Origin of the sequence: Phenylobacterium sp., from assembly GCF_030693625.1 — a bacterium.
GTDB lineage: Bacteria > Pseudomonadota > Alphaproteobacteria > Caulobacterales > Caulobacteraceae > Phenylobacterium > Phenylobacterium ferrooxidans.
Window position 1 is genome coordinate 1 of record NZ_JAUYAF010000032.1, and the last position, 49851, is coordinate 49851.

Annotated in this window: 52 protein-coding genes and 1 pseudogene; 29 read left to right on the forward strand and 24 right to left on the reverse strand. The window is 68.3% G+C overall.

Annotation, left to right across the window (positions count from 1 at the left end):
- Positions 1-140: 140 nt before the first annotated feature.
- From Q8N10_RS07055 to Q8N10_RS07065, 3 genes are all read right to left on the reverse strand, one after another.
- On the reverse strand, positions 141-2153 hold the full coding sequence (locus Q8N10_RS07055) for an ATP-binding protein (protein WP_304776912.1): 2013 nt from the start codon (positions 2151-2153) through the stop codon (positions 141-143).
- 133 nt (positions 2154-2286) lie between these two features.
- Positions 2287-3264, reverse strand: coding sequence for a threonine/serine dehydratase (locus Q8N10_RS07060; RefSeq protein ID WP_304776913.1), 978 nt, complete (start codon positions 3262-3264; stop codon positions 2287-2289).
- Positions 3261-3680: a VOC family protein gene (locus tag Q8N10_RS07065; protein ID WP_304701259.1), complete on the reverse strand. Its 420-nt coding sequence runs from the start codon at positions 3678-3680 to the stop codon at positions 3261-3263. Before Q8N10_RS07065 ends, Q8N10_RS07060 begins: the two co-directional genes overlap by 4 nt.
- A 217-nt stretch (positions 3681-3897) precedes the next feature.
- Between Q8N10_RS07065 and Q8N10_RS07070 the strand changes: the two genes are divergently transcribed.
- Positions 3898-5184, forward strand: a complete 1287-nt coding sequence (locus Q8N10_RS07070) for an adenylosuccinate synthase (protein ID WP_304701261.1) — start codon at positions 3898-3900, stop codon at positions 5182-5184.
- Positions 5185-5298: 114 nt separating this feature from the next.
- Complete coding sequence (locus Q8N10_RS07075) at positions 5299-6132, forward strand: two-component system response regulator (RefSeq protein WP_304776914.1); 834 nt, start codon at positions 5299-5301, stop codon at positions 6130-6132.
- 59 nt (positions 6133-6191) lie between these two features.
- Here the strand turns inward: Q8N10_RS07075 and rpoH are convergent, their stop codons facing one another.
- The gene (gene rpoH / locus Q8N10_RS07080; RefSeq protein ID WP_304776915.1) at positions 6192-7079 is read right to left on the reverse strand and encodes an RNA polymerase sigma factor RpoH; all 888 of its coding nucleotides are present in this window, start codon (positions 7077-7079) and stop codon (positions 6192-6194) included.
- 204 nt (positions 7080-7283) lie between these two features.
- Positions 7284-8276 (reverse strand): RluA family pseudouridine synthase, encoded by a 993-nt coding sequence (locus tag Q8N10_RS07085; RefSeq protein WP_304776916.1) that lies wholly within the window; start codon positions 8274-8276, stop codon positions 7284-7286.
- 204 nt (positions 8277-8480) lie between these two features.
- Between Q8N10_RS07085 and Q8N10_RS07090 the strand changes: the two are divergent.
- Positions 8481-8858 (forward strand): annotated as a pseudogene (locus Q8N10_RS07090) (ADYC domain-containing protein).
- On the opposite strand, the gene Q8N10_RS07095 reads toward Q8N10_RS07090, so the two are convergent.
- The gene (locus Q8N10_RS07095) at positions 8855-9172 is read right to left on the reverse strand and encodes a ferritin (RefSeq protein ID WP_304776917.1); all 318 of its coding nucleotides are present in this window, start codon (positions 9170-9172) and stop codon (positions 8855-8857) included. The pseudogene Q8N10_RS07090 and the gene Q8N10_RS07095 overlap by 4 nt on opposite strands.
- Positions 9173-9241: 69 nt before the next feature.
- On the opposite strand from Q8N10_RS07095, the gene Q8N10_RS07100 reads away from it, so the two are divergent.
- Complete coding sequence (locus Q8N10_RS07100; protein WP_304776918.1) at positions 9242-10924, forward strand: alkaline phosphatase; 1683 nt, start codon at positions 9242-9244, stop codon at positions 10922-10924.
- Here the strand turns inward: Q8N10_RS07100 and Q8N10_RS07105 are convergent.
- A complete protein-coding gene (locus Q8N10_RS07105; RefSeq protein WP_304776919.1) occupies positions 10921-11547 on the reverse strand; it encodes a LysE family translocator in 627 nt (208 codons plus the stop codon). The two genes, Q8N10_RS07100 and Q8N10_RS07105, sit on opposite strands and share 4 nt — an antisense overlap.
- Complete coding sequence (gene hisI, locus Q8N10_RS07110; protein ID WP_304776920.1) at positions 11544-11945, reverse strand: phosphoribosyl-AMP cyclohydrolase; 402 nt, start codon at positions 11943-11945, stop codon at positions 11544-11546. Before hisI ends, Q8N10_RS07105 begins: the two co-directional genes overlap by 4 nt.
- Positions 11946-11990: 45 nt before the next feature.
- Between hisI and Q8N10_RS07115 the strand changes: the two genes are divergently transcribed.
- The gene (locus Q8N10_RS07115) at positions 11991-12857 is read left to right on the forward strand and encodes a DUF817 domain-containing protein (RefSeq protein WP_304776921.1); all 867 of its coding nucleotides are present in this window, start codon (positions 11991-11993) and stop codon (positions 12855-12857) included.
- On the opposite strand, the gene folE is transcribed toward Q8N10_RS07115, so the two are convergent.
- Positions 12854-13483 carry a GTP cyclohydrolase I FolE gene (gene folE, locus Q8N10_RS07120; RefSeq protein ID WP_293494753.1) on the reverse strand — a complete coding sequence of 210 codons (630 nt, stop codon included), beginning with the start codon at positions 13481-13483 and terminating at the stop codon, positions 12854-12856. The two genes, Q8N10_RS07115 and folE, sit on opposite strands and share 4 nt — an antisense overlap.
- Positions 13484-13660: 177 nt before the next feature.
- Between folE and cysS the strand changes: the two genes are divergently transcribed.
- From cysS to Q8N10_RS07150, 6 genes are read left to right on the forward strand one after another with little or no spacing between them, the layout of a single operon-like run.
- Positions 13661-15061, forward strand: coding sequence for a cysteine--tRNA ligase (cysS, locus tag Q8N10_RS07125; RefSeq protein ID WP_304776922.1), 1401 nt, complete (start codon positions 13661-13663; stop codon positions 15059-15061).
- Positions 15061-15612, forward strand: a complete 552-nt coding sequence (locus Q8N10_RS07130; RefSeq protein WP_304776923.1) for an SRPBCC domain-containing protein — start codon at positions 15061-15063, stop codon at positions 15610-15612. Before cysS ends, Q8N10_RS07130 begins: the two co-directional genes overlap by 1 nt.
- Positions 15609-16058 carry an iron-sulfur cluster assembly scaffold protein gene (locus tag Q8N10_RS07135; RefSeq protein ID WP_304776924.1) on the forward strand — a complete coding sequence of 150 codons (450 nt, stop codon included), beginning with the start codon at positions 15609-15611 and terminating at the stop codon, positions 16056-16058. Before Q8N10_RS07130 ends, Q8N10_RS07135 begins: the two co-directional genes overlap by 4 nt.
- A gap of 59 nt (positions 16059-16117) precedes the next feature.
- A complete protein-coding gene (gene yidD, locus Q8N10_RS07140; RefSeq protein ID WP_304776925.1) occupies positions 16118-16387 on the forward strand; it encodes a membrane protein insertion efficiency factor YidD in 270 nt (89 codons plus the stop codon).
- Positions 16384-18366 (forward strand): threonine--tRNA ligase, encoded by a 1983-nt coding sequence (gene thrS / locus Q8N10_RS07145; protein WP_304776926.1) that lies wholly within the window; start codon positions 16384-16386, stop codon positions 18364-18366. The genes yidD and thrS overlap by 4 nt, the downstream gene beginning before the upstream one ends.
- Positions 18363-19301 carry a glycosyltransferase family 2 protein gene (locus tag Q8N10_RS07150; RefSeq protein WP_304776927.1) on the forward strand — a complete coding sequence of 313 codons (939 nt, stop codon included), beginning with the start codon at positions 18363-18365 and terminating at the stop codon, positions 19299-19301. The genes thrS and Q8N10_RS07150 overlap by 4 nt, the downstream gene beginning before the upstream one ends.
- Before the next feature lie 6 nt (positions 19302-19307).
- Here Q8N10_RS07150 and Q8N10_RS07155 read toward each other — a convergent pair whose 3' ends face one another.
- Positions 19308-20207, reverse strand: a complete 900-nt coding sequence (locus Q8N10_RS07155; protein WP_304776928.1) for a hydroxymethylglutaryl-CoA lyase — start codon at positions 20205-20207, stop codon at positions 19308-19310.
- Positions 20204-21883 carry a glycosyltransferase family 39 protein gene (locus tag Q8N10_RS07160; protein WP_304776929.1) on the reverse strand — a complete coding sequence of 560 codons (1680 nt, stop codon included), beginning with the start codon at positions 21881-21883 and terminating at the stop codon, positions 20204-20206. The genes Q8N10_RS07155 and Q8N10_RS07160 overlap by 4 nt, the downstream gene beginning before the upstream one ends.
- 56 nt (positions 21884-21939) lie before the next feature.
- On the opposite strand from Q8N10_RS07160, the gene Q8N10_RS07165 reads away from it, so the two are divergent.
- The 3 genes from Q8N10_RS07165 to Q8N10_RS07175 all read left to right on the forward strand — a co-directional run bounded on the left by Q8N10_RS07165 (position 21940) and on the right by Q8N10_RS07175 (position 23644).
- Positions 21940-22677: a glycosyltransferase family 2 protein gene (locus tag Q8N10_RS07165; protein ID WP_304776930.1), complete on the forward strand. Its 738-nt coding sequence runs from the start codon at positions 21940-21942 to the stop codon at positions 22675-22677.
- A gap of 91 nt (positions 22678-22768) precedes the next feature.
- On the forward strand, positions 22769-23197 hold the full coding sequence (locus tag Q8N10_RS07170; protein ID WP_304776931.1) for a hypothetical protein: 429 nt from the start codon (positions 22769-22771) through the stop codon (positions 23195-23197).
- 138 nt (positions 23198-23335) lie between these two features.
- Complete coding sequence (locus Q8N10_RS07175; protein WP_304776932.1) at positions 23336-23644, forward strand: helix-turn-helix domain-containing protein; 309 nt, start codon at positions 23336-23338, stop codon at positions 23642-23644.
- Here Q8N10_RS07175 and Q8N10_RS07180 read toward each other — a convergent pair.
- Positions 23641-23973 carry a hypothetical protein gene (locus tag Q8N10_RS07180; protein WP_304776933.1) on the reverse strand — a complete coding sequence of 111 codons (333 nt, stop codon included), beginning with the start codon at positions 23971-23973 and terminating at the stop codon, positions 23641-23643. The genes Q8N10_RS07175 and Q8N10_RS07180 overlap by 4 nt on opposite strands.
- 43 nt (positions 23974-24016) lie before the next feature.
- On the reverse strand, positions 24017-24634 hold the full coding sequence (phaR, locus tag Q8N10_RS07185; RefSeq protein ID WP_304776934.1) for a polyhydroxyalkanoate synthesis repressor PhaR: 618 nt from the start codon (positions 24632-24634) through the stop codon (positions 24017-24019).
- Between the two features lie 176 nt (positions 24635-24810).
- Between phaR and Q8N10_RS07190 the strand changes: the two genes are divergently transcribed.
- The 3 genes from Q8N10_RS07190 to Q8N10_RS07200 all read left to right on the forward strand — a co-directional run bounded on the left by Q8N10_RS07190 (position 24811) and on the right by Q8N10_RS07200 (position 27642).
- Complete coding sequence (locus tag Q8N10_RS07190; protein WP_304776935.1) at positions 24811-25986, forward strand: acetyl-CoA C-acetyltransferase; 1176 nt, start codon at positions 24811-24813, stop codon at positions 25984-25986.
- Positions 25987-26050: 64 nt separating this feature from the next.
- Complete coding sequence (locus Q8N10_RS07195; RefSeq protein ID WP_304776936.1) at positions 26051-26776, forward strand: beta-ketoacyl-ACP reductase; 726 nt, start codon at positions 26051-26053, stop codon at positions 26774-26776.
- A 101-nt stretch (positions 26777-26877) separates the two neighbouring features.
- Positions 26878-27642 (forward strand): DUF4908 domain-containing protein, encoded by a 765-nt coding sequence (locus Q8N10_RS07200; RefSeq protein ID WP_304776937.1) that lies wholly within the window; start codon positions 26878-26880, stop codon positions 27640-27642.
- A gap of 135 nt (positions 27643-27777) precedes the next feature.
- On the opposite strand, the gene gloB is transcribed toward Q8N10_RS07200, so the two are convergent.
- Positions 27778-28524: a hydroxyacylglutathione hydrolase gene (gene gloB, locus Q8N10_RS07205; RefSeq protein WP_304776938.1), complete on the reverse strand. Its 747-nt coding sequence runs from the start codon at positions 28522-28524 to the stop codon at positions 27778-27780.
- 82 nt (positions 28525-28606) lie between these two features.
- On the opposite strand from gloB, the gene Q8N10_RS07210 reads away from it, so the two are divergent.
- The 3 genes from Q8N10_RS07210 to Q8N10_RS07220 all read left to right on the forward strand — a co-directional run bounded on the left by Q8N10_RS07210 (position 28607) and on the right by Q8N10_RS07220 (position 30984).
- Positions 28607-29362, forward strand: coding sequence for a class I SAM-dependent methyltransferase (locus tag Q8N10_RS07210; protein ID WP_304776939.1), 756 nt, complete (start codon positions 28607-28609; stop codon positions 29360-29362).
- Positions 29363-29507: 145 nt separating this feature from the next.
- Positions 29508-29852, forward strand: a complete 345-nt coding sequence (locus Q8N10_RS07215) for a P-II family nitrogen regulator (protein ID WP_304776940.1) — start codon at positions 29508-29510, stop codon at positions 29850-29852.
- Between the two features lie 484 nt (positions 29853-30336).
- Complete coding sequence (locus tag Q8N10_RS07220; RefSeq protein WP_304776941.1) at positions 30337-30984, forward strand: DUF4230 domain-containing protein; 648 nt, start codon at positions 30337-30339, stop codon at positions 30982-30984.
- A gap of 80 nt (positions 30985-31064) precedes the next feature.
- Here the strand turns inward: Q8N10_RS07220 and Q8N10_RS07225 are convergent, their stop codons facing one another.
- Both Q8N10_RS07225 and Q8N10_RS07230 read right to left on the reverse strand, forming a co-directional pair.
- On the reverse strand, positions 31065-31361 hold the full coding sequence (locus Q8N10_RS07225) for a hypothetical protein (protein ID WP_304776942.1): 297 nt from the start codon (positions 31359-31361) through the stop codon (positions 31065-31067).
- Positions 31358-32374 carry a MerR family transcriptional regulator gene (locus Q8N10_RS07230; protein WP_304776943.1) on the reverse strand — a complete coding sequence of 339 codons (1017 nt, stop codon included), beginning with the start codon at positions 32372-32374 and terminating at the stop codon, positions 31358-31360. The genes Q8N10_RS07225 and Q8N10_RS07230 overlap by 4 nt, the downstream gene beginning before the upstream one ends.
- Before the next feature lie 74 nt (positions 32375-32448).
- Here Q8N10_RS07230 and Q8N10_RS07235 point away from each other — a divergent pair, with 74 nt between their 5' ends.
- Positions 32449-32847 carry a thiol-disulfide oxidoreductase DCC family protein gene (locus tag Q8N10_RS07235; protein WP_304776944.1) on the forward strand — a complete coding sequence of 133 codons (399 nt, stop codon included), beginning with the start codon at positions 32449-32451 and terminating at the stop codon, positions 32845-32847.
- On the opposite strand, the gene Q8N10_RS07240 is transcribed toward Q8N10_RS07235, so the two are convergent.
- The 5 genes from Q8N10_RS07240 to Q8N10_RS07260 form a co-directional block, all read right to left on the reverse strand.
- Positions 32816-35299 carry an MHYT domain-containing protein gene (locus Q8N10_RS07240; protein ID WP_304776945.1) on the reverse strand — a complete coding sequence of 828 codons (2484 nt, stop codon included), beginning with the start codon at positions 35297-35299 and terminating at the stop codon, positions 32816-32818. The genes Q8N10_RS07235 and Q8N10_RS07240 overlap by 32 nt on opposite strands.
- Positions 35300-35463: 164 nt before the next feature.
- The gene (locus Q8N10_RS07245; RefSeq protein ID WP_304776946.1) at positions 35464-36849 is read right to left on the reverse strand and encodes a sensor histidine kinase KdpD; all 1386 of its coding nucleotides are present in this window, start codon (positions 36847-36849) and stop codon (positions 35464-35466) included.
- A complete protein-coding gene (locus tag Q8N10_RS07250) occupies positions 36846-37538 on the reverse strand; it encodes a response regulator transcription factor (protein ID WP_304776947.1) in 693 nt (230 codons plus the stop codon). The genes Q8N10_RS07245 and Q8N10_RS07250 overlap by 4 nt, the downstream gene beginning before the upstream one ends.
- The gene (locus Q8N10_RS07255) at positions 37519-38091 is read right to left on the reverse strand and encodes a cytochrome b/b6 domain-containing protein (RefSeq protein ID WP_304776948.1); all 573 of its coding nucleotides are present in this window, start codon (positions 38089-38091) and stop codon (positions 37519-37521) included. The genes Q8N10_RS07250 and Q8N10_RS07255 overlap by 20 nt, the downstream gene beginning before the upstream one ends.
- Before the next feature lie 47 nt (positions 38092-38138).
- The gene (locus tag Q8N10_RS07260; protein WP_304776949.1) at positions 38139-38417 is read right to left on the reverse strand and encodes a PepSY domain-containing protein; all 279 of its coding nucleotides are present in this window, start codon (positions 38415-38417) and stop codon (positions 38139-38141) included.
- Positions 38418-38616: 199 nt separating this feature from the next.
- Between Q8N10_RS07260 and Q8N10_RS07265 the strand changes: the two genes are divergently transcribed.
- Positions 38617-39210 carry a cytochrome b/b6 domain-containing protein gene (locus tag Q8N10_RS07265; protein WP_304776950.1) on the forward strand — a complete coding sequence of 198 codons (594 nt, stop codon included), beginning with the start codon at positions 38617-38619 and terminating at the stop codon, positions 39208-39210.
- 87 nt (positions 39211-39297) lie between these two features.
- Positions 39298-40035 (forward strand): extensin family protein, encoded by a 738-nt coding sequence (locus Q8N10_RS07270; protein ID WP_304776951.1) that lies wholly within the window; start codon positions 39298-39300, stop codon positions 40033-40035.
- Positions 40036-40061: 26 nt separating this feature from the next.
- Here the strand turns inward: Q8N10_RS07270 and Q8N10_RS07275 are convergent, their stop codons facing one another.
- Positions 40062-41072 (reverse strand): sensor histidine kinase, encoded by a 1011-nt coding sequence (locus Q8N10_RS07275; protein ID WP_304776952.1) that lies wholly within the window; start codon positions 41070-41072, stop codon positions 40062-40064.
- Positions 41073-41470: 398 nt separating this feature from the next.
- Between Q8N10_RS07275 and pyp the strand changes: the two genes are divergently transcribed.
- The 3 genes from pyp (at position 41471) to Q8N10_RS07290 (ending at position 43632) form a co-directional block, all read left to right on the forward strand.
- Positions 41471-41857 carry a photoactive yellow protein gene (pyp, locus tag Q8N10_RS07280; RefSeq protein WP_304776953.1) on the forward strand — a complete coding sequence of 129 codons (387 nt, stop codon included), beginning with the start codon at positions 41471-41473 and terminating at the stop codon, positions 41855-41857.
- A 20-nt stretch (positions 41858-41877) separates the two neighbouring features.
- Positions 41878-43128 carry an AMP-binding protein gene (locus Q8N10_RS07285; protein ID WP_304776954.1) on the forward strand — a complete coding sequence of 417 codons (1251 nt, stop codon included), beginning with the start codon at positions 41878-41880 and terminating at the stop codon, positions 43126-43128.
- Positions 43129-43212: 84 nt separating this feature from the next.
- Positions 43213-43632, forward strand: coding sequence for a YciI family protein (locus tag Q8N10_RS07290; protein WP_304776955.1), 420 nt, complete (start codon positions 43213-43215; stop codon positions 43630-43632).
- A gap of 1 nt (position 43633) precedes the next feature.
- Here Q8N10_RS07290 and Q8N10_RS07295 read toward each other — a convergent pair whose 3' ends face one another.
- Complete coding sequence (locus Q8N10_RS07295) at positions 43634-44086, reverse strand: helix-turn-helix domain-containing protein (RefSeq protein WP_304776956.1); 453 nt, start codon at positions 44084-44086, stop codon at positions 43634-43636.
- 107 nt (positions 44087-44193) lie between these two features.
- Between Q8N10_RS07295 and Q8N10_RS07300 the strand changes: the two genes are divergently transcribed.
- Both Q8N10_RS07300 and Q8N10_RS07305 read left to right on the forward strand, forming a co-directional pair.
- Positions 44194-46365 (forward strand): TonB-dependent siderophore receptor, encoded by a 2172-nt coding sequence (locus tag Q8N10_RS07300; protein WP_304776957.1) that lies wholly within the window; start codon positions 44194-44196, stop codon positions 46363-46365.
- A gap of 79 nt (positions 46366-46444) precedes the next feature.
- Positions 46445-47119, forward strand: a complete 675-nt coding sequence (locus Q8N10_RS07305; protein ID WP_304776958.1) for a nitroreductase — start codon at positions 46445-46447, stop codon at positions 47117-47119.
- On the opposite strand, the gene Q8N10_RS07310 is transcribed toward Q8N10_RS07305, so the two are convergent.
- Positions 47116-47868, reverse strand: coding sequence for a sensor histidine kinase (locus Q8N10_RS07310; RefSeq protein WP_304776959.1), 753 nt, complete (start codon positions 47866-47868; stop codon positions 47116-47118). The genes Q8N10_RS07305 and Q8N10_RS07310 overlap by 4 nt on opposite strands.
- Positions 47869-48078: 210 nt before the next feature.
- Here Q8N10_RS07310 and Q8N10_RS07315 point away from each other — a divergent pair, with 210 nt between their 5' ends.
- Positions 48079-49704, forward strand: coding sequence for an NAD(P)/FAD-dependent oxidoreductase (locus Q8N10_RS07315; protein ID WP_304776960.1), 1626 nt, complete (start codon positions 48079-48081; stop codon positions 49702-49704).
- Positions 49705-49851 lie beyond the last annotated feature (147 nt).

Sequence of the window (49851 nt, forward strand, 5' to 3'; positions counted from 1 at the left end):
GCCGATCACACGCTCACGAAGATCAACTGACAGCGCCTTGCTCATAGGTGCCAGCCTCCGTCACCAGCACAGAGCTTGAATCAGAATCCGCGGGCCCTGGGAATCCCCAACGATTCAATCAGGTCGCAGAATGCTCTAGTCTAGGCGGCCAGGACGCCCCGCAGCGCGGTGACCAGGACCCGGGTTTCGACGGGCTTGGGCACGCAGTCGTCCATGCCTGCTGAGAGGTATCCGCGGGTCTGCTCGGGCTGCACGCTGGCGGTGACCGCGATGATCGGGGTCTTGTCACGCCCCAGCTCGACCTCGCGCCGGCGGATGCTCGAGGTGGCGGTCACCCCGTCCATCTCGGGCATGTGGATGTCCATCAGTATGGCGTCCCAGGCCTTGGCTTCCCAGGCGGCCACGGCCTCGACTCCATTGACGACGCACTCGGCCGCCAGGCCCAGCTGTTCCAGCAGGGCGCAGAGCACCAGCCGGTTGGTGGCGTTGTCGTCCACCACCAGGATGCGCAGCTTGTCGTCCATCGGCGCGGCGACCTGCGGCTCAGCCGGTGCGGCGCAGGCGGGCATGGGGACCTGAAGGGTGAATGTGGAGCCCAAACCCAGCTCGCTGATGAACCCTATGGTTCCACCCATCAGCTCCGACAGCTCCCTGCAGATCGCCAGGCCCAGGCCCGCGCCGCCGAAGCGCCGGGTCGAGGAGCCGTCGGCCTGGACGAAGCGGTCGAACATGGCCGCCTGCTGGTGCGGGGCGACGCCGATCCCCGTGTCTGTGACCTGCAGGATGATATCCTGGCCGGCAAGGGCGAAGGCGACACGCACCTCGCCGGCCACGGTGAACTTCAGCGCGTTGGAGAGCAGATTGCCGGCGATCTGGCGCAGGCGCGCGGCGTCCCCGAACCGCCATCCCCGGGCGGCGGGATCCAGGGTCAGGGTGAAGGCCAAGCCCTTGTCGGCGGCCAGCGCTCCATAGATCGCCGCCAAGTCGTCGGTCAGGCGGTCCATGTCGAAGGGTTCGGGCAGGATCTCAAGACTGCCAGCCTCGATCCGGGAAATATCGAGCACATCGTTGACGACGCTGACCAGGGCCCGGCCCGAGGCGCCAATCGTGGCCAGGTGTTCCCTCTGCGCTGAGGTCAGCTTGGTCCGGCCCATGATGTCCACCAGCCCAAGCACGCCGTTCAGCGGTGTGCGGAGTTCGTGGGCCATGGTCGCCAGGAATTCCGACTTGGCGTGACTGGCGGCCTGGGCCTGCAGGGCCAGGGCCTGAGTCTCCTCTCGACGCACCTCCGCCTCGGCCTCCAGGATCTCCTTCTGCACGGCGGCGTCGCGGAAGGTGACGACGGCCTTGGCCATCAGACCGACCTCGTCGCGGCGTTCGACGGCGGGAATTGCGACCGAATGGTCGCCCCCCGCCAGGCGGTTCATCGCCGAAGTCAGCCGCACGATGGGATTGGCCATGTTGCGGCGAAGCGCCAGCCCCATCACCGCCGCGCTCAAGGCGGCGAACAGCACGCCCAGCGCCAGGGCCGAGCCCATCGCCCGCATGGCTTCGGCCGAGCGGGCCGCGCTTGCCTCGACCGCCCTCTGGCTCTGCGCCTGGATGGCGTCCAGGGCCTGCTCGGCGGGCGCGATCAGGTCATCGGCCGTGCTTTCCGGACCCACCATCCGGGCGGCGATAGACCTGGTGGCCGGCACGTGGGCCAGCGCCATCGCGCGATCGACCGCTCGGTCGGTCCAGAGGTCATGGGCCGACTGCGCCTCGTCTATCCACGCCTCCAGCGCAGGGTCCCCAGCGGCCAGCCGGTCCAGGTCCGCCATTCGGGCTTGGAAGTGCGGTCGGTGCACTTCGGCGATCCGCCGGGCGTAGAAGGGGTCGCCGGAAATGATGTAGCCGCGAAGCGAGGCTTCCTGGCGGGCCAGGGCGAAGCGGGCGCTACTGGCCGTGGCCGCGACCCTGTGGGCATGATTGTCCGCCGCGCTCGCGTCCTGGACCACGCGAAGATTGATCGTCAGGACCACCCCCATGGCGGCGATCGCCGACAGGACCACGGCGAAGGCCAGGGTGAGCTTCCAGGTCGCGGGCAGATTGTTCAGGCGGGTGGCCAGGGCCGATCTCCCTGCGCCTGGGCCTCTTGAATCGCGTTCGGCCACGAAGGTCCCCGTCCGGGCGCAGGTGATGCGTGCGTTGGACGGAAACCTTGGCCACGGGCTCTCAACACCGGGTTAAGGCGCAGCCTGCGGCGCGGGACAAACGGCCGCACCGTATTGGGTGCAACCTGAGCTTCTAGCCCCCCGCCAAAACCTCAGCGAACAGCGCGGGGTCCACATTGCCTCCCGACAGCACCAGGCCGGTGGTCCCGTCGCCCCAGGCCTTGACCTTGCCGCTCAGCAGGGCGGCCAGGCCCACTGCGCCGCCGGGCTCCACCACCAGTTTCAGGCTAGAGAAGGCGTAGCGCATGGCTGCGGCGACCTCGGCGTCGCTGACCACGGCGATGTCGGCGACATTCTGCTGCAGGATCGGAAAGGTCAGCTCTCCGGGCGCCGGCGACTCCAGGGCGTCGCAGAGCGAGCGGGTGGTGGGCCTCAGGGTCTGTCGCGCGCCCGCCTGCAGGGAGCGCAGGGTGTCGTCGAAGCCCTTCGGCTCCACACCCACCAGGGCCGTGCTCGGCGAAAGCGCCTTCACCGCCGTGGAGACCCCCGCCATCAGGCCGCCGCCACCCACCGGTGACACCACCACGTCGAGCCCGACCCCGAGGGACTTGGCCTGGTTCACCAGCTCCAGCCCGACCGTGCCCTGGCCTGCGATGATGTCCAGATCATCGAAGGCCGGAACGACCAAGGCGCCGCGCTGAGTGGCGATCTCGGCGGCAATCGCCACGCGGTCCTCGGTCAGCCGGTCATAGAGGCGGACTTCGGCGCCATAGCCACGCGTGGCCTCCACCTTCACCGACGGTGCGTCGGCCGGCATCACGATGAGGGCGGGAACGCCCAGCAGCCTGGCCGCCAGAGCCACCCCCTGGGCGTGGTTGCCCGAGGAGAAGGCGACAACCCCGGACTTGCGTTGCGCGGCGTCCAGTTGGGCCAGCCTGTTATAGGCTCCCCGGAACTTGAAGGCGCCGACCCGCTGCAGGGTCTCGGGCTTTATGAGCACCCGGCGGCCCAGGCGGTCGTTCAACGCCGGGCTTTCGATCAACGGCGTCTCCACCGCATGGCCGTGGATCCGCGCGGCGGCGGCCTGGATGTCGGCCAGGGTCACGGTCATTTGGCGAACACCATAGCGTCGTCGGCGAAGGCCTTGAACTCCAGCGCATTGCCGGAGGGATCGAGGAAGAACAGGGTCGCCTGTTCGCCAGGTTGCCCCTTGAACCGGATCTGCGGCTCGATGACGAAGCGAGTGTCGGCGGCCTTCAGCTTGTCGGCCATCTCCTCCCACTGGGGCAGGGTGAGGATGGCCCCGAAGTGGCGCACGGGAACGTCCTCGCCGTCCACGGCGCTGGTGGACCTGTGCCCCACCTCGCCCGGCGAAAGGTGAGCGACGATCTGGTGGCCGTAGAAGTCGAAGTCGATCCAGTCGGGGCTGGAGCGGCCTTCCGGACAGCCGAGCAGGCCGCCGTAAAAGGCGCGGGCCTCTTCGAGATCGCGGACGGGGAAGGCGAGGTGGAAACGGGGCAGGGTCATGTTCGCCTCATAGACCCAAGGGCGCGGCCTGGCGAAGCGCCGATTTCCGCAGGCGCGCCTTGACGGCGGGGGCGCCTGGATGCTCTACACCCGACGAACACGACCCTGGCGCCCCAGAGGCCCGGTCGCGGTTCCTAAAATCGGTCAAGTCCACCCGCCGAGTTGCCTGTCGAAGGGCGTGGTTGGATCCCCTCGGCGGGCTGGGAGATCGTATTCCATGGGCAATGTGACAGTTATCGGGGCTCAGTGGGGCGACGAGGGCAAGGGCAAGCTGGTGGACTGGCTGTCCAATCGCGCCGACGTCGTCGTGCGTTTCCAGGGGGGCCACAACGCCGGCCACACCCTGGTGGTGGGCAACCAGGTCTACAAGCTCTCCCTGCTGCCCTCGGGCGTGGTTCAGGGCAAGCTGTCGGTGATCGGCAACGGCGTGGTGGTGGACCCCTGGCACCTGCTGGAGGAGATCGCCAAGCTCGGCGGCCAGGGCGTCCAGATCACCCCGGACCTGCTGGTCCTGGCCGACAACGCCTCCCTGATCCTGCCCCTGCACCGCGATCTGGACCAGGCCCGGGAGGCCGCGGCCGTCAACAAGATCGGCACCACGGGCCGAGGCATTGGCCCGGCCTATGAAGACAAGGTCGGCCGCCGCGCCATCCGCGTCGGTGACCTGGCCGACCGCGACGCCCTTGAGGCCAAGATCGACCGCCTGCTGGCGCATCACACGCCCCTGCGCCGGGGCCTTGGCCTGCCGGAATATGACGGCGCTGAACTGCTCGCGGCCCTGGAGGAGATCGCCCCGAAGATTCTTCCCTTCGCTCAGCCGGCCTGGCGATTGCTGGACCAGATCGTGAAGTCGGGTAAGCGGGTGCTGTTCGAGGGCGCCCAGGGCGCGCTCCTCGATGTCGATCATGGCACCTATCCCTATGTCACCTCCTCCAACACCGTCGCCGGCCAGGCCGCCGCGGGATCAGGTCTCGGGCCCAAGGGACCCGGCTATGTCCTGGGGATCGTGAAGGCCTATACGACCCGGGTCGGGGAGGGGCCGTTCCCCACCGAACTGTTCGACGAGATCGGCCAGCACCTGGGCACGGTGGGCAAGGAGTTCGGCGTCGTCACCGGCCGTCCCCGCCGCTGCGGCTGGTTCGACGCTGTCCTGGTGCGCCAGTCGGTGGCTTTGAACGGCATCGACGGCATCGCGCTCACCAAGCTCGACATCCTCGACGGCCTGCCGACCTTGAAAATCTGTGTCGGCTACAAGCTGGGCGACAAGACCTTCGATTACCTGCCGGCTGGTTTGAAGGCCCAGTCGGCCCTGGAGCCGATCTACGAGGAGATGGAGGGCTGGACCCAAAGCACCGCCGGGGCCACCTCCTGGAAGGATCTCCCCGCAAATGCGGTGAAGTATGTACGCCGGGTCGAGGAGCTGATTGGAGCCCCGGCCGCCATGGTCTCCACCAGCCCGCAGCGGGACGACACCATCATGGTGCGCGACCCTTTCCAGGACTGAGGAGAGCCAAGGCTCGCCGCGACGGATCGTCGCGGCGAGCGACACTTGCCGTCAAGGCGATCTTTACGGACGGGCCCCATATTGGGCGGAGCGTTCCCAGGAGCCCCCGCACCCGTGTTCAACGAAGAAGGCAAGCTCATTCAGCGCATGGTCCCCATGCTGCAGAGGGTGCTGATTGTTGATCCGGCGCCGGCCAGCGCGCGCCTGCTGGCTGACCTCATGCGCAATATCTCGGCCGGCCAGCTCTGGAACGCCCCGAATAACCGCAAGGGTCTGGAGGCCGCGGAGCTGGTCAATCCGCAGCTGATCTTCGTCGAGCTCTCCGGCGACAAGGTCGATGGCGTCGATTTCGCCCGCCGTGTCCGGCACAGCGAATTCAACTGCCGCCAGGCGCCCATCATCATGGTGACCGCCACCGCCACCGCAGCCGCCATCCTGGGGGCCCGCGACGCCGGGGTGCACGAATTCCTCCGCAAGCCCTACACCGCCAAGGACCTGTTGCGCCGCCTGGAGGCTGTGACCCTGCGGCCGCGAGACTGGGTGGAGGCGGTCGACTATATCGGTCCCGACCGGAGGCGGTTCAATTCCGGCGACTATACCGGCAAGCTCAAGCGCCGCTCCGACATCAAGACCACCCCGGACGCCGCGCGGATCACCCAGGCGCTGAAGATCCTGAAGTCCGCGGTCTCCGCCGTGGCCACCGACCCAAAGCAGGCCCTGCGCTCCATGCAGGCTCAAGCGGTGGATCTGCAGAAGGCCGCGGTGGCGGTGGGCGACCTGAAGCTCGTCACCACCGTGGCTGACTTCCAGCGCTACCTGGCAGGCGCCGCGGACCGTGGCGTGCTGATCCCGGAAGAGGTAGTCCGCAACGCCGCCCCCCTGCTCGCCCTGCTGCCGGCCGACGAGCTCAGCCGCAAGCCCTCCGACCGCGCCGTGGTGTCGGTCTAGGCGCAGCAAAAAGTCCTCCCCGTTTCCGGGAAGGGCTTGCTTGGTTCAGTCGGGCCGGATCAGGCGTTGACCAGGTTCCGCTCCTCGGCGGCGGTCCGCATGGACTTCTGCAGCTTCTCGAAGGCGCGGACCTCGATCTGGCGCACGCGCTCGCGGCTGACGCCGTACTCGGCGGCCAGTTCCTCCAGGGTCGACGGATCGTCCTTCAGCCGGCGCTCGGTCAGGATGTGACGCTCGCGGTCGGTGAGCTCGGTCATCGCTTCCTGCAGCAGGCCCATGCGCTGGGTCCGCTCCTGGTTCTCGGCGACCTGGGTCTCCTGGCTGACCGAGGTCTCATCCTCCAGCCAGTCCTGCCACTCACTCTCACCGTCCACGCGCAGCGGCGCGTTCAGCGAGGCGTCGGGGCCCGACAGCCGGCGGTTCATCGAGATGACTTCTTCGTTCAGCACCCCCAGCTTGGTGGCGATCTGCGCCACCTGATCGGGGTGCAGGTCCCCGTCCTGGAAGGCGCTGATCTGGCTCTTGGCCTTGCGCAGGTTGAAGAACAGCTTCTTCTGCGCCGCCGTGGTGCCCATCTTCACGAGGCTCCAGGACCGCAGGATATACTCCTGGATCGAGGCGCGGATCCACCACATGGCGTAGGTCGCCAGGCGGAAGCCCTTGTCGGGCTCGAACTTCTTGACCGCCTGCATCAGGCCGACATTGCCCTCGGAGATCACTTCGCCGATCGGCAGGCCGTAGCCGCGATAACCCATGGCGATCTTGGCCACCAGGCGCAGGTGGGAGGTCACCATGCGATGGGCGGCCTCCGGGTCTTCATGTTCCTTCCAGCGCTTGGCCAGCATGAATTCCTCATCCTTGGCCAGCATCGGAAACTTCCGGATCTCGGTGAGATACCGGCTCAGGCCGCCATCGGGCGACATCACGGACAGCGCGTTCGTGGCCATGGATCAAATCCCCTATTTCCCGGACATCTGGGTCGCCGCGCTTGGTCTGCGCGCGTCCGTCCGCCCCCTCAACCAACTAGATAGGTATCGGGTTTCAACTGCGGAAGGGCGTTGGGAGGAACGACCTATAAGTCCGACTGCTCAACTCAGGTATTTCTATTCCCGCGCCGTGGCGTCATCAAGGCGCCCGGTCCGCAAGCTTTCTCACAGGGCTGAGAGCAAAGCTTCCAGCTTGGCCATATCCGGCGGCAGGGGGCTCTCGAAGCGCAGGGCCTCGCCGGTCACTGGGTGGACGAAGCCCAGCACCGCGGCGTGCAGGGCTTGGCGGCTCAGACCGGCCTGCGCCATGGCCTCGCGCACGGCAGGCGTGGGCGGTCCCGAGCCATAGACCGGGTCACCCAGGCAGGGGCATCCCTTTGAGGCCAGGTGCACGCGGATCTGATGGGTGCGACCGGTCTCGAGCGTACATTCCAGCCGCGCGGCCTGGGGCTTCTTCTGTTGGCCGAACACCGTGCGAGTCGAATAGTGGGTGATGGCCTCGCGGCCGCCGGATTTCAGCACCGCCATCTTCTTGCGGTCGGTGGAGGAGCGGCCGATCTGCGTGACGATGGTGGCCTTGGCCGGCGACGGCGCGCCGCGCACCAGGGCCACATAGACCCGGTCGATGTCGTGGGCGGCGAACAGGGCCGAGAGTCCCTGGTGGGCGGCGTCGCTCTTGGCCACCACCACGATGCCGGAGGTCTCCTTGTCGATCCGATGGACGATGCCAGGCCGCGCCACACCGCCGATCCCCGACAGCGAGCTGCCGCAATGGTGGAGCAGGGCGTTGACCAGGGTGCCACTGGGGGTCCCCGGCGCGGGGTGCACCGCCATGCCGGGGGGCTTTTCCACCACGATCAGGTGAGGGTCCTCAAAGTGCACCGTCAGGGGGATGGCTTCGGCTTGCGGTTCCGCGGCCTCCGGCGGCGGGATCAGCAGTTCATAGTCGCCACCCTGAGCCTTGGCGGAGGTGTCGGTAAGCACCTTTCCCTCCCGGGTCACCATGCCGGCCGCCATCAGCGCCTGGATACGGGCTCGCGACAGATCCGGCAGGTGCTCGGCCAGGGTCTTGTCCAGCCTTCCGCCTGCGTGTTCGGGGGCCAGGGTCAGGCTGACTGTTTCGCCGGGCGGGGCGTCCTCGTCATCAACGAAACTCATGTTTGGCCTATCCCGCCCCGCGCAGGGGCGGTCGTAAGGCGCTGGGCGGCCAGCCGATCTCCACTGAGCGAAAGCGGCTTGAGCCCAAGGCCCGGTTTTCGCGAGAAGGGCGTGACGGCATGGGCCACAGTCCCACAGGGCCGGGCGACCACGCAACCGTGAGGTCGCCGGCGACGGTGAGCAGGCCGCCGCGTCGGCTTCCTCCTGCGAGGCCGCTGGGACGGCGACGGGTTCGTGGAGGATCCCAATACCTGGCTCCTGGCCTGCACCTCCGGTTCACAGGGCAAGTGCGTGCTCTGGGGCTACGACCCTTGGGGCAAAACGCCGGACGGGCGGCCGCTCGCCGACTTCTACCGCACCTGCCAGCAGACCGTGCGGGCCGACTAGCTGGGCGATGGCGCGCCCCACACCAAGAACGGCACGGAGATCGACGTCGTCGATATCGCCGACGGCCAGCGCCACGACACCGCGAACAACCCGGACTACATCTTCGAGGCGGGCTGGGGCCCCACCGGCGCGGTCTGTGTGGCCGCCGCCCGGGCCAGGGGCGTCCTGATCTTCACCCGGATCAAGCCGCGCTAGAGGCCGCTCTTCTCGCTCGAGTCTTCCTCATGGTGGGTGATCGACCCCTCGGTGAAGAGGAACTCCTTGAGCTGCTCGGCGAACTGATCGTCGTTGCGTCGAATCCACTCGAGCGCCATGGCGGCGTGCTCGATCTCCTCGTGGGCGTTGTGCAGCAGGATGGCCTTAAGCTCGGGGTCATCGCAGTCGTCGGCGCGCTGCCGGTACCAGTCCACCGCCTCCAGCTCCTCGATGAGCGAGGAGATGGCGTAGTGCATGTTCAGGGTCTTCTTGGACAGCTTCTCGCGCGGGACGTGAAGGCCTTCGCTGGACATCTCATGCTCCTGTCGTAACTCCCTGCTCTATGGCATGCGCAATCGAGATCACGCGAGCGTGGAAACACCATGACCATCAATAGGCGTTCGGCCCTGGCGTTCCTTGGCGCGGGCCTGGCGACACCGGCTTTCGCGCAGGCGCCGTCGCGCTACGCAGGCGCGGTCGCCTTCAAGCACGGTGTCGCCTCGGGCGACCCCCTGGCCGACCGGGTGATCCTCTGGACCCGCATCACGCCGGCGCAGGCCACCACCGGCGAGATCGCCTATCGCTGGCGGATCACCCCGACCGGCAAGACGAGCCTTTTCCGTCGGGTGAAGACCCTGACCGGCGAGGGCGTCACCAGCGCCGCCCGCGACTTCACGGTGAAGGTCGATGTCGGCGGCCTGAAGCCAGGCGTGCAGTACAGCTATGAGTTCGAGGCCAATGGGGTGGTCTCGCCGCCCGGTTGGACCCGCACCCTTCCGGTGGGCAAGACTGCCGATGTGGTGCTGGCCGTCGCCTCCTGTTCGCTGTTCCCGAACGGCTATTTCCACGCCTACAGCGCCATCTCCGCCCTGGCCCGCGTTGACGCCGTGATCCACCTGGGAGACTACATCTACGAGTACGGCGGTCCGGGCTCGTACGGCATGGACAGCAAGGTCGCCTGGCAGCGGCCCCATGAGCCCAACCATGAGATCGTCAGCCTGGCCGACTACCGGACCCGGCATGCCCAGTACAAGTCTGACGTCCAGCTTCAGGCCGCCCACGCCCGCGCCGCCTGGATCGTGGTGTGGGACGACCATGAGACCGCCAACGACAGTTTCGCCACCGGCGCCCAGAATCACACCCCGATCGATGAGGGCCCCTGGAACGAGCGCAAGGCGACCGCCATCAAGGCCTATTATGAGTGGATGCCGATCCGCGAGCCGGCGGACGGCGCCTTCTCCATCAACCGGACCTTCCATTTCGGCGACCTGGCCAGCCTGGTGATGCTGGAGACGCGGCTGACCGCCCGGGACCGCCAGCTCAGCTATGACCGGGACCTCAACGGACTGGACGGCAAGCCCGACCTGCCGGGCTTCCGCAAGAAGCTGGCCGACCCCTATCGTCGGATGATGGGCGAGCAGCAGGAAGCTTGGCTCGCGTCGGAGCTGAAAGCCTCGGTAGCCGCGGGGCGCACCTGGCAGGTGCTCGGCAATGAGGTGCTGATGGCCCGCATCGGCATCCCCAGCGCCCGCAAGGAGATGGGGGAGGCGGCCTATGCCAAGGCCCTCGCCGCGTCCTCGGACTCGGCTCGCAAGCGGATCGCCCGGCTCGGGGACTTCGCGAAGATGGACCTGCCCTACGGTCTGGACATGTGGGACGGCTATCCCGTGGATCGTGAGCGGGTCTATGCCGCAGTGAAGGCCGCTCAGGCCCGGGCCATCGTGCTCGCGGGCGACAGCCACGCCTTCTGGGTCAATGAACTCTTCGACGACGCCGGAGCCCGGGCAGGGGTTGAGTTCGGAACCACCGGGATCACCAGCCCGGGGGGCGGCGACAGCCTGCCCACGTTCCCGATCGGCGAGGTGTTCGCGCAGGCCAACAGGGAAGTGTTGTTCTGTGATCAGAACGCCAAGGGCTTCCTGCTGCTGACCCTCACCCCCAACGAGGCCAAGGCGGACCTCATGGCGGTCTCCAACATCACCGAGCCTATCTATGACACCCGCGTGGTGAAGACCTATCGGGTGACGCCGGAAGCGGGCGGCCTGTCGGCGCCGACCGAGGTCTAGCGGCGCTCCAAGGCCAGGCGCAGGCCGAAGGCCACGAACACCCCGCCGGTGGCCCGGTCGAGCCAGCGCACGACCGCGCCGCGCTTCAGGACCCTGGCGATCGGCTGGGTGGCGGCGATCAGCAGGGAGAGCCACGCCACGCCCAGCAGGACATGGATGGTGGTCAGCAGCAGCATGAACGGGGCGGCCGGAACCCCTGCCGGCAGGAACTGCGGCAGGAAGGAAACGTAGAAGACCCCCATCTTTGGGTTCAGCACGTTGGAGAGGAAGCCGCGCCGCATCCAGGCCGTGTCGCCGCCCTTCATCGCCGGCGCATCGGCGACCTCGAAACTGTGGCGTGGCCGCAGGATAAGCTCGATCCCCAACCAGACCAGGTAGGCCGCGCCCGCCCATTTCAGGATGTTGAAGGCCAGGGCCGAGGCCTGCAGCACCGCGCCCAGGCCCACGGCCACCAGCCCGCCCCAGACAAAGCAGCCGGCGAGTATCCCGACCATGGCCAGGACAGCACGCCTGGGACCTTCCACCGCGGCGGTCCGCAGGATCAGCGCGGTGTCCAGGCCGGGCGTCAGGGTCAGGAGTCCAGCCGCCACTGTGAAAGCCAGCAGCGCCTGGACGATGGTCACGGCAGACGTTCCTTCAGCTTGCCGTTCTCCACCACCCGGTAGAAGCAGGTGCGGAAGCCCGTGTGGCAGGCGCCGCCGTCGCCCTCTGGCGTCACCTTCAGCAGGATGGCGTCCTGGTCGCAGTCGATGCGAACCTCCTCAACCAGCTGAATCTGGCCGCTGGTGGCGCCCTTGTGCCAGAGCTCATTGCGGGAGCGGCTGAAGTAGTAGACCTCGCCCGTCGCGAGCGTCCGCTCCAGGGCCTCGGCGTTCATATAGCCCAGCATCAGCACCTCGCCGGTCTCCGCATGGGTGGCGATGGCCGGGATCAGGCCGGCGGAATCGAACCGCGGGGCGAGCAGGTCGCCGCGTTCGAGGATGTCCTTGGAGGTCGCGGTGGGGAAGGTGGGCTTGGCCATGGCGGCATATGGCGCCGTTCACAGCCTTCGCGCTAGCCTCGCAGAATGAGTCTCAAGGACTGGATCAAGAGCCGGGTGGCGACGATGGACCTGGCCGCCCGTCCCTGGGCGGCGCGATCGAGGTTCAACGCCTTCGCCTATGAGTTCCTGCTGTTTGGTCTGAAGCAAGCCTGGGCCTGCCTCTATGGCGGGGCGATGGTGGCCCTGCTGATCGCCAGCCACTTCTGGTGGCCGGCCGATGCGGCCCTGGCCCGCTACGACTTCCTGCTGATCGCCGCGCTCACCCTCCAGGTCCTGTTGCTGGCCACCAAGCTGGAGCGATGGGACGAGGCCCTGGTGATCGCGGTCTTCCACGTGGTCGGCACGGTGATGGAGATCTTCAAGACAAGCCACGGCTCCTGGATCTATCCGGAGGCCTCGGTCCTGAGGATTGGCGAGGTGCCGCTGTTTTCGGGCTTCATGTACGCCGCCATCGGCAGCTATATCGCCCGCGCCTGGCGATTGTTCGAGATCCGGTTCAGCAAGTACCCGCCGCTTTGGGGGCCTTGGCTGCTGGCGGTGCTGAGCTACATCAATTTCTTCAGCCACCACTACATCGTCGACATCCGCTGGGGTCTGTTTCTCCTGTCGGTGTTGCTGTTCGGGCGGGCCAGCTTCCAGTTCAGGCCGGACCGCAAGGCCCGGACCATGCCCATGCTGCTGGGCTTCCTGCTGGTGGCGGTGTTCATCTGGTTCGCCGAGAACATCGGCACCTTCACCGCGACCTGGACCTATCCGCAACAGGCCGCGGAATGGCGCCCTGTCGGCCTGGCGAAGCTGGGGTCCTGGTATCTGCTGATGATGCTGAGTTTCGTGCTGGTGAGCCTGGTCCACCGGCCGGAACCGGTGGACCCAAATGCTCGAGAGTCCTAGCGGTTGACGAAGTCCAGGAACCGCTGACGCAGGGTGGGGTCGGTCTTGAACACGCCCGTGAACTGGGTGGTGATGGTGGTGACGTGCCGATGGTGCACGCCCCGGGTGGTCATGCACTGGTGGGCGGCGTCGATCAGGACGGCCACGCCGGCCGGCCGAAGGCTGTCGGTGATGGCGTCGGCGATCTGCTGGGTCATGGTCTCCTGGGTCTGGAGACGGCGGGCGAAGATCTCGACGACCTTGGCCAGCTTTGAAATGCCCACCACCCGGTTGGTGGGCATGTAGGCGACGTAGGCCTTCCCCAGGAACGGCGCCATGTGGTGCTCGCAGTGGCTCTCCACCTCGATCTCGCGCAGCATGACGATGTCGTCATAGCCCTGCACGTCTTCAAAGGTGCGCGAGAGTTCCTTGGCGGGATCGAGGCTGTAGCCTTCGAACCACTCGCCATAGGCGTCCACCACCCGCTTGGGGGTGTCGATCACGCCTTCGCGCCTGGGGTCGTCGCCGGCCCATGCGATGAGGGTGCGGACAGCCTCCATCGCCTCTTCGCGCGTCGGGCGCTTCACGGCTTCAAGATCAACGCCGGACGTTCCGACGAGGGTTCGGTCGCGAGTACCAGCGTCCATGTGAGATCGGTTCTTTCCAGGGCTGAGTTGCGCCGGGACGAAGGTCCCGGAAAGACGCGTGGCCACCCTTATACGTAAGGCGAAGCTTTCCGGTTGCGAGACCGTGGCTTCCCTGACGCCCCATCTGTATATGGGGCGCAAGCCTTTCCCGGCAACTGTTACGCAGCGTCAGACCCTATGACTTTGAATCTCTACGACACCATGGCCCGCGCCAAGCGGCCCTTCGCCCCCCGCGATCCGAAGCGGGTGACGATGTATGTCTGCGGTCCGACGGTCTATAATTACGCCCATATCGGCAACGCCCGGCCCGTCGTGGCCTTCGACGTCCTGTTCCGTCTGCTGCGCCATACCTATGGCGCGGACGCGGTGATCTACGCCGCCAACGTCACCGACGTGGACGACAAGATCAACAAGAAGGCCGCTGAAGAAGGCGTCGACATCTCGGTCATCACCGACCGCTATCTCGATATCTACAACGCCGACATGTCGGTGCTGGGCGCCCTTCGTCCCACCCATCAGCCCCGCGCCACCCAGACCATGGACGCCATCATCGCCATGATCGGCCGGCTGGTCCGCAACAACGCCGCCTACGTCGCCGAGGGTCACGTGCTCTTCGACACCCAGGCCTATTCCGACTACGGCAAGTTGTCGGGTCACCCGATGGAGGACATGATCGCCGGCGCCCGCGTCGACGTGGCCCCCTACAAGCAGCACCCCGCGGACTTCGTGCTGTGGAAGCCGTCGAAGGACAACGAGCCGGTCTGGGAAAGCCCCTGGGGTCCGGGCCGGCCCGGCTGGCACATCGAGTGCTCGGCCATGATCGAGCAGGCCCTGGGCCTGCCCATCGACATCCACGGGGGCGGTATCGACCTGCTGTTCCCGCACCATGAGAACGAGATGGCCCAGGGCCTGTGCGCTGGCCACGAGCATGGCCAGGGCGCGGAGGCCGAATACGCCCGCTATTGGATGCACAACGGCTTTCTGAACATGGGCGCCGAGAAGATGTCCAAGAGCGTCGGCAATGTCGCTCTCGTTCACCAGCTGATCCAACAGGCGCCGGGGGAGGCCCTGCGCTGGGCGCTTCTGGTGGGCCAGTACCGGGCGCCATTGGACTGGACCGAGGAGCTGATCGAGCAGTCCAAGAAGGCCCTCGACCGCCTCTACGGCGCCTTGCGCCGCTCCAGCGAGGTGAAGGCGGAGGCCACCGGGCCGTCCGTCGCCTTCCTGGAAGCCCTCGAGGACGACCTCAACACGCCCGCCGCCATGGCTGAGCTGTTCGCCATGGCCACGGCCCTGGAGACCGCCCGCGGCGACGATCGGGCCTACGCCAAGGGCGAGCTGCTGGCCTCGGCGAACCTGATGGGCTTCCTGTTCGCCGATCCGGAGTACTGGTTCCAGGCCGGGGTCTCCGACGAGTTGCGCGACAAGGTGGACGGCCTGATCGCGGACCGTGTGGCGGCGCGGACCGCCAAGGACTGGGCCGCCGCCGACCGCATCCGTGGCGAGCTCACCGCGTTGAACATCGAGGTCATGGACAATCCGACCGGCGCGACCTGGCGGATCAAGGAACAGAGCTGATGCCGGCGATCAATGCCCCCAAGGTCTTCACCCCCGGCGCGGGCCTGACCTTCAAGAAGTCCGGCGGCGGTGGCGGACCAGGTGGTGAGAAGATCGAGCACCGCATCGGGGTCCAGGCCCCGGCGCGGGTGATCTGGGAAGTGTTGGCCGACCTGGACGCCTGGTCGGAATGGAACCCGCTCTACACCCAGGCCGTGGGCAGGATCGCTATCGGCGACACCCTGGTCCTGACCCTGAACCTGCCCGGCGAGTCGCCCGAGACCATCCGGCCGGTGATCACCGACTGGACCCCGGCCAATCTGCTGCACTGGAAACTGAGCTTGGCCGGCGGCCTGGTGCGCAGTGTCCGCTATCTCGAGATCGACGAGCTGGCTGAGGCGAGCTGCATCTTCGCCAATGGTGAGATCATGGGCGGCTTGCTGGGCCGCTACGTCGCCAAGCGGATGGGCCGCAAGATGTACCGCGGCTTCGCGGCCATGGGGGAGGCGCTGAAGGTTCGCGCCGAGGCCCAGTGGCGGGCGGAGAGTGGAAACCCCACATCGGCCTCATGATCGACGAGCTCTATTCCACCAAGCTGCTGAAGCTGGCCGCGAACCTGCCGCACAGTGGTCGCCTGCCCGCGCCGCAGGGGTCGTCGGAAAAGGTGTCCAAGCTGTGCGGCAGCCGAGTGACCATCGACGTGATCATGGACGGCGACCGCGTCGGCCAGTTCGCCCAGGACGTGAAGGCCTGCGCGCTTGGCCAGGCGTCCGCGGCCGTGCTCGGCGCCCACGTGCTGGGGGCGACGCTCGCGGAGATCGAGATGGCCCGCGATCAGTTCCGTGCTATGTTGAAGGACGGCGCAGCTGCGCCTGTTGGACGTTTTTCGGACCTAGAGATGCTCGCGCCCGTGAAGGATTACCCGGCCCGCCACACCTCGACGCTACTGGCGTTCGAGGCCGCGACCGATGCTGTCCGGCAGGCGAGCACCCGAACTAGCCGCGCCGGCATAGCTTGATCGCCACCAACCGTCGGCGTAATCGCTGCGGTTGATTTGCAAGGCGTCTGCGTCCCGGCATGACCTTTTATGAAACCTGCGTCAGAGGTGGGCTCCGCGCTTACAAGCTGACGCTTTCGCCCTGGATCGGGCGCCAATGCCGGTTTCTTCCGACCTGTTCGGAATATGCGGCGGAGGCCCTGATCGGGCACGGCCCCTGGCGCGGCTCCTGGCTCGCGGTCCGGCGGCTGTGCCGCTGTCATCCTCTGGGCGGTTCGGGCTATGACCCGCCGCCCCCGCCGCGCGGGAAGCCCAAGGGCTCCGCCCGGAAATGGACGTGTGAAACATGATCGACCTGATTTTCCCCGACGGCTCCCAGCGCCAGTACGAAGACGGCGCCACGGGCCGGTCCGTAGCCGCCTCCATCGCCAAGTCCCTGGAAAAGCGCGCCGTCCTCATCAAGCTGGACGGCGAGCTCTATGACCTGGATCGCGCCCTACCTTCGGGCGGTGTGTTCGAGATCCTGACGCGGGACGCGCCCGAGGCCCTCGACACCATCCGCCATGACGCCAGCCACGTGATGGCCGAAGCGGTGCAGGAGCTGTTTCCCGGCACCCAGGTGACCATCGGCCCGGCCATCGAGGATGGCTTCTATTACGACTTCGCCCGGGCCACGCCCTTCAGCCTGGACGACCTGGCCAAGATCGAACAGCGCATGAAGGAGATCGTCGATCGCGACGAGCCGATCACGCGCGAGGTCTGGAACCGCGAGGAGGCCATCGCCCACTTCACGGAGATCGGCGAGGCCTACAAGGCCGAGATCATCTCCGACCTGCCCGGGACCGACGAGATCACCGTCTACCGTCAGGGCCAGTGGAAGGACCTGTGCCGGGGGCCGCACCTGCCCTCCACCAAGCATGTGGGCAAGGCCTTCAAGCTGACGAAGCTGGCCGGCGCCTACTGGCGTGGAGACCACCGCAACGCCCAGCTGCAGCGCATCTACGGCACGGCGTGGGCCAGCGAGGCCGACCTCGAAGCCTATCTGACGCGCATCGAGGAAGCCGAGAAGCGCGACCACCGCAAGATCGGCCGGGCCATGGACCTCTTCCACCTGCAGGAAGAGGCCAAGGGCATGATCTTCTGGCACCCCAAGGGCTGGACCCTGTTCCGCACGGTTCAAGACTATATCCGTCGCCGTCTGGACGCGGGCGGCTACCAGGAGGTCAAGACGCCCCAGATCATGGACCGCGGCCTTTGGGACCGTTCCGGGCACTGGGAAAAATTCGGCGCCAACATGTTCGTCTGCGAAACGACGGAAGGCGAAGAGCTGGCCGTGAAACCGATGAACTGTCCGGGACACATCCAGATCTTCAACGTGGGGCAAAAGAGTTATCGGGACCTGCCGCTGCGGCTAGCCGAGTTCGGGGCCTGCCATCGCTATGAGCCGTCGGGCGCCCTGCATGGGATCATGCGCCTGCGCGCCTTCACCCAGGACGACGCCCACATCTTCTGCCGCGAGGACCAGATCGAGGAGGAGACGACCAGGTTCGTGCGCCTGCTCAACTCGGTCTATTCCGACTTCGGCGTGCACCTGGACAGCGTCAAGCTTGCCCTGCGCCCTGATCTGCGGGCCGGCACCGATGAGGTCTGGGACATCGCCGAGGACAAGCTCGAACGGGCCGCCCGCCAGGCGGTGAACATTGGGATCGAGCGGATGCCGGGCGAGGGCGCCTTCTATGGTCCCAAGCTCGAGTTCCACCTGCGCGACGCCATCGGCCGGACGTGGCAGTGCGGCACCCTGCAGCTCGACTTCGTCCTGCCCGAGCGACTGGACGCCGAATATACCGCGGAGGACGGCTCCAAGCAGCGGCCAGTGGTCCTACACCGGGCGGTGTTCGGGGCCGTGGAACGCTTCCTGGGCATCCTGATCGAGAATCACGCCGGGGCTTTCCCGCTCTGGCTGGCCCCCACGCAGGTGGTGGTCGCCACAATTACGTCCGATGCCGATGACTATGCCTTGGCGGTCGCTCAAGAATTGCGCGCGGCGGGCCTGCGGGTCGAGACAGATCTTCGCAACGAGAAGATCAACTACAAGATTCGTGAGCACAGTCTCGCCAAGGCCCCGGTGATCGCCGTGGTCGGGCGGCGGGAAGCCGAGGAGGGCAAGGTGGCTTTGCGGCGGTTTGGATCGGATGGGCAGGAAATCCTTTCGCTCGCCCAAGCCGCGAAGACCCTTGCCTTGGAGGCCTTAGCGCCCGATGTTGCTCGTTCCACGGCGGCGGCTTCGGCTTCGCCCCGTGAACCGGTCGGGGCCAGGGAGGCTGGATGAACGGCATCGCCGCACCGATCGTCGCCTTCGAACCCGCGCCAACGCCTGATTTCGTAAGGGCGCGCCGCAAGGTGTCGGTGGTCATGGTCGTGTACATGACCGGTGCGGCCCTCGAGGAAAGTGTCGCCTGCGTTCTGGCCGATCCCGCGGTCGATGAGTTCGTCATCGTCGACAACGGTTCGACCCGCATGGAGGCGGCGCGCCTCAGCGACCTCGCCGAGCGGGACCGCCGCGTGGTTCTGATCAGCGGCCAGGGCAATGTGGGCTTCGCGCGCGGCGCAAACCTGGGGGCCCGGGCCGCCAGCGGCGAGGTGATCGTCTTCCTCAATCCCGACGCCTTCCTGCAGCCGGGCTGCGTCACCGAACTGGTGCGCGCCATCGAGGGTCGTCCGGTCCCCTGCATCGTCGGCGGCCGAGTGCTGAACACCGATCGCACGGAGCAGCGCGGCGCCCGCCGGGGTGACATCACCCCGATCAGCGCCCTGATGAGCCTTAGCCACCTCTCCAAGCGCGTTCCGGCCTGGAGCCGGTACGAAGTGCACTGGGAAAACGAAGCGCCCCCCGACTCGGTGGCCGCCATCCCCACAATCTCCGGCGCGTGCTTCGCCATGCGCCGTGAGGACTTCGACGCCGTCCAGGGCTTCGACGAGGGCTATTTCCTGCACGTCGAGGACGTGGACCTGTGCTGGCGCGTGCGCCGCGCCGGCGGCATCGTGCTGTTCCAACCGAAGGCCGAGGTGGTCCACCTGGGCCACACCAGCCACGCCAGCCCCATCAAGGTGGAATTCCACAAGGGCGTCGGCCTGGCCCGCTATTTCCGAAAGCGGGCGGAGAGCATCTCCGAGACGTTGCTGGCCTGGCTGCTCTCGCCGATCATCGTCTGCACCGCTGTCGCGCGCCCCGTCATGTGGCGCGTGCGCGGCCGCGCCACTTAGGGCTCCTCAGGCGGGGAACAGCCCCGCCCGCGCCACCGACGAGGTCGGCGGTTTTCCCAGCAGATCCGACACCCATCTGGCCGTGCTGATCAGGGCCGACAGGTCGTAGCCGGTGGAGAATCCCGCCCGCTCCAGCATGTAGACCAGGTCCTCGGTGCCGATGTTCCCGGTGGCGTCCGGCGCAAAGGGACAGCCTCCCAGGCCGCCGCAGCTGGCGTCCAGGATATCGACGCCCGCCTCAACCCCGGCATAGGCGTTGGCCAGGCCGGTGTTGCGGGTGTCGTGGAAGTGCAGGCGCAGCTTCTTGGTCCCGATCACCGCCTTCACCGCCTCGACCCGGGCCCGCACGGTCCAGGGGTCGGCGACGCCGATGGTGTCGGCCAGGGCGATCTCGGCGATGTTCAGGCTCGCGGCCTCGCGGGCCAGGGCCACCACCTGGTCCTGGCTGACCTCCCCGTCGAAGGGGCAGCCGAAGGCGACGGAGAAGGTGACGCTGATCGGCGGTCCGCCCTCGGCCTCCCGGCGCGCGGCGATGGCGGCAAGGGCCGCCATCTGCTCTGCGGCGCTTGCGCCCTGGTTGCGGATGCCGAAGCCGTCGGTGGCGCAGACCACCACGTTGGCCTCGTCGCAATTGGCGGCCACCGCCCGCTCCCAGCCCTTCATGTTCAGCACCAGGCCGATGCGGGACCGTCCGGCGGTGGTGGGCAGGCTCTCCATCACCTCCTCGGCGCCGGCCATCTGGGGCACGCGCTTTGGATTGACGAAGGACACGGTCTCCATCCGCCTGGCGCCGGCGGCCTCCAGCCGGGCGATGAAAGCCAGCTTCTGGTCGACATCCAGAAGGGCCTTCTCGTTCTGAAGGCCGTCGCGCGGGCCGACCTCGACGATCTCTATGAAGCGGCTCATGGCGCGGCCTCCGGGGGCGTGGGCGGCGGGGCGTAGATGCGCAGGGTGGTCTCGTCGCCGTTGGAATAGTCCAGGCCGCTGACTTCGCCGATCTGGCGCGGTTTCAGCCCGCGCGCCTTGATGGCGGCGTCGAAGGCCTTCTGCTCGCGGCTCTCCACCACGGCGGGGCGGTTGTCGGCCAGGGCCTCGGCGGCCTGGTCGGGGCCGCCCAGGTCGGTGGGGGTGCCCAGGGCGAAGACCAGGCTGGGCTCGGCATAGCCGGCCACCGCGACCGGCGCGGGCGCGATCCCCTGGCGGGGCAGCAGGCGGGCCGCGGCCAGGGCATGCTCGGTGCGTTGCGAGATCCACAGCGGCTCCAGCCGGGGCGCGAAGGCGGCCGCCAGGGCGGTGTGGCCCAGGATGCCCAGGCCGCAGGCGGTAACCAGGGCGGTGGCCGCCTGGCCGCGCATCAGCAGGTAGGCGCCGGCCAGCCCCGCCGCCGCCAGCAGGGCGCCGGTGACCAGGGCCGCGGGGAGGTCGGAGGCGTCGCCGTACTCGGCCATCAGATAGCCCACGCCGACCGCCAGGAGCAGGCCCACCAGGGCCGACAGGCCGGCGCCGGCCCAGCGCACGCGGCCGCCCAGGGTCTCGCGCAAAGCGGCCGCAGCCAGCCAGGCCAGGGCGCCATAGGTGGGCAAGGTGTAGTGGACCAGCTTGGTGGGGGTCAGCTCGAAGACCAGGAAGGCCGGAACCAGCCAGGCCAGTGCGAATCGCACGCCCGGCTCGGCGCGGTTGCGCCAGCCGAACACCAGGGCCGCGGGCAGCAGCAGGGCGGCCGGGAAGAACAGCAGCGGGGTCGCCAGGGTGTGATAGCCGGGGGGCGCGCCGTGGCTCTCCTGGCCGCCCGCCAGCTTGGGCGCCAGATCGCCCACCACCGCAGCGCTCCAGAATCCGCCGTCGGTGGCGACCGTCACCGCCCAGGCCCACGGTCCGATGACCGCGGCGAACAGGATCAGGCCCCAGCTCCAGCCCAGGCGCTTCAGCCAGGGCGCCTTACGGTCCCAGATCCAGAGGGTCGCGGCGGTGAGGGCCACCACCATCAGTCCGACCGGCCCCTTCACCAGCACGGCCACTGAGAGGCCCAGCCAGAACAGCAGCCGCGTCAGCCGTCCGGCCGGCGCGCCGTTGAGGCTGCCGGCATAGATCCGCCCCAGGGCGGCCAAGGCCAGGGTGGTGGTTCCCGCCAGCACCGCGTCTGTCTTGGCGATGAAGGCTTCGGAGGACAACAGCAGGGTTGAGGCGAAGAGGCCCCCCGCCAGCAGGCCGGTGGGCCCGCCGAAGAACACCGCGGCGCCCCAGGCGCAGGCCGCGGCCGCCAGCATCGCTCCGAGGAGCGAGGGAATCCGGTAGGCCCAGATGTCCCGCGCCTCGGATTGAGACAGCAGGGCCACCGATCCAGCCTGCATCCAGTAGATTCCCACAGGCTTCTTGAACCGGGGCTCATCCTGGAAGCGGATCACCACGAAGTCGCCGGTCTCCAGCATCTGGGCTGTCGCCTGGGCGAAGCGTGATTCGTCGCGATCCAGCGGCGGCACGGCGAAGACGCCGGGCAGGCCTGCCAGGAAGGCGATCAGGGCGGCCAGGGCCGGCCCACGCCAACCCCGGCTCCAACGTTCGATGAAGCCGTCCAGAGTCATGAGCGCTTGAATAGCACGATCCTTCCAGGCGCCGACTTTTCCGGTAAGGAGAGGACATGGCCATATCCGCAGCCTCAGCGCCCGACATCTCCGTGGTGGTTCCCGTCTTTGACGAGGAGGGGGCCGCGCCCGGCCTGGCGCGGGAGATCGCCGCCGCCTTCGAGGGCCGCAACTACGAGATGGTCTTTGTCGACGACCGCTCGCGGGACGCCACCGTGGCCGCGCTCACCGCCCTGAAGACCGAGCTGCCCCAACTCCGCGTCCTCAGCCACCGCTCCAATTCCGGTCAGAGCCGCGCGATCCGCACCGGTGTCCTGGCGGCGCGCGGGGCCATCATCGTCACCCTGGACGGCGATGGGCAGAATGATCCCGCCGACGGCCCCAAGCTGGTGGACGCCCTGCTCGCCGGTCCGGCCGACCTCGCCCTGGTGGGCGGCGAACGGGTCAAGCGCCAGGACAGCCAGGCCAAGAAGATCGCCTCGAAGTTCGGCAACGGCGTCCGCAAGCGTCTGCTGAAGGACACCGCCAACGACACCGGTTGCGGGCTGAAGGCCTTTCGCCGAGAAGCCTTCCTGCGGCTGCCCTATTTCGATCACATCCACCGCTACATCCCGGCCCTGATGATCCGCGAGGGTTACCAGGTGGATTTCCGGCCGGTGAACCACCGCCACCGCCAGACCGGCGCGTCGAAATACACCAACTTCGGCCGGTTGATGGCCTCGGTCTCCGACCTGTTTGGGGTGATGTGGCTGCAGACCCGGTCGCGCAATCCGGGCGGGGCCGACGAGGTCTAGCCACCCCAGCCAGGTGAACCATCTTTGCGGGCGCCGCCAAGTCGGCTAACCCTGGTGTATCGCCGGGGGGCCGGCCAAGGGGGTTTCCGCGATGTTCGCCGCGTTTCCGCTGCTGCTGCTGCCGGTGCTGGTCTACAATCTGATTGCGCTCACCTTGACCGGGGGGTTCTCGGCCTTCGACGCCTCGACGCGGATGAACGAGGAACTCTTCGTCATCCAGATGACCTCGCGGGCCGCCTGGCCGGTGAGTCTGGGCGACCTCTTGCTGGCCGCGGCCCTGGTGGTGCTGTTCATCGAGCTGCTGAAATCGACCACCAGCCGGCGGATCGCCATCGTCAATCACTCCCTGTCGATGATCCTGTTCATCGTCTGCCTGGTGGAATTCCTGCTGGCGCCGGCCTTTGCGACCTCCACCTTCTTCCTGTTGACGATCATGGTGCTGCTGGACGTGCTCGCCGGCTTCATCGTCACCATCGTCTCGGCCCGCCGGGACGTGGACTTCAACCCCGACGCCATCTGATCAGATCTAGGTGAGGGCCGTGAAGATCAGGGCCACCACGGCGACGTCGAACATGCGGATAATTGCGAACATGGGGCGCCCCGTTGGGATGGTTACCCAATCGTTCAAGCAAGACCGGCGCCAGAGCCGGGGGGGCTGATGGCCCTCTTCTTCGACGCGGCCTGGTTCGACGCGCAGCTGGCCGAACGCGGCCTCTCAAGGCGCGTGATGGCCGCCGCCGCGGGGATGAGCGAGGCCGATCTCACCCTGGTGTTCAAGGATCAGCGGGAGCTGTCGGCGGGCGAGGTGGCGGCCTTCGCCGAACTGCTGGGCCTCGCTGCGGCTGAGATCGCCCGGCAGGCGGGGGTGTCCACGCCGGTCCCCGGCGGCGGGCCAGAGGCGCGGATCACGGCGCTGGAACGGCGGGTGGCGGCGCTCGAATCCGAGTTGGCCCGGCTTAGACGCTAGATTTCGGTCTTGCCGATGGAGCCCTTGCGGGTGCGGCGGTCAGCCTTGCCGGACCATTCGGTGGCCCCATAGACATTTCTTGCCGCGCCGAGCGTCTCGGGTCCGCCGCGCAGACCGCGGCGTTGGCCGTCCTGGCCCATGAGCTGGGCGCTGAACACGCTGGCGCCCTCGGCCGAGCGGTCGGGAATCGGACGCACCGGCTCGCCCGCGACGATCGCCGGGACGCTGCGGTCCTCGTTGTCGTGGATATCCTCGGAGTCGTCCGTCCGCGCCCGTTGGGCCCGGCGGGCCTGGGCGGCTCTGCGAATGGGGTCGATCGGCGAGGTCATGACGACCTGATCCTGACCCCGCCTTCGTTAAAAAACTGGAGCGTCAGGTTTTCGAGATCAGTTTCTCGATCTGGGCCTGCATCTCCTCCATGCGCCGCTTCATCTCGTCCAGGGCCGCGTCGGCCGCCGGAGCGGGGGCGGGTTCGGGCGGCCGCTGGGCCGCCGTGGGTTCGTCGGTGCGGGTGTAGGCGAAGGGCGAGAACATCTTCATCGCCCGGTCGAACAGGGCCAGGTTCTGGCGGATCTGGTCGTCATAGACCCCGATGCCGGCGCCTTGGCCGAGGGTCGAGAACTGGGTGCGCATCCGCTCCTGCTGCTCGGCGAAGGTCGAGAGCGACAGTTCCAGATAGGACGGCAGGAAGGCCTGCATGGAGTTGCCGTAGAAGCCGATCAGCTGGCGCAGGAACTGGATCGGCAGCAAATTCTGCCCCTCGCGCCCTTCCTCTTCCACGATGATCTGGGTGAGCACCGAGCGGGTGATGTCCTCGTTGGACTTGGCGTCATAGACCACGAAGTGGACGCCCTGCTTGACCATGTCGGCCAGGTGCTCGAGCGTCACATAGGAGCTCGACGCGGTGTTGTAGAGCCGCCGGTTGGCGTACTTCTTGATGACCACGCGGTCTTCGTTGGACTTGCCGCTGTTACCCTGAGCGTCCGCCATCCCAAATCCTTCTTTGAACCCGCCCCCCGCGGCGCGCCCCTATCTTGCGGCGCAGTATCGCGGATGCGAGCGCGTTCGCAAAGCGCGCTGCGGTGGAACGCGAACGATTTCACCCCCTTGCTCATTCGGGAGCGGTTCTCGATAGATAGAGGTTCAAGCGCTTGAAGGAGCCCGCCATGTCCGACGTCGTCATCGTCTCGGCCGCCCGCACCCCGGTCGGATCGTTTAATGGGGCGCTCGCCGCTCTTCCGGCGCATGAACTGGGCAAGATCGCCATCCAGGCCGCCATCGAGCGCGCCGGCATCACCGCCGCCGATGTCGAGGAGGTGATCATGGGCCAGGTGCTGCAGGCCGGCGCCGGCCAGGGCCCCGCCCGCCAGGCCTCCATCAACGCCGGCATCCCGCAGGAAAGCCCCGCCTGGAGCCTAAACCAGCTCTGCGGCTCGGGCCTGCGCGCCGTGGCTCTGGGCGCCCAGCAGATCGCCGACGGCTCGGCCGGCATCGTCATCGCCGGCGGCCAGGAGAGCATGAGCCAGTCGCCGCACGCCTCGCAGCTGCGCACCGGCACGAAGATGGGGGACACCACCTTCGTCGACACCATGATCAAGGATGGTTTGCTGGACGCCTTCCACGGCTACCACATGGGCCAGACGGCCGAGAACATCGCCTCGCGCTGGCAGATCACCCGGGCCGAGCAGGATGAGTTCGCCGTCGCCAGCCAGAACAAGGCCGAGGCCGCCCAGAAGGCCGGCCGGTTCGCCGGCGAGATCGCGCCGGTCACCATCAAGGGGCGCAAGGGCGACACCATTGTCGACCAGGACGAATACATCCGCCACGGCGCCACCCTCGACAGCGTCTCGGGCCTGCGTCCGGCCTTCAACAAGGAAGGTTCGGTCACCGCGGCCAACGCCTCGGGCCTCAATGACGGCGCCGCGGCCCTGGTGCTGATGAGCGCCGAAGAAGCCAAGAAGCGCGGCCTGAAGCCCCTGGCCCGAATCGCCTCCTGGGCGTCGGCCGGCGTCGATCCCGAGATCATGGGCACGGGCCCGATCCCCGCCAGCCGCAAGGCCCTGGAAAAGGCCGGCTGGTCGGTGGGCGACCTTGACCTCATCGAGTCCAACGAGGCCTTCGCCGCCCAGTCGATCTGCGTGGTCCGCGACCTGGGTCTCGATCCGGCGAAGGTGAACGTCAACGGCGGCGCCATCGCCATCGGCCACCCCATCGGCGCCTCGGGCGCCCGCATCCTGACCACCCTGCTGCACGAGATGAAGCGGTCGGGGGCCAAGAAGGGCCTGGCGACGCTGTGCGTCGGCGGCGGGATGGGCGTGGCCATGTGCGTCGAGCAAGTCTAGCCATTCACGCAATACCCAACGCCGGAGCAACCGGCGCGGGAACCGATTTTAGGGAGAAACGGGAATGGCGAGAGTCGCATTTGTCACGGGCGGAACCCGGGGCATCGGCCGGGCGATCTGTGAGCGCCTGAAGGCCGACGGCATGAGTGTCGCGGCTGGCTACTCCGGGAACGAGGAGGCCGCCGCCGCCTGCGCCAAGGAACTGGGCGTCATGGTGGTCAAGGGCAATGTCGGAAGCTTCGAGGACTGCGAGCGGGCGGTGAACCTGGTGACGGCCGAGCTGGGCCCCATCGACGTGCTGGTCAACAACGCCGGCATCACCCGCGACGGCGTCTTCCACAAGATGAAGCCCGAGCAGTGGTCCGAGGTCATCCGGGTCAATATGGATAGCGTCTTCAACATGACCCGCCACGTGATCGAGGGCATGCGCGAGCGCGAGTGGGGCCGGATCATCAACATCTCGTCGATCAATGGCCAGAAGGGCCAGATGGGCCAGACCAACTACTCCGCCGCCAAGGCCGGGGTCATCGGCTTCACCAAGGCTCTGGCCCTGGAGAACGCCCGCAAGGGGGTGACGGTCAACGCCATCGCGCCGGGCTATATCGACACCGAGATGGTGCAGGCGGTGCCCGAGAACGTGCTGGCCTCGATCATCAGCCAGATCCCGGTGGGCCGGCTGGGCAAGGGCGAGGAGATCGCCGACATGGTGGCCTTCCTGGCGGGCGAGCATGCCGGCTACGTCACCGGCTCGACCCTCTCGCTCAACGGCGGTCAGTACATGGCGGGGTAGGGCGCCCGCGCCACACCCCGGGGATCAAGGCGTGTGAAGCTTGAGCCTAGGCCTATTGGCGTCCAAAAAGCGCCCCACTCGTCGAGCATCACACCCCCCTGATGAGAAGCGAAACTCCGGCGCCTGCGTGCAAGCTTGCCTTCGTCACGGCCCTGGCCGTGGCGGGGCTGGCTGGTCCGGCCTGGGCCGGGCCCGCCGACAATCTGCGGGAGAGCCTGTTCGGCCAGCACCCGGCGGCGGGTCGCAACCAGTCGCCGCCGGTCGCCCGCTATGTCAGTCAGGAGGGCGACGTCTTCGTCCTCGACCGCAGCCAGAACCGGCCGCTGCTGAAGTTCCAGGACAGCCCCGAGGTCTGGGCGCTCAAGCCCCAGCCCGCGCCGCGCGGCGACATCATCTACAAGAACGACCTGGGCGAGCCGGTGCTGCGGGCCACCCGCCTGGGGGGCCTGACCCTGTTCACCGAGGACCGGCCCGGCGGGACGGCGGCGGCCCTGGCCGGGGGTGGTCCGGCCCTGCGGCTGCCGGCGCTCGGGCCCCAGCAGCTGCTGGAGCGCCTGGCCCAGGCCAGCGCCCGGGCGACCCGGGCGGCGCGCCGGCTGATCCCCTTCGAGGCCGACGCCTCGCCCGCCTCCTCGGCCCTGGTGGCCGACGCGGCCCTGGTGACCTCCGAGGCGGTGATCCGGATGTCCAAGCGGCCCGGCGGTCCGGCCCTGATCGCCCGCTTCAGCAAGGTCAAGCTGGTGGAGGGGCACAGGCCCAGCGCCTCGGTGCAGCAGGGGGTCATGCGCATCACCATCACCCCCCATGACGGCCTGGCCGGCCGACCCTCCTCCGACCGGATCATGGCGGCTGCCGGCAGTCGCTGACCTGGTGACGGCCGCGGAGGGAAGACAACGCCCTTCCGCGGCCCCGACGCGCCAACCGATCCTTATCCCGTAAGGGCCCGGGCCGGCCGACATAGGCCGACAGGTGACCGTCGAGGTGCCGCCAAGTGTGCGCGCCTAGCCCTTGAAGGCGTCCTTGGCGGCGCGCACCGCGCCGAAGGCCTCGTGCGGGGCCATGCCGGGCTTGAGCAGGGGGGCGCGGAGGAAGGGGTTGGTGGCCTTCTCCAGGCCGATGGTGGTGGGCACGGTCCACTCGCCGCGCTCGCGGGCCGCGAAGATCGCCTCGGCCCGGGTCTTCAGCTCGGGGCTGGCGTCCACCGACAGGGCGAAGCGGGCGTTGGACGCCGTGTACTCGTGGGCGCAATAGACAGCGGTGTCATCGGGCAGGGCGGCCAGGCGCGCCAGGCTGTCCCACATCTGGGCCGGCGTCCCCTCGAACAGCCGCCCGCAGCCCAGCGTGAACAGGGTGTCGCCGACGAAGGCCACCTTGTCGGCCGCGTCGTGGAAGGCGATGTGGCCCAGGGTGTGGCCGCCGGACTCGATCACCGCAAAGCGGGTCTCCCCCAGCTTCACGGTGTCGCCGCCGGCCACCTGGCGGTCGACGGGGGTCAGGCGCTCCACCTCGGCGGGGCCGACGACGGTGGCGCCGGTGGCCGCCTTGATCGCCGCGTTGCCGCCCGCGTGGTCGGGGTGCCAGTGGGTGTTGAGGATCAGATCCAGCTTCCAGCCCAGCTTGGCCAGCTCCGCCAGGATGGCCGGCGCGTCGGGGGTGTCGATGCAGGCGGCCAGGCCGGTGGCGTCATCGCGCACCAGGAAGCCGTAATTGTCCGACAGGCAGGGGAACTGGTGGACGGTGACCGACATGGCGACTTCTCCCGGCGTCTCTTGTCCCTCGGACTTAGGTTGGGGGTCGCGATAAGTCGAGGGCCACCCTAAGTTCCCCCTCATGCGCCGCGATGTCCTCGAGCTCCGCCAGTTCTACGCCTCCAAGCTGGGGCGGGCGGCGCGCGAGATGACGGCGCGCAAGGTGCTGGAGACCTGGGGCGACGGCCATGCGCTCGATATCCTCGGCCTCGGCTACGCCACCCCGTTCCTGGGCGCCCTGCGGCCCACGGCGCGCCGGGTGGTGGCGGCCATGCCGGCTCAGCAGGGGGTGGAGGTGTGGCCGGCCGGCGACCGCAACCTGGCGACGCTGACCGCCGAGGACGCCCTGCCGTTCCAGAACGCGCTGTTTGACCGCATCCTGGCGGTCCACGCCATCGAGGAGAGCCCCGATCCGGTGGGCCTGCTGCGGGAGGTCTGGCGGGTGCTGTCGCCCTCGGGCCGGGTGATCCTGGTGGTGGCGGCGCGCAACGGCCTGTGGGCCAACGCCGAGGCCACCCCCTTCGGCCACGGCCGCCCCTATACGCGGGGCCAGCTGGCCGAACTGCTGCGGGAGGCCGAGCTGGAGCCCTCGGGCTGGACGCGGGCCCTGTACCTGCCGCCGGTCCCCTGGATGGCCGGCTGGGCCGAGGGCTTCGAACAGGCCGGCTCGCGCCTGTGGCCGGGGTTCGCGGGCCTGGTGCTGATGGAGGCGGTGAAACAGACCTTCGCCGTCAAGCCCCGCGCCCACCGCGCCCGGGTCCGGGTGGCGGTCCCGGCCCTCAATCCCCTGCCGGCCGGCCGGGCGCCTGTTTCCCGGGCGCCGCGCCGATCCGACTAGGCCCCCCCTTGGAGTGGGGCCCGGTTCGCCCTAGCTTGAAGGTTCACACGGCCGCCCAGGCGACCAGGAGCGTGACAGCCTGAAGTGGGTACCGGTTCAGGCGCCCGTCACGCTCCCAACATTGGCTCTAGCCGGAGTAACGCCCATGAAAATGATCGTCGCGATCATCAAGCCCAGCCGCCTCGACGCGGTGCTGGACGCCGTCACCGAGGCCGGCGCCTCGGGCCTGACGGTCACCGAGGTGCGCGGCTACGGCCGCCAGCGCGGCAAGACCGAGGTCTATCGGGGCGCCGAGTACGAGGTGAAGCTGCTGCCCAAGGTGAAGCTGGAGATCGCCGTCCCCGACGACATCGCCACCGCCGTCATCGAGGCCGTGTCGCGCACCGCCAACACCGGCAAGATCGGCGACGGCAAGGTCTTCGTGCTCGACCTGGAACAGGCGCTGCGGATCCGCACGGGCGACAGGGACGCGGCGGCGATCGCGGGGTAGTTTCCACCCGCTCATCCCGGCGAAGGCCGGGACCCAGGTGAAATCCACGTCGGTGTTCGCGAAGCCAGACCTCGACCGGCGATAACCTCCAGCCGTGCGGGATGAATCTGGGTCCCGGCCTTCGCCGGGATGAGCGGGGGTAGGGGCGGCGGCGTTCGACCAACCCGTTCGTGTGGTTCGTGGACAGTCCTGAACAGCCTGGGGGCGCCGCGGCCGAAGCCGGAAGGGGTTGACGGTGGTGTGACGGATGTCCCCGAACGCCCGTCACGGATGTCTCCGGTCCGAACACCCGCAGGCGGGAGAGGAGAGTTCAGCGGCAGGCTTCCAGTGGTCCCTCCTCTCCCCCTTCGCGGGGGAGAGGGTAGGGTGAGGGGGCCGTTGGAGGGGGGCTGTCCCCATACGAGCTTTGCGGCCCGAGAGAACTCATGGGGCGATCCGCGGCTGGCCGGGTAACATGGTCTGATCACCCCTTGTGAGGCGCGGCATGGCTGGGAAGACTATGACCTGGATCGCCGGCGCCGGTGTCGTGGCCGCGTTGGTCACGGGGGGCTTTTATGCGGGCCATGGCGCCGCGCAGCGGGAGTCCTCCGACACCCAGGTCAGGAGCCTCGGCGTCTTCAGTCAGCAGACGGAACGTGTCCTGGCCGCGACGGTCACCAACCTCCAGGCCGAGAACCGGCTGGTGGTCTACCAGTATACCGGCGACGTCCGCGTGGCGGCGGAGAAGTCCGACCTGGGAGGCTTGCTGAAGACCAGCCAGGAACTCACCGTTCCGGCCACGGTCAGCTACTTCGTGGACATGTCGCGACTGCGGCCGGAGCACCTCACCTTCGACAAGGAGACGCAGACGGTTCACGTGAAGCTGCCGCCGCTGATGATCGGTGATCCCGCCTTCCAGCCGGAGCGCGCGCGGGCGGCGAACGGCGGGTTGCTGACCCTGAACGCCGATGTCGTCCAGGACCTCAACCGGGTGAACTACAGGTCCGCGCGCAGGGCGTTCGTGCGGCAGGCGCAACAGCGACAGTTCGTGGACCTGGCCCGGGATCAGGCGCGGAAGAATGTCGAAGCCTATTTCGAGATTCCCCTGCGGGTGGTCGGATCGCCGAACATCAAGGTCACGTCGTCGTTCTAGTTGAGCGTGGGCCTGAGGCTCTCGGCGGCTCACCGTGAAAGCGCGATTGCGTGCGCCCTCACCGTGAGCCCCGCGAATACCTATTCGTGCTCGCCGTCCGCGCGCCGTGCCGAGGCGGGCGCGAAGAGAGACGGTCTCTTTTCCGCGGCCGTGTAGGTGGCGACGGTGATGGCGGCCGCCGCGATCAAGGCGATGTGGCCGACCAGGCTGATGGCGAGGAATGTATAGCTGCCGATGGCGATCGCAAAAGACGCGGCCCACATCCAGCCCAGAACCTGGAGGATCATGTGCCGCGTCGGGATGTCCTGAACATGGCGAAGGGGATTTACGTTGTGGTTGAACACATAGTTCCAGGCAAATACGACGAGTCTTCTCATGACTGTTCCCCTTGATTTGTTGATGCAAATTGATCTGTTTTTCCGGGCGAGGGACCATCAGACCCGTCTGTGAGGGTCGCGCGGGCCCGCCAGGCTTCAATGGCCGGTCCGATGGACGCCAGCTCCCGCAGCACGTGGACGCCTGGCTTGGGACGCAGGCCGGAGCAAGCGCCGCCAGCCCATATCTCGGTGGTCCCGGGCACAAGGCCCCGGAGTTCGGCGAGCCCGGCTGACGCCTGGGCCGCGGGAATTATGGCCGAGAATGACAGGGCCAGGATGTCGGCCTTGTGCGCCCTCGCGGCCGCGGCGATTTCAGGAATCGGCGTCTGAACCCCAAGAGAAACGCCAAGGCAGCCCTGCAGGGTGAACATCGCCTCGGCCATCATCAGGCCCAGGGCATGGGGTTCCTGCGGGAAGGTGCCGAACAGGACGCGCGGGCGAGCGCGCGGGAAACCAGATCCCTGGCTGGCGTTGATGGCGCTGCGCAGCACCGTCGTGAACTGTTCGGTGAAGAAGTGTTCCTGATGGATCTCGAGCCCCCCCCGCGACCAGGCTAAACCTATCGCTTCCACCAGCCGCGGACCGGTGACGGACGCGAACGCCCCCAGCCCTGCTCGCAGGACCATCGCGTTCAGATGATTTCGCAAGCCGACGGCGTCATGGGCCCTCAGGAGTTCGAGCACCTGTTTCGCCTCGTGGGCGGTGGGCTGATCATCGGGCCCGCCGACCTTCTCCAGAAGTTTCTTCAACTGGTCATCCGGCAGCCCGACGACTTTCCCGGGACGATGGCCCGCGATCACCAGACGGCGCAGCAGACGAAGGGTCGCGACCTGATCGGCCGGGTAGAGCCGTTCGTCCTGCTTGTCCCTCAGGGGGTTCGGGAACCCGTAGCGACGCTCCCAAACCCGCAAGGTATCCTTCGGCAGGCCGCAATCCCGCTCAACCGAGGCGATGTTCATGGGCGCCGCCGGCTCGATGGATGTCGTATTTGTCGTGGACAATGCGGAGTTCATGCCTAGACATTCTTCCATGATGGCGTATTTGTCCAGGACAAAATGGAGATACACCGATGGAGAGGATGTCGACCATGTCCGGATCGGACCCGAGGCCAGGCGAGCTCACCGTCTGGTACGACGGCGACTGCCCAATCTGCACAGCTGAAATCGGACTGATGCGGAGGCTCGACAGCAGCTCGGCGATCGCCTTCGTCGACCTGAGCCTGGCCGGGGGGTGTCCGACCGATCGCGCCGCCCGCCTGGCCCGTCTGCATGCCCAGCCGCGCGGCGGGGCCATGGTCTCTGGCGCGGCGGCCTTCGTGGCCATGTGGCGCGTGCTTCCAGGCCTTCGCCCCCTCGCGGCTCTGGCCTCGCCACCGCCTGTCCAGTGGCTTCTGGAACGCGCCTACCTGGTCTTTCTAAAGGTTCGCCCGAGCCTGCAGGCGATCGCGCGATGGTTCATCGCCCGTCAGCAAGCGGGCCGTCCCTGAGGCCTGCGGCCGGACCGGTCGCCCGTCGCAGGGCGCGCTGCAGGTCGTTCATGCGGAACGGCTTGCGCAGGATGATCGGGTCCACCCCAGCGTTATCTTGAATGGCCTGGGTGTCGGCGAAGCCGCTGGCGAAGACGATGGGCAGGGACGGCCAGGCGCGCCGCGCCTCGAGGGCCACCTCGGCGCCGTTCATCCCGGGCATGGCGAAGTCGAGGAGCAGCACGTCCGGCGCCTCGACCTTCAGCATCGAGAGCGCCGAGGGCCCGTCGCTGGCCTCGGTCACCCTGTGGCCCAGGGACTCGAGCACCTTGACGATGATGGTTCGGTGATCCTGGTCGTCGTCGACGATCAGCACCTTCAGGGGCGAAGGCGGCGCATCCTCCAGCCCCGCGTCGGCGGGGCCCGGCCGAACCGGACTGCGCTGCGTGCAGGGAAGATAGACGCGTACGCAGGTTCCCTTGCCGGGAGCGCTCTCGATGCGGACGGCTCCGCCAAACTGCCGGGCGCTGCCGTAGATCTGGGCCAATCCGAGCCCGGTTCCCTTGCCGACCGGCTTGGTGGTGAAGAAGGGCTCCATCGCCCGCCGCAAGGTTTCCTCATCCATGCCGGCGCCGGTGTCGCGGACGGCGACCACGACATAGTCGCCCTGGGCCAGCTCGGGGTCGGCGACGACATGTTGAACAGATGTGCCGACGGTCAGGCTGCCGCCGGTCGGCATGGCGTCGCGGGCGTTGATGGCCAGGTTCAACAGCATCATCTCCACCTGGGTGGAGTCGGCGAGCACCGCGGCGGGCGTCGGGTTGAGGTCCAGGGTCAGGACGATCGCCGGCCCCAGGGCGCGCGCGAGCATCTCCCGAATGTCGTCGATGACGTCGCAGACGAGGAGGGGTTGCAGCTGGAGGCTCTGCGAGCGCGAGAAGGCGAGCAGCTGGGAGGTGAGTTTGGAGCCGCGTTCGGCGGCCTGAATGCCCGCCTCGGCCAGGTGGCGGACGCGGTCGGGGTCGTTGGCGCGCCGGCTGATGAGGTCGAGGGAGCCAACCACCGCGCCAAGCACATTGTTGAAGTCATGGGCCAGACCCGACACCAGCTGACCGATGGCTTCCATCTTCTGGCTCTGCTGGAGCGCGTCCTGGGTCAGGCGCAGCTCGGCGGTGCGCGCCTCCACACGCGCTTCGAGCGTCGCGTTCAGTTCACGCAGCCTCGCCTCGACGGCTTCCCGCTCAATGACCAGCCGCGTTCGCTCGGCGAGCTCCTCCATGAAGGCGATGTCCTCGGCATGCCAGCGGCGAGGGAAACGGGCGTTCAGGTAGACGATGGTCCGCAGACGGCCGTCGCGCACAAAGGGCACCACCAGGATCGAGCGGGTGTCGACGTCCCGGGCGGTGTCGCGGGTCCGCGCCTCGTCGCTCAGGTCCGCCGTCAGGAGGTCCTCGACCACAACGGTTTCCCCGGCCATGAGCGCCGCGACGATCTTGACCCCGAAGGCCGCCGCCGGTAAGCGCCCGAGCAGCGGGGCCACCTGCCCATCGGTCCAGCAGACGTCATAGGTGAAGACATCCTCCACCGGATCAAGCTGGCCATAACCTGTCCGGCTGACCCCGAAGTGCTCGCCCATGAGCGCGGCCACTTCGTGGAGGGCCTCGACGGAACTGCCGTTGCGAAGGATGTCTGCGACCCTCAGCCGCAAAGCGGTCCGCGCCGCGCGACGGGCGAGACGATCAAAGAGCCCCTGGAGCCGGGCGCTCGCCAGGGTCAGCAGCAGGATCAGCGCCGTCATCGCGCTGACCGCGACGCCGAGATAGGTCTGGTAGACCGTGGCCAGGCCGCCCGCCGCGCCGGCCGAGGCGTCGTGGGTGAAGCTGGCCGCATGCATGCCGGCATAGTGCATGCCCGAAATCGCGCCCCCCATGAGCACGGCGGCCACAAGCCTTTGGCCAAGGGTCTGATCGCGGGACGCCAGCCAAACCGCCGCCGTGGCCGCCCCGAGCGCGATCAGCACCGAGACCGCGACCCATGCCGGATCGTAGCGAATGTGCGCATCCATCCGCATCGCCGTCATCCCGAGGTAATGCATGGCGACGACGCCGCAGCCCATGAGCAGGCCGGCGACGATGGTGCGGCCCGGGACGGGGGCGGGCCACGCCATGACCGTGAAGCCGGCGCCGGTGAAGAGAACCGCGAGAGCCAGAGAGGCCAGGGTGAGTCCCAGGTCGTAGCCGATCTGGACGCCCGGGAGACTCAAGGCGAGCATGGCGACAAAGTGCATCGCCCAGATGCCGCCGCCCAGGGCCACGGCGGCGGCGCACAGCCACAGGCCGCGGGCCCTCCCATCGGAGGTTCGGATCCGGCTGGCGACATCCAGCGCCGTGAACGACGCGAGGATGGCGATCAGGATCGACAGGACGACCAAAACCGCATTGTGGGCGCCTGGAACGGCCATCGGCGAAGTCATGGCCGGCACATTTTCATAGGCAGGTTGGCGGCGCAACACGGCGTACCTGCCGGAGAAATCTGGTGACGATCCGCCCGGAGCAAAGACGCTCCAACCGTCAAGCCCCTCGCGGACTCGACCCGAACGCGGTCTCAGGCGCCGGGGACGGCTGATTTCCTACGGCGTCACCCAACTCCGGCCCTGGCTCCCGGCAGGGCGGGCCCGGCGGGCGGAAATTCGCAGAGGAAGAGGGCGCCGCCGCCGGGCGCGTTCTGGGCGGTGACGGCGCCGCCGTGCGCCTCGACGATCGCCCGGACGATCCCCAAGCCGAGGCCCGCGCCGGTGTCGCCCGACCGCGACCGGCGCCAGAAGCGGTCGAACATCTTCTCGGCCTCGCCGGGCGCCAGGCCGCCGCCATGGTCGCGAACCGACAGGCGAGGTCCCGGCCCGACGATCACCTCGATGGGCCGGCCGGGCGGCGTGTGGCGGATCGCGTTCTCCACCAGATTGCGCAGGGCGCGGCCCAGGGCCTCGCCGTGGCCGCGGATGGGGCTGTCCCCCTGGTCGACGAGCTGGATGTCGTGACCGCAGGCAAAGGCGTGGGGGGCGATCTGGGTCACGGTCGCCGCCGCCAGGTCATGCAGCGAGATCTCCTCCGGCAATTCCGTGGGCAGGACGTCGGCCTGGGCCTGATCCAGCATCTGATTGACCAGGCGGGTCATGGCCTGGATATCTTCGCCGAGGCGGGACTTGCCGGGGCTGTCGGGCAGGGCGTCGATCCGTAGGCGGAGCACCGACAGGGGCGTGCGCAGCTCGTGCGCCGCATCGGCCGTGAAGCTCTTCAGCAGCAGCATGGCGTGCCGCCATCGATCCAGGGCCCGGTTCACCGCGCTGACCAGGATCCCCACCTCGTGAGAGCCCTGCAGCGCCGAGAGGCGGGCGTCCATCCGGCTGGGGTCGAGCCCGTCGACCTCGCGGGCCGCGGCTTCCAGGGGCGCCAGCATGCGCCGCACCACCTGCAGGCTGAAGACCAGCAGCAGCAGGGTGAGCGGCACCAGGGGCAGGGCCACATGCTCCAGCAGTTCCTGGCCGATCACCGGCCCGTAGGCGGCGCCGCCGGAGACATTGGCCTCGATCAGGATCCAGTAGGGGCCGGCCTGGCCGCTGAACCGGCGCGCCCCGGTGACCTGGGTTCCCGAGCTGGCGATGTTGCGCCGGGTCCAGTCGAGGGTGGAGGCGTCGGGCCACATGGAGAGGGGCTGCGGCGACGGGTTCTGTCGCTGCAGCACCGGCCGCAACTGGGCGTCGACGACGATGATGTTCCAGGTCGAGACCCCGATCGGATCGGGCAGGTCGGCCACCGATTGCGGGGACACAGCCAGGGCCCGGTCCACGCGGTGGGCCTGCTGCTCGATGAAGTCCTCGGCCAGGGCCTGCCGGTCGAAGGCGTACATCGAGACCACGATGGCCACGTCGAGCAGGGCGAAGATCGCCATCAGGGCGGTGAGCCGGACGGCGATCTGGCGCAGCAGGCTGGGCGCGCGCGGGGGCGCCTTGATCGCCTCAGTCATGGGAGCCCCGCCGAGGCCTGGCCGGCCATCAGGGCGTAGCCCACGCCATGGGCGGTCCTCAGGGTGAGATCGGCCTTCGCAGCCGTCAGCCGTTTGCGCAGCCGCGAGACGGCGACCTCCAGGGCGTTGGGCGAGACCTCAGCGTCCAGGGCGTAGAGCTGGTCCTCAAGCAGGGTCTTGGCCACCACCTGGCCGGCCCGGCGCAACAGGTGCTCCAGCAGCGCCAGCTCCCGGGGCGGCATCGCCACCGGCGCGCCCGCCACCTGTAGGCTGCGATTTGTGGTGTCGAGGGCGACATTTCCGGCCTGCAGGACGACCCCCAGGCAGGCGCCGGGGCGACGCAGGAGGGCGCGGCAGCGGGCGGCCAGCTCGGCGATGTCGAAGGGCTTCACCAGATAGTCGTCGGCCCCGACGTCGAGGCCGGCGATCCGCTCCCCCAGGCCGCCGCGCGCCGTCAGGATCAGGATCGGCACGCTGTCGCGGTTGCGGCGCAGGCGCCGGACCAGGTCCAGGCCGTCACCGTCGGGCAGGCCAAGGTCCAGCAGGATCAGATCATAGGCCGCCAGGCCGCGGGCCTCGAGGCCGTCCTCCAGGGTCTCGCACCAGTCGACGACAAAGCCGTCCTGGCGGAGGCCATCGACCACCAGGGCGCCCAGACGCGCATTATCCTCAATCAACAGCAGGCGCATGACAGACGTCGTTTCCCCTGGGCGCGCGCTTCAGGCCGGTCACCATAGCCAGAACAAGGTTCTCACGGTGACGCCAGCTTTCAATGAGCGCGGCCAGGACATGGAGGATCGCCATGACCAGGATGGTGTTGGCCAGGGCCTCATGCAGGGTCTCCACCCAGCGCAGGCCCCAGAAGGCGTCGAGCCCCATCATCCAGCCGGTGACGCCGCAGGCGCTCACCAGGGCGATCAGGGCGAGCATCATCAGGGCGCCGGCCGGATTGTGGCCGACATAACGCGGCTCGCGGCCGCGGGCCAAGGCCAGCAGGTAGCCGCTCAGCCGCCGGGGCGTGGGGGTGAAGTCGGAGAACCTGGCGTGCTGCGCGCCGACGAATCCCCAGACCAGCCGCACCGCGACGGCCGCCAGGATGGCGTATCCGACGTAGCGATGCACCGACTTCAGCTCCCGCAGGACCGTGAGGTTGGCGATGCAGCCCAGGGCCAGGGTCCAGTGGAACAGCCGCACGACCGGGTCCCACACCTTGACGCGCGCCGGGGGGGATGGCGGCGTCAAGGTGTCCGGCCTTGGGGGGTTAAGCCCAGGACGGTGCGGGCCATCGGCTAGTCCTCGTTGTTCTGGACGACCGCGCCGGTGACGGGGTTGAAGTAGACCTCGGCCTTCTTGCCGGCCTTGTTGAAAGCGTAGATCTCGTAACAGCTGCCGCTGACCTGGAAGACCTTGATCCTGGTGTAGCCGAGGGCGGCGATCTTGGTCTTCATCTGGGCCTCGCTCAGCCATTTGGCCTTGGGGGCGGTGGTGCAGGCCGGCGACGCGGCGGCGCTGGCCGCGGTGGCCAGGACGGCGGCGGCGACGGCGGCGGGGATCAGGAACTTTCGCATGGGGGGCTCCGGTTGCGGGCTATGAAGCGGCTGCTCCATGACCCTGATCCTGGGGGTTTGACCTGACAAAGACCTGACGGCCCTGGCCCGGCGAGGCTTGGCCGCCGTCAGGTTTTCGTCAGGCGCAGGGGGCAGAGTGCCGCTCAGCACGCCCCGCCAAGCCCAGCCCCCCCTTCCCCTGTCACTGGAGAAAACGGCCATGCCCGCCATGTCGCGCCTTCGGGCCTATCACGCGCTGCTCGCTGTCCTTGTGGTCGCGGCCTATTTCAGCACCGAATGGGGGTCGGCCCACGCCTGGCTTGGTTACGGTGTCGCCGCGGTGATCGCCTTGCGCCTGGTGATGGCGCTGACCGGCGCCCACCAGCTGGGGCTGATGCGGTTCTATCCGCATTTCCAGGGCCTGAAGGTCGACAACGCCTTCACCCATCCCGCCATCAGCCGGGTGTTGCTGGTGGGTATCGCCGTGTGCCTGATTGGCGTCACCGCGACGGGCATCGCCATGGACGGAGGGCGCAGCTTGGGCGTGAACCCGCCGGTCGCGTCATCCACCGACCCGATCCGAGCCGCCGGCGACACCCATGATGAGGCGGAAGAGGACGACGAGGACGACGAGGGCGAGGAGGGCGAGGAGGGCGAAGAGGGCGGGCCGCTCGGCGAGGTCCATGAGCTGTTCGGCAATGGGCTGATGCTGCTGGTGGTGTTGCATGTGAGCTACCTGTTCCTCTTCAAGCGGCCCCTCGCGCGGTTCATGCTCTTCGCCGCGGCGAAGACGAAGTCACAACCCTTGCCCTGAACTCGCCTGCCCGGCGCCACGGGAAGAGCGCCCCTACCGCAGTTCACCGCAATTACGCCGCCCTCCCGGTAGAGGAAGTGGGGCGTGATGACGTTCGTGTTTCCCGTTCTGAAGCCGCCCTCCGCGCAGGCCCGGGCCCTCGCGGGCTTCGGCTCGCTGCTGCTCGACGCGGCGCTCGTGGCGGTGCTGCTGTTCATGTTCGTCGATCGGACGGCCCCGCCGCAGGACCTGCCCTGGAAGCCCTTCTCCCTCAACCAGCCGATCGGCCTGGCGACCTCGGGCAAGCTGGCGCGGATCGCCGTCGATCCGGCCCGGTGCAAGGCGGCCCTGGCTGCGGGTGAGGTCGCCTTCACCGCGACGCCGGCAAGGCGCGACGGCTTCTGCTCGAAACTTGACGCCGGCCAGGTGGGGGGCGGGGGCCTGTCGCCCGCGGGGCCGGTGATGACCTGCAGGGAGGCCCTGGCCTTCACGCTCTGGAACCGCCAGGTGCTGCGCCCCGCCGCGCGGGAGATCCTGGGCGCCGAGGTCGCGGCCATCGACCACTATGGGACCTATGCCTGCCGCCGGGTCTACGGCCAGGACTCAGGCCGGGTCAGCGAGCATGCCCACGCCAACGCCTTCGATTTCGCCGGCGTGCGGCTAAGCGACGGCCGCCGGGTGACCGTCGCCGCCCACTTCGACGATGAGGGCGCGCGCGGCCGGTTCCTGCGCGCGGCGCGCGACGGGGCCTGCAAGGTGTTCCGGGTGACGCTGAGCCCGGACTACAACGCCGCCCACCACGATCACCTGCACCTGGACATGGGTCGGTTCCGCACCTGCCGGTGACGCAAGGAACCGGCGCGCGTTGAGCCTCAGGTTCCGAGGCGTTCGGGATCGACCTTCAAGGTGACCACCAGGCCGGCCTCGAGCCAATCGTACTTGATCGCGCCGCGCAGATGGCCGTTGACGCTGCGCTCGATCAGCTTGCTGCCGTAGCCCTTGGGTTCCTCGGGCGCCTTGACCAGGGGGCCGCCCGTCTCGGTCCAGACGATGGTCACCGCTTCGTCGTGTGCGGAGCAGGAGACGTTGAGCATGCCCGTATCGACCGACAGGGCGCCATACTTCAAGGAGTTGGTCGCCAGCTCGTGGACGATCAGGGCGACGATCGTGGTGGCCGACTCGCCGACGCTCATGCGTGGCACCGAGACCCGAATGCGGCCGCTGAACGCGCCCAGATCATCGTAGGGCGCCAGCAACACGGTCAGCAGGTCCCCGAGCAGGGCGGAGGGGGCTTCGGTCTGGCCGGCCACCGGACGCACCAGGTCGTGCGCGCGGCCGAGCGCCGTCAGCCGCAGCGTCAACTCGCGCGCCATGTCCTCGACGGTCTTGGTGGAGCGCGAGGTGATGGCCGTCAGTCCAGAGGCGATGGCCAGGAGGTTCTTGACCCGGTGGCTCATCTCGCCGGCCAGCAGCTCGCGGCCCTCCTCGGCCTGCTTGCGGCCGGTGACGTCGATGAAGATGCCGAACATGACCCGCTGGACCATGCCGGCGTCATCGCCCTGACCCCGGGCCGAGATCCATTTGAGCTCCTCGCCGACCAGGATGCGGAAGTCGATTTCAAAGGCGCCGGTGACCGCCCGCGTCGCGTTGAAGGCCGCCCGGACCCGGTCGCGATCGTGGGGGTGAATGTGGGCCGACAGATCCTCAAAGGTGACGTCGCGGCCGCGCGGGACGCCCCAGAGGTCGTAGGAGTGATCGTCCATGGCCAGGGCGTCGGTGTCGACATTCCAAGACCAGAGGGTGACCCCGGCCGAATCGATGGCGCGCACCAGGTTCTTCGGCTCCCAGAGCAGGGGCTTCAGCTTATCGGGCGTCGTCGTCATGGGGCTCCTGGGGTGCTGAGGCGGCATGTCACCATGCGCGCTCTCGGGGCCTCTCTAATTCAGCTTTGATGAACAGCGTCTGTCACGCGCCAAGCGTCGCCAGGGTTCTAGCTCGTCACTTGCGCGTCGTCACCGTGACGATGAGCGCGCGGCTTGTGAGTGCGAGACGACCCGCGGCTCGCAATCCCGGGCGCACAGGATCAGGAGGTCCGTCCCGAACTGGAATTAAGACTCTGTTCATCCGCAGCCAGCGCCGGAACGGCTTGTATCGCTCAGGTTTCGCGCCGACCCCGACCGCCTCACGGCCTGACTATCCCGAAATAAGCTATTCTTAAGCTTTCCCGAGCTTGGTGAGCCGCGGGCGCGAGCCCGGCATCTTGGCATGGGAGACGGGTATCATGGCTGGACTCGAGATCGTCGCGTTTGGGTCGGACGACATAGACAACGTGCTGAAGAACAAGTCGGCCGCCGAGATCGACAAGCTCGCCTTCGGGGCCATCCAGCTGGATCGGACCGGGCGCGTGCTTCAGTACAATGCGATGGAGGGCGAGATCACCGGGCGCGATCCGCGCGCCACGCTTGGAAAAAGCTTCTTCACGGAAGTCGCGCCCTGCACGAACAAGCCGGCGTTCAAGGGCGAGTTCGACAAGGGGGTCGCCACCGGCGCGCTGAACAAAATCTTCGAGTACACCTTCGACTACAACATGAAGCCCACCAAGGTGCGTGTGCACATGAAGAAGGCGTTGATCGACGATACTTACTGGGTCTTCGTCAAGCGGGTCTGAGCCGACGGGAATTTTGGGCGATGCCGGGACCGGAGACATGGTGGCGCGACACCGAGGCGTTGCACCGCTACGTCGTTGACTTGGTCCATGACGAGCTGACGCGTCTTCGCCCCGGCGCCCTGCCCCCCGCCCGTCCCTGGGACAGCGCGCTTGGCCTTGTCGATTCGACCGGCCTGGCGTGCGACTCGCTGGAATTGCTCAACCTGGCCAGCGCGGTGGCAGAAGCCGTGCAGATGCACCGGGCGGGCGTTGAGGACTATCTGCTGGCCCGCCGGACGATCGGCGACTGGGTCGATATCGTCGCCGCCGGCCTTGAACGTTTTTCCGACGAGCTGACCTTTCGCACCTCAGGAACGACCGCAGAGCCCACGGCGCGCCTGCATGAGCTGGTGAGGCTCGCGCAGGAGATCGAGGAGCTGGCGCCGCTGTTCCCGGGTCGCCTTCGTATCCTCAGCGCGGCGCCGGCCCATCACATCTACGGCTTTCTCTTCTCGATTCTGCTGCCGCAGCGGCTCGCCGCCCCGGTGGTCGACATCCGGGCGCGATCGCCGACCAGCGTCGGCGCGATGCTCCGGGACGGCGACCTCGTGATCGGACACCCGGCCTTCTGGACGGCGTACGTCCGGGCCGGGGTCTCCACGACATCCGACGTGATCGGCGTCACCTCGACGGGGCCATGTCCTGCCGATGTGGCGAGCGCGGTCACCGAGCGGGGCGTAACCCGGTTGGTGGAAATCTATGGGTCCTCGGAAACTGCGGGCCTGGCCGTTCGCGAGCATCCTGAGGCCGCGTTTCGCCTGTTCTCCTACTGGAGTCGCGGCCACGACGACTCGACACTGGCGCGCACCCTTTCCGACGGATCGGTGGCGGCGGCGGCGGCTCCCGATCACCTGGCCTGGTGCGACGATCGATGTTTCCGGGTGGAGGGGCGGCGCGACCATGCTGTCCAGGTCGGCGGGGTCAATGTGTCGCCGGAGTTGGTCGCTCGGCGCCTGCGCGAACATCCGATGGTGCGGGACGCGGCCGTGCGCCTGATGCGGCCGGAGGAGGGCGCGCGCCTGAAGGCCTTCATCGTGCCGGTCGAGGCGCCGCAGGATGTGGTCACGCTCCGGCGCGACCTGGCGGCCTGGTGCGACGCCAAGTTCAGCGTTCCCGAGCGCCCCAAGGCGTTCAATCTTGGTCCGGAGATTCCGAGGGGCGCCCTGGGCAAGCCTGCGGACTGGTCGGTTTTCGCAGAAACAGAGCCCGGCGAAGAGGCATCAGGCGGCTAAGCGCCACACCCTGTCGATTTTCGCCCCGCCCGTTCGTCGTTTCACTGCGGCGGCGAGAGGCCGGCCGAGACAGGGAGAGCGAAGATGCGGGTGATGGTGTTTGCGATGGCGACGCAGGACAGCCAGAAGGGGGAGCCGCCGACCGCCGAGGCCTTCGCGGCGATGGACCGGTTCACCGATGAACTGGCCGACGCCGGCGTGCTGGTGGCCGGGGCCGGCCTGAAGCCCCAGGGCAAGAGCATCCTGTTCGAGGGCGCCACGCGCACCGTCACCGACGGACCCTTCGCCGAGAGCGAGGAAGTGGTGGCGGGCTTCTCCATCTGGGAGGTCAAGGACATGGAGGAGGCCGTGGCCTGGGCGCGGCGCAGCCCCAATCCCATGCCGGGCCCGAGCCGGATGGAAATCCGGCCGTTCTATGAGGCCGACGACCTCGCCGCGTTCCTGACGCCCGAGGAACTGGCGGCGCCCCGAGAGGGAGAACGCGGCAAACTCGGGGTCGCCTGAGTCAGGCTCGTGCGGCGGCGTTCGGATAGTCGACGCCGCCCGGCTCCAGGGGCGCCTGGCACTCCGAGCAGACCAGGGTGGGCTTGAAGCTGTGGCCGCAGGCCCTGTGGCGGCGTTCCAGGGGCCGAGAGGTGGGGGTCGGCAGCCAGGCCTCGCCCCACTGGGCCATCATCATCAGCACATGACCCAGGGCGCGCGCCTTGTCGGTGGGCAGGTAGTCGAAGCGTTCGGGATGGGCCTGGTAGGCCTTCCGCTCCAGGACGCCAGCCTCCACCAGGTTGGCCAGCCGCCGCGAGACCATTTCCCGGCTGCAGCCGAGCCGCGCCTGGAAGCCGTCGAACCGGGTCACCCCGCGCAGGGCGTCGCGCAGGATCAGCGCGCTCCAGCGGTCGCCGATCACCGAAAGGGTCCTGGCGATCGGGCAGTCATCGCCGGCCAGTTCGTCCCACCGCATGGGGGTTCCTCCGTTTCCGAGGCGCGGACCAAGAGGGGCGTTGACCCCGCCGGAAACGCCTCCCATTGTCAGTCTAAAAAATAGACTCGTAAATGGGGAGCGGAATTATGACGCGCCAGAGACCGACCAACCTGCGATGGCTGTCGACGGCGTCGCTGCTGGCGCTGGCCTGCGCCACGCCGGCCCTGGCCCAGGCGCCCGCCTCCACCCCCGCCCCGCGCGGCGAGACCGCCCCGGACGCCGGGGCGAGCTTTCCGGCGGAGTTCTTCGCCCAGTACAATCCGGTGACGGCGGCCGACATGGTGGCGCGCGTGCCGGGGTTCGAACTGCGGGACGGCGACGACCGGCGGGGCTTCGCCGCCACCGCCGGCAACCTGCTGGTCAATGGCGAGCGGCCCAGCTCCAAGGCCGCGCCGTCGGATCTTCTCAAGCGCATCCCGGCCGCCAGCGTGCTGCGGATCGAACTGCTGTCGGGCAGCAACTCGACCATCGACATCCGCGGCCAGTCCCAGGTGGTCAATGTGGTGGTGAACCGCGCGACCCGGGCCGACTCCGCCACCACCTTCGTCGCCGGCCTGCGGCATATCCAGTATTCCAACCGAATCGGCTGGGCCCTGCAGGCGTCCCGCACCCTGTCCCTGACCCCCACCGCCGAGCTGGCCCTGGACATCCAGGCGCCCAACACCCTGGGCCGCGGCGTGGTCCGTGAGCGCCTGGCCAGCGGCGCGGGGGTGTTCACCGGGACGCGCTATCAGGTGAGCAAGGCCAATAACCGCACCCTCCAGGGCTCGGCCAGCCTGCGCTGGCGGCCAGCGCCGGCCGACGCGGTGAACTTCAACCTGCAATATGTTCCGGTCTGGAACGGATCGGAATCGGTCCAGCTGGAGACCGTGGCCAGCGGCGTCCTGCGCAGTTCGCTGGACGGGGACATCGCCTACAAGAACAACTATTCGGCCGAGTTCGGCGGGGATTGGGAGCGCCGGTTCGGCACCGACCTGACGGTCAAGCTGATCGGCCTGGTGTCCCATACCAGCGTCGATCAGCTCGACAGCTTCGACATCTTCACCGCGCCGGCCGCCCGGACGCTGCGGACCCAGGACCGCACGACCCGCAGCGGCGAGCGGATCGGCCGGATGCAGGTGAAGTGGGACGCCAGCCCCGCCCACACCCTGGAATTCGGCGGCGAGGGGGCGTTCAATTTCCGCGACACCACCCTGGACATCATCAACCAGCCGCAGGGCGGCCCGGCGGTGCGCGTGCCGCTCGCGGTGGCCAACGCCCGGGTCGAGGAACTGCGCGGCGAGGTCTACGCCAACGACATCTGGACGGTCAGCCCCCGGCTGTCGGTGGAGACCGGGGTGAATTTCGAGGTGTCGCGGATCACCCAGACCGGCGACCAGACCAAGGAGCGGAGCTTCAACTATGTGAAGCCGCATCTGACAGCGACCTACGCCTTCGATCCCCGCACCACGGTGCGGCTGGTCCTGCAGCGCGACGTGGCCCAGCTCGACTTCGCCGAGTTCAGCAGCGCGGTGGACTTCCTGAACACCTCCACCATCCAGGGCAATCCGGACCTGGTTCCGGAACGGGCGTGGAAGTCGCGGCTGGAGCTGGAGCGCCGTTTCGACCAGAAGGCGGCGATCACGCTGGCGGCCTTCGCCGACCGCGTCGAGGATGTTCACGACCTGGTGGTGGTCGGGGGATTGGACGCCTACGGCAATATCGGCAAGGGGACCCGGGCCGGGGTCGAGGCCCGGGCGACGATCCCCCTGCGCGGGGTCGGCCTGCCCAACGCCGAACTGCGGCTGAGCGGCCTCTATCAGCAGACCCGGGTGACCGACCCGATCACGGGCGAGGCGCGGTCGTTCTCCATCCCTCTGGAACGCCAGGGCACCGCGGCCGGGTCGGCGACGCTCAACACCGCCAACAAGGACTGGGCCTATCTGGTGAACTTCCGCCAGAACCTGCCCGACATCTCCGCGGCCTGGGGGGCGACGCTCCTCCAGTGGGCCGGCCGCCAGGAGTATCGTCGAGCCGAGATCCTCGAATATGCCCGACCCAAGCCGAGGCTCGACCTGTTCTTCGAGACCACGGCGATCAAACCGGTGACCCTGCGGCTGTACGTCAACAACATCCTGGTCTCGTCGGAGGAGCGCACGCGGACCTTCTTCCAAACCGATCGCAGCTCAGGGGTGGTCCAGCGCGTGGAAGACCGGATTTCGCTAGGCGGAGCTGATGGCTCCCGGTTGGTGGGCTTCGTGATTTCGGGCCGGTTCTGATCGCCAATATTGGCTTTCGCCGCGGAAAGCTGGCAGTCCTCTAACCCTTGAAACCGCGCCAACCTCTGAGAGCTCTTCCATGAAGTTTGACGACGTCATCCTCGGTCGCCGCAGCATCCGCGGCTACAAGCCCGATCCCGTGCCCAAGGCGCTGATCGAGGAGATCATCGCCCTGGCCATGCGGGCGCCGTCGTCGATGAACACCCAGCCGTGGAACTTCTACGTCATCACCGGGGAGCCCCTGGACAGGATCCGCGCCGGCAATACCGAGCGGATGGTGGCCGGTGTGCCGCAGTCGCGGGAGTTCCGGCAGGGCCAGGCCTTCGCGGGGCAGCATCGCGACCGGCAGGTCGGGGTCGCCAAGCAACTGTTCGCCGCCATGGGCATCGCCCGCGACGACAAGGAGATGCGCCAGGACTGGGTGCTGCGCGGCTTCCGCCAGTTCGACGCGCCCGTCTGCATCATCGTCACCTATGACAAGGTGCTGGACGGCAGCGACGACACCCCCTTCGACTGCGGCGCGGTGACCACCGCCCTGGTCAACGCCGCCTGGTCGCGGGGCCTGGGGGCGGTGATCAACAGCCAGGGCATCATGCAGTCGCCGGTGGTGCGCGAGCACGCCGGGATCGCCGAGGATCAGGTGATCATGAAGTCCGTGGCGCTGGGCTGGCCCGATGAGGACTTCCCCGCCAATGCGGTGGTGTCCGAGCGCAAGGCCGTCGAAGAAGCCACAGTGTTTGTGGGGTTCGACTAGGGGCGGCTCAGCGCCCAGGCCGGCGGGCCGTCCTGGGCGAGCCGGCCCTCCAGCTGCTCGTGGAACCGGCTAAGTGAGGGCAGGACGAACTGAACCGTGAGGCCCGGAGACCCGGCCACGAAGTCCAGGCCAATATCCTCCTGGCGGGCAAGCCCGCGCATGAGGCGGACGCCGAAGCTCTTGGCGGAGGTGGACAGCGAGGCGGGCAGTCCGCCCACGCCCCGGTCGATCACCTCGACGAGAAGCGCTCCGGAGGGTCCGGCCGTGGACCGGACGGTGATCTCGCCCGGCTGATCCACAGGGTAGGCGTACTTCAAGGCGTTCATCACCGCCTCGGTGACCATCTGGCCGACGGCCACATTCACGCTGTTGGTGACGAGGTGGGGGCCGGCGATTTCGTCCACGACGCTGTGGATCGTGTCGCCGCTGCTCCCGAAGGTCGCGCAGACCTCATGCAGCATCGCCGAAACGTCGATCGGTTCGGACGAAGTCGGCCGCTCGGTCAGCCGCCTGTTCAGGTTGGACAGGGCGCGGGCGCGGGCCTCGACGGCGGCGAAGGCCAGTTGAAGGTCGCGGATTTCGCCGGGGTGCCGGCGGAATTCCTCGAGCGACAGATGGATATAGCTGGTCAGCAGCGCGAACTGATTGGCGGTGCGGTGATTGACCTCGGCCAGCAGGGGGCAGTGGGCGGCGCACAGCGGAAACTGTGGGCTCGCTTGGCCGGGCGCGGACAGGTTCTGCAAGGACATGGGTCATTCCGGAGAGGGGGATGCTCGCGGACGCTGTACTGAGTGGAGGGGGCCGCCGCGGACGTGGGGGCGAGCCATCTCCTATTTCTAACCAAGGCCAAGCTATCCGGGCATTGATCTCGATCAAAACCGCAAGGTGTGTCGGCCCCAGTTTGGGGATCGGCCGTGGGGACAGGTGCGCGGGCCGTCCGGAGCGGGTAGAGAACGCCCATGCTGCGGATTTCGGAACTCAAGCTGCCTCTCGATCACGCGCCCGAGGCCTTGCCGGCGGCGATCGCCGCGCGGCTCGGGGTGGCCGAGGGCGAGATCCTGCGCTGGTCGGTGTGGAAGCGGGCCCACGACGCGCGCAAGAAGGCGGCGATCCTCAAGGTCTATATCGTCGACGTCGAGTTGAGGGACGAGGCCGCCGTGGCGGCGCGGCTGGCGGGCGACCCGCACCTGCGGCCGACCCCGGATACATCCTACAGGCCGGTGGCGAAGGCGCCGCAGGGCGCGGCGCGCCCGGTGGTGATCGGGGCCGGACCCTGCGGCCTGTTCGCCGGGCTCATCCTGGCGGAGATGGGCTTCTGTCCGATCATCCTGGATCGCGGCAAGGCCGTCCGTGAGCGGACGAAAGACACCTGGGGCCTGTGGCGCCGCGGCGAGCTCGATCCCGAATCCAACGTCCAGTTCGGCGAGGGCGGCGCCGGGACCTTCTCCGACGGCAAGCTCTACAGCCAGGTCAAGGACCCGCGCTTCCTGGGCCGCAAGGTGCTGACCGAGTTCGTGGCGGCGGGCGCCCCGACCGAGATCCTGACCGAGGCGCACCCGCACATCGGCACCTTCCGACTGGTGACCATGGTGGAGACCATGCGCGCCAAGATCGAGGCCCTGGGCGGGGAGTACCGGTTCGGCCATCACGTCACCGATGTGGAGATCGAGCCGGGGCCTGGCGGCGCGCGGCGCCTACGGGGGCTGCATCTGAAGGGCGGCGAGTTCGTGGCGGCCGAGCATGTGGTGCTGGCCGTGGGCCATTCGTCCCGCGACACCTTCACCATGCTGCACGACCGCGGCGTCCACATCGAGGCCAAGCCGTTCTCCATCGGCTTCCGCATCGAGCATCCGCAGTCCTGGATCGACCGGGCCCTGTTCGGGCCCTGCGCCGGGCATCCGGACCTGGGCGCTGCGGCCTATTCCCTGTCGCATCACTGCAAGAACGGCCGGACGGTCTACAGTTTCTGCATGTGCCCGGGCGGGACGGTGGTGGCGGCGACCTCCGAGCTTGGCCGCGTGGTCACCAACGGCATGAGCCAGTATTCGCGCAACGAGCGGAACGCCAATTCCGGCTTTGTGGTGGGGATCTCGCCGGAGGACTACGGGAGCGACCATCCCCTGGCCGGCATCGCCCTGCAGGGGGCGCTGGAGAGCGCGGCCTTCACGGCCGGCGGCGGCGGCTATCACGCCCCGGGGCAGACGGTGGGGGACTTCCTGGCGGGGCGGGCCTCGAGCGCCCTGGGGAGCGTGGTTCCCTCCTACAAGCCTGGCGTGCGGCCCACGGATCTGGCGACCCTGATGCCGGACTATGTGGTGGAGGCGATGCGCGAGGCCCTGCCGGTCTTCGGCCGCAAGATCCCGCGCTATGACGATCCGGAGGCGGTGCTGACCGGGGTGGAGACCCGCACCTCCTCGCCGATCCGCATCACCCGGGGCGCGGACTTCCAGAGCCTGAACCTGGCGGGACTGTTCCCGGCCGGCGAGGGGGCGGGCTACGCCGGCGGCATCCTCTCGGCGGCCATCGACGGCATCAAGGTGGCCGAGGCGGTGGCCCGGGCGATGGTCGGGGAGGCTGTGGCCTAGCCACGCCCGCTCATCCCGGCCAAGGCCGGGTTGTGGATTCTCGTTCGAAGTGCAACACCCTGGAGAAGGCCTCGGCTGGGGTGTGGAAGTCCAGGCACTGTCTTGGGGTGTGGTTGTAGGCCTGCGCGACGGCGATGATGCGGGCTG

Coding starts and splice junctions, on each gene's coding strand:
- thrS (WP_304776926.1), top strand. CDS start 16,384: ATGATCGACCTGATTTTCCCCGACGGCTCCCAGCGCCAGTACGAAGAC.
- Q8N10_RS07300 (WP_304776957.1), top strand. CDS start 44,194: ATGACGCGCCAGAGACCGACCAACCTGCGATGGCTGTCGACGGCGTCG.
- Q8N10_RS07085 (WP_304776916.1), bottom strand. CDS start 8,276: ATGAGTTTCGTTGATGACGAGGACGCCCCGCCCGGCGAAACAGTCAGC.
- Q8N10_RS07190 (WP_304776935.1), top strand. CDS start 24,811: ATGTCCGACGTCGTCATCGTCTCGGCCGCCCGCACCCCGGTCGGATCG.
- Q8N10_RS07130 (WP_304776923.1), top strand. CDS start 15,061: ATGCCGGCGATCAATGCCCCCAAGGTCTTCACCCCCGGCGCGGGCCTG.
- Q8N10_RS07060 (WP_304776913.1), bottom strand. CDS start 3,264: ATGACCGTGACCCTGGCCGACATCCAGGCCGCCGCCGCGCGGATCCAC.
- Q8N10_RS07225 (WP_304776942.1), bottom strand. CDS start 31,361: ATGAGAAGACTCGTCGTATTTGCCTGGAACTATGTGTTCAACCACAAC.
- Q8N10_RS07100 (WP_304776918.1), top strand. CDS start 9,242: ATGACCATCAATAGGCGTTCGGCCCTGGCGTTCCTTGGCGCGGGCCTG.
- Q8N10_RS07095 (WP_304776917.1), bottom strand. CDS start 9,172: ATGTCCAGCGAAGGCCTTCACGTCCCGCGCGAGAAGCTGTCCAAGAAG.
- Q8N10_RS07115 (WP_304776921.1), top strand. CDS start 11,991: ATGAGTCTCAAGGACTGGATCAAGAGCCGGGTGGCGACGATGGACCTG.
- hisI (WP_304776920.1), bottom strand. CDS start 11,945: ATGGCCAAGCCCACCTTCCCCACCGCGACCTCCAAGGACATCCTCGAA.
- Q8N10_RS07270 (WP_304776951.1), top strand. CDS start 39,298: ATGACGTTCGTGTTTCCCGTTCTGAAGCCGCCCTCCGCGCAGGCCCGG.
- Q8N10_RS07175 (WP_304776932.1), top strand. CDS start 23,336: ATGGCCCTCTTCTTCGACGCGGCCTGGTTCGACGCGCAGCTGGCCGAA.
- Q8N10_RS07220 (WP_304776941.1), top strand. CDS start 30,337: ATGGCTGGGAAGACTATGACCTGGATCGCCGGCGCCGGTGTCGTGGCC.
- Q8N10_RS07160 (WP_304776929.1), bottom strand. CDS start 21,883: ATGACTCTGGACGGCTTCATCGAACGTTGGAGCCGGGGTTGGCGTGGG.
- Q8N10_RS07285 (WP_304776954.1), top strand. CDS start 41,878: ATGCCGGGACCGGAGACATGGTGGCGCGACACCGAGGCGTTGCACCGC.
- Q8N10_RS07135 (WP_304776924.1), top strand. CDS start 15,609: ATGATCGACGAGCTCTATTCCACCAAGCTGCTGAAGCTGGCCGCGAAC.
- Q8N10_RS07290 (WP_304776955.1), top strand. CDS start 43,213: ATGCGGGTGATGGTGTTTGCGATGGCGACGCAGGACAGCCAGAAGGGG.
- pyp (WP_304776953.1), top strand. CDS start 41,471: ATGGCTGGACTCGAGATCGTCGCGTTTGGGTCGGACGACATAGACAAC.
- Q8N10_RS07165 (WP_304776930.1), top strand. CDS start 21,940: ATGGCCATATCCGCAGCCTCAGCGCCCGACATCTCCGTGGTGGTTCCC.
- Q8N10_RS07235 (WP_304776944.1), top strand. CDS start 32,449: ATGTCCGGATCGGACCCGAGGCCAGGCGAGCTCACCGTCTGGTACGAC.
- Q8N10_RS07215 (WP_304776940.1), top strand. CDS start 29,508: ATGAAAATGATCGTCGCGATCATCAAGCCCAGCCGCCTCGACGCGGTG.
- Q8N10_RS07195 (WP_304776936.1), top strand. CDS start 26,051: ATGGCGAGAGTCGCATTTGTCACGGGCGGAACCCGGGGCATCGGCCGG.
- Q8N10_RS07245 (WP_304776946.1), bottom strand. CDS start 36,849: ATGACTGAGGCGATCAAGGCGCCCCCGCGCGCGCCCAGCCTGCTGCGC.
- Q8N10_RS07210 (WP_304776939.1), top strand. CDS start 28,607: ATGCGCCGCGATGTCCTCGAGCTCCGCCAGTTCTACGCCTCCAAGCTG.
- rpoH (WP_304776915.1), bottom strand. CDS start 7,079: ATGGCCACGAACGCGCTGTCCGTGATGTCGCCCGATGGCGGCCTGAGC.
- Q8N10_RS07260 (WP_304776949.1), bottom strand. CDS start 38,417: ATGCGAAAGTTCCTGATCCCCGCCGCCGTCGCCGCCGCCGTCCTGGCC.
- Q8N10_RS07265 (WP_304776950.1), top strand. CDS start 38,617: ATGCCCGCCATGTCGCGCCTTCGGGCCTATCACGCGCTGCTCGCTGTC.
- gloB (WP_304776938.1), bottom strand. CDS start 28,524: ATGTCGGTCACCGTCCACCAGTTCCCCTGCCTGTCGGACAATTACGGC.
- Q8N10_RS07200 (WP_304776937.1), top strand. CDS start 26,878: ATGAGAAGCGAAACTCCGGCGCCTGCGTGCAAGCTTGCCTTCGTCACG.
- Q8N10_RS07315 (WP_304776960.1), top strand. CDS start 48,079: ATGCTGCGGATTTCGGAACTCAAGCTGCCTCTCGATCACGCGCCCGAG.
- cysS (WP_304776922.1), top strand. CDS start 13,661: ATGACTTTGAATCTCTACGACACCATGGCCCGCGCCAAGCGGCCCTTC.
- phaR (WP_304776934.1), bottom strand. CDS start 24,634: ATGGCGGACGCTCAGGGTAACAGCGGCAAGTCCAACGAAGACCGCGTG.
- folE (WP_293494753.1), bottom strand. CDS start 13,483: ATGGACGCTGGTACTCGCGACCGAACCCTCGTCGGAACGTCCGGCGTT.
- Q8N10_RS07150 (WP_304776927.1), top strand. CDS start 18,363: ATGAACGGCATCGCCGCACCGATCGTCGCCTTCGAACCCGCGCCAACG.
- Q8N10_RS07295 (WP_304776956.1), bottom strand. CDS start 44,086: ATGCGGTGGGACGAACTGGCCGGCGATGACTGCCCGATCGCCAGGACC.
- Q8N10_RS07065 (WP_304701259.1), bottom strand. CDS start 3,680: ATGACCCTGCCCCGTTTCCACCTCGCCTTCCCCGTCCGCGATCTCGAA.
- Q8N10_RS07305 (WP_304776958.1), top strand. CDS start 46,445: ATGAAGTTTGACGACGTCATCCTCGGTCGCCGCAGCATCCGCGGCTAC.
- Q8N10_RS07155 (WP_304776928.1), bottom strand. CDS start 20,207: ATGAGCCGCTTCATAGAGATCGTCGAGGTCGGCCCGCGCGACGGCCTT.
- yidD (WP_304776925.1), top strand. CDS start 16,118: ATGACCTTTTATGAAACCTGCGTCAGAGGTGGGCTCCGCGCTTACAAG.
- Q8N10_RS07170 (WP_304776931.1), top strand. CDS start 22,769: ATGTTCGCCGCGTTTCCGCTGCTGCTGCTGCCGGTGCTGGTCTACAAT.
- Q8N10_RS07310 (WP_304776959.1), bottom strand. CDS start 47,868: ATGTCCTTGCAGAACCTGTCCGCGCCCGGCCAAGCGAGCCCACAGTTT.
- Q8N10_RS07240 (WP_304776945.1), bottom strand. CDS start 35,299: ATGACTTCGCCGATGGCCGTTCCAGGCGCCCACAATGCGGTTTTGGTC.
- Q8N10_RS07070 (WP_304701261.1), top strand. CDS start 3,898: ATGGGCAATGTGACAGTTATCGGGGCTCAGTGGGGCGACGAGGGCAAG.
- Q8N10_RS07230 (WP_304776943.1), bottom strand. CDS start 32,374: ATGAACTCCGCATTGTCCACGACAAATACGACATCCATCGAGCCGGCG.
- Q8N10_RS07250 (WP_304776947.1), bottom strand. CDS start 37,538: ATGCGCCTGCTGTTGATTGAGGATAATGCGCGTCTGGGCGCCCTGGTG.
- Q8N10_RS07275 (WP_304776952.1), bottom strand. CDS start 41,072: ATGACGACGACGCCCGATAAGCTGAAGCCCCTGCTCTGGGAGCCGAAG.
- Q8N10_RS07180 (WP_304776933.1), bottom strand. CDS start 23,973: ATGACCTCGCCGATCGACCCCATTCGCAGAGCCGCCCAGGCCCGCCGG.